Origin of the sequence: Kitasatospora sp. CB01950, from assembly GCF_001905465.1 — a bacterium.
Classification (GTDB): Bacteria; Actinomycetota; Actinomycetes; order Streptomycetales; family Streptomycetaceae; genus Kitasatospora.
In genome coordinates this window covers 473,245-529,461 of sequence record NZ_LISX01000002.1, presented here as the reverse complement: position 1 = coordinate 529,461, position 56,217 = coordinate 473,245, and the positions used below count along the sequence as shown (strand labels likewise).

The window sequence follows — 56,217 nt, the reverse complement described above, 5'->3', positions numbered from 1 at the left end:
GCTCGGCCGCGACCCGCACTGGACGGCGGACTGACCCTTCGGCGGTCGCTCGGCGGTACGAGCCGTTCGGATTCCGGTACTTGACGCCCTCGTGGCGGGCGCGCACAGCGCCCCTCGCGGGGGCGTTTCGTCTGCTTCGCGCCGTTCGGGCGCTCCGAGTGCCGCCATGGGGCGGGTGTGACGGGAGTGAGGCGTGTGCACAGGGCGTCACGCCCTCGTCGCGCTCGGAAACGGGGCAAGAGTTGACGGAGTGTCAGGTGGAAAATCGGGCGATCGGACGTTCGGGCGGTGATTGGCGGGATCTTCGCAGCCCAGGTCAGGAGTGGGTCTTCGCGCGTAGCGAAACCTGGATGTCCGTTGGATGAGAGTTCGTCAAATTCTTTGGCATGACCGCTTCCCCCGGAGGCTACTGGCTGGTATCTCTGTGTGGCCTGCGTCACTCAATGGAGGAAAGATGACTCGCGTCCGTGCCATTTCCGTCGCTCTCACCGCGGCGGCCCTGTCCATCACCACCCTCGCCGCCGCCACCCAGGCGAGCGCGGCCGGCGTCAACTACGTAGCGCTCGGCGACTCGTACTCGGCCGGCGTCGGCTCGGGCAGCTACACCAGCGAGAGCGGCAGCTGCAGCCGCAGCACCAACGCCTACCCGTACCTGTGGAAGAACGCCCACGCGCCGACGTCGTTCAAGTTCGTCGCCTGCTCGGGCGCCACCACCAACGACGTGCTCGCCAACCAGATCTCGTCGCTGAGCTCCACGACCACCCTGGTCTCGCTCACCATCGGCGGCAACGACGCCGGCTTCGCCTCGACCATGCAGACCTGTGTGCTGAACAGCGAGAGCTCCTGCCTGAGCGCCGTGAACACGGCGAAGAGCTACGCCACCAACACCCTGCCGGGCAAGCTCTCCAACCTGTACGCGCAGATCCAGGCCAAGGCCCCCAACGCCCACGTGGTGGTGCTGGGTTACCCGCACCTGTACCAGGTGCCGGGCAACTGCCTCGTCGGCATCTCGGACACCAAGCGGACCGCGATCAACAGCGCCGCGGACACCCTGGACTCGGTGATCTCCAAGCAGGTCTCGGCGGCCGGCTTCACCTTCAAGGACGTCCGCTCGGCCTTCTCCACCCACGAGATCTGCGGTTCCTCGACCCAGTGGCTGAACAGCACCACGCTGCCGATCAGCGACAGCTACCACCCGAACTCCACCGGCCAGGCGAACGGCTACCTGCCGCAGTTCTCCGCGGGCGTGTGATCCCGGGAGCCGAGACGTCCGTGAAGGGCGAATGAGCCGGTGTCCGGGCCCATGGGAGGGGCCCGGACACCGGTGTTCATCAGCCCGTAAGGACCGACATCGGGTCAGCTTATTCCGGCGGCGGCGCTCAGTGCAGGTAGTCGCCGAGCGCCGCCGGCGTCAGGCCGGCCTCGCGGGCCGCGTCCAGCGCGCGCTGCAGGTCGCTCGCCAGGGTGTCGGTGAAGTGCATGATGATCACGTCGCCCGGCTGGAGCGGGCCGCCGTGGTAGACGTTCGCGGCGCCGGAGGTGAAGTCGGCGGTCGCGGTCAGCAGGTACTTGATGCCGCAGTTGGCGGCGGCCTGCTGGGTGGTCGCGTCGAAGGTGAAGTACGGCGGCCGCAGGATCGTCGGGGTGGTGCCGTAGCGCGCGGCGACCGCGTCCCGGGCGTCGCAGATCTCGGCCTGCTGCTCGGCCGGCGAGAGGGTCGTCAGGTCGCGGTGCGAGACGGTGTGGTCCTGGATCGAGGACCCGGGCGCCGCGGTGATCCGGCTGAAGTAGTCCGGCTCGAAGCCCTCCGGCATGGGCAGCGGGAACGCCGTGATCGGCAGCTTGCGGTCGGCGATCAGCTGCGCGGCCTCCGGGGTGCGGAACCAGCCGTCGTCGACGGTCAGGAAGACCACCTTGTCGGAGGTCGGCGCGTTCCAGGTGGCGTACGCGGGGGTGGGGGTGTCGCCGGTGACGTCGACGTCGTCCACGGTGATCGGGCCCTGGCCGTACCAGCCGTGCACGTACAGCTGGACGGAGGTGGTGTTCGCGCCGGTGGTGAAGGTGGTGGACAGCTGCTGCCAGCCGCCGCCGGTGGACGCCGTCCAGGCCGGCGGGACGTCGTGGCCGGTGCCGGTCGCGCCGATGAACGCGTAACTGCCGTGCACCCAGGCCCGGTACGTGTACGTGGTGCCGGGGCGCACCGCGAGGGTCTGCGTGCACTGGCCGGTGGAGTCGGCGGAGGCCGGGGTGACGGCCAGCGCGGAGCCGCCGGTGCGGGCCGCGGTGGTCACGGCGCCCTCGCCCGCGGCGCAGTGCCAGCCGGGGATCGAACCCCAGTCGGCCAGTGGCAGGGTGGGGATCTCGAAGCCGGGGTTGGTGGCCAGGTCGACCGCGGGGGTGCGGGGCGCCGCCGGGGCGTCGGCGTGGGCGGCCGGGACGGTGCCGAGGGCGGCCAGCACGGTGGCGGCGGCGACGGCCGCGAGACGGCGGCGTGCGGAACTGAGCACGGATCAACTCCATTGTGGGGAAGGAGAGAAGACGTGACTCCCGGAGGGGCGGGGGTCGGTTTCCGGCCTCACCGCACCAGGCCGGTGGCACACAATGGACTGGACCAATCCCGATGGTCAAGGGGAATGGTCGGAGATCGGTCAACCGGCGTACAACTCGTCGATGTCCCGTGCGTAGCGCTCCGCCACCGCCGCCCGCCGGATCTTCAGCGAGGGCGTCAACAGGCCGTCGTCCAGCGTGAATTCACGTGGCAGCAGCCGGAACGCCCGGATCGACTCGGCGCGCGAGACGCTGGTGTTGGCGGCCGCCACGGCCCGCTGGACCTCCTGGTGCAACTCGTGGTCGGTCAGGGCCAGTCGGACGTCCGCCTGCGGGCGGCCGCGGGCCTTGAGCCAGTGTGCGAGGGCCAGTGGGTCGAGGGTGATCAACGCGGCCAGGTACGGCCGATTGTCGCCCACCACCAGGCACTGGGCGATCAGCGGATGGGACCGGACGCGCTCCTCCAGGACCGCGGGCGCGAGGTTCTTGCCGCTGGAGGTGACGATCACCTCCTTCTTGCGGCCGGTCAGCGTCAAGTAGCCGTCCTCGTCCAGCGATCCGAGGTCGCCGGTGGCCAACCAGCCCCGGTACAGGGCCTCCTCGGAGCAGCGCGGATGGTTCAGGTAGCCGGAGAACACGCCCGCGCCGCGCACCCACACCTCGCCGTCCTCGGCGATCGCCACCGACGCGCCCGGCACCGGGCGGCCCACCGTGCCGAACTTGGGCCGGTCCGGGGGATTGGCGGTGATCGCCGCGGACGTCTCGGTCAGGCCGTATCCCTCGTACACCGTCATGCCCGCGCCGGCGAAGAACAGCGCCAACTCCCGCCCCAGCATGGACCCGCCGGACATCACCGCCCGCACCCGGCCGCCGAGCACGGCCCGCACCCGCTGGTAGACCAGGCGCTCGTACGCGGCGTGCCGCAGCCGCAGCGCGGGCGACGGGCCGGGGCCCCGGCGGTGCGCCCGGCGCTCCCAGGCGGTCGCCCACTCGATCGCGACCTGCTCGGCCTGGACGAAGGTCTCCAGCCGGCCCGCGGCCTCGGCGGCCTCCCGGGCCCGGCGGTGGATCTTCTCGAAGATGTACGGCACCGCGTGCAGGAAGGTCGGCCGGAACGAGGCCAGGGCGGGCAGCAGGCTGTCCGCGGCCAGCACGGCGTGGTGGCCGATGCGGATGCCGCCGCGCACCGCCGCGACCTGGGTGAGCCGCCCGTAGACGTGCGCCAGCGGCAGGAACAGCAGGGTGGCGGGCTGGTCGCCGCGGGTGTCGGCGAACACCTCCGACCAGCCGCTCAGCACCGCGTCCGCCACCGCCGCGAAGTTGCCGTGGGTCAGCAGACAGCCCTTCGGGCGGCCGGTGGTGCCGGAGGTGTAGATGACGCTGGCCAGTGAATCGGGCGTGACACCGACGCGTTGACGGTGCACCAGGGCGTCCGGCACGCCCCGGCCGTCCGCCATCAGCTGCTCCACGCAGCCCCGGTCCAGCTGCCAGATGCCGCTCAGCGCGGGCAGCGCGTCGCAGACCGCGCCGACCGTCATCGCCTGGTCCTCGTCCTCGACCACGCAGGCCACCGCCGCGGTCTCGGCGAGGATCCAGCGCACCTGCTCGGCCGCCGCCGTCGGGTAGACCGGCACCGGGATCGCCCCGATCGACCAGAGCGCGTAGTCGAACAGCGTCCACTCGTAACGGGTGTTGGACATCACCGCGACGCGGTCGCCGTAGCGCACCCCGCGGGTGAGCAGGCCCCGGGCCAGCGCCAGCACTTCGTCACGGAAGTGAGCGGCCGTCACCGGCTGCCAGGCGCCGTCCGCCCAGCGGGACAACTGCACCAGCCGCGGTTCGCGCTCGGCCCGGTCGAACACCGAGTCGGCCAGCCCGCCGGTCACCGCCGAGCCGTCGAGCGCGGGGCTGCTGATCTCTCGCACGGTACCCCCGTTCCGCCGATCCCGCCCCGGTTCGCACAGGCGCAGGGCGGCACCGGCGAAGCTACCCGATCAGGGCGGTGCTGCCCAGAGTCACCGTCCGGCGACACCCCGCACCGGGCACAGTGCCGCAGGTCGGGGCCCTGGAGGCTCCCGGCTCGAAAATTAAAGGACGATCCGGACAACACACGATCACAATGCAAATTCACCCTACGAACGGATGGTCAGGAGGTAGTAGGCTCGCGGCTCTCGTACCCCGTCGTGCCCCTCCGTACCCCGTCGTACCCTGCCCCCTGCCCCCGGCCGCTCGTGCCCGGCGACCACACCGACCGAGGACCACCAGAGGACCCACATGCGCCTGCGCCGCAGCTCGATCCGCGCGAGGATCATCGCGCTGCTCCTGGTGCCCATCGCGGCGCTCAGCGGCCTGTGGGGCTACTCCACCCTGATCACCACCGGCGACGTGTGGAGCCAGCTCGACATCAGCGCCACCTACAAGGCCTTCGGCGGCCCCGCCGACCAGTACGCCGACGACCTGCGCATCGAACGCGGCGCCGCCGTGCTGCGCCTCGCCGACCCCGGCAACAAGGACTTCGCCGACGCCTACCTGAAGTCCCAGACCGTCACCGACCGCGACCTGCAACTGCTGCGCTACCAGAGCACCAGCCGCGACGCCGGCAAACTCAACGGCGACCAGCGCGCCCGCATCCAGGACATCCTCTCCGCCGCCGACCAACTCGCCGCCATCCGCAGCCAGATCGGCCAGCACCGGACGGCCTGGGAGAGCGCCCTCGACGACTACAGCGCCCTGATCAGCCCGGTCTTCGCCTTCCGGTCCTCCTTCGTCGCCAAGGAGAGCGGCACGCTGCCCCGCCAGGGCATCATCCTGGTCGAACTCACCCGCGCCGCCGACTACCTGGCCCAGGAGACCGCCGCGATGCGCGCCCTGCGCGTCGGCAGCCCCAACGTCGCCGCCGACGCCCGCAAGCAGCAGATCGCGCTGGACGCCATGCACGCCCAGCAGACCCTGTTCCGGGTCTACGTCGCCGAACTCGACGCGCAGGACCGCAACGACTACACCGAAGTCCGCAGCACCCCCGCCTGGAACGCCCTCACCAACGCCGAGAAGGGCTTCGACGACGCCTCCGACCGGGCCGTCTACGTCCGCTCCGGGCAGACCGACTCCTGGGGCGAGAACTCCGACCGGGTGATCGCCGACATCGGCGTCATCAACACCCACCTGGTCGACAAGATCGGCGAACAGGCCCACGCCTACGCCGTCAACGCCCTGCTGCGCGGCGCCGTCGCCGGCCTCATCGGCCTGCTCGCCGTGGTGCTGTCCGTCGTCGTCTCCTACCGGATCGGCCGCCGCCTGGTCCGCGAACTCGTCGGCCTGCGCAACGCCGCCGCCGACCTGTCCGCCACCCGACTGCCCTCCGTCATGCTCCGGCTGCGCCACGGCGAAGCCGTCGACGTGGTCGCCGAAGTCCCCCAACTGGAGTTCGGCGCGGGCGAGATCGGCCAGGTCGGCCGGGCCTTCAACGAGGTGCAGCGGGTCGCCGTCGAAGCCGCCGTCGAACAGGCCGAACTGCGCCGCGGCGTCTCCGCCGTCTTCGTCAACCTGGCCCGCCGCTCCCAGGTGCTGCTGCACCGCCAGCTCACCCTGCTCGACACCATGGAGCGCCGCACCGAGAACCCGCGCGAACTCGAGGACCTGTTCCGCCTCGACCACCTCACCACCCGCATGCGCCGCCACGCCGAAGGCCTGATCATCCTCTCCGGCGGCTCGCCCGGCCGCGCCTGGCGCAAGCCGGTCCGGATGGTCGACGTGGTGCGCGCCGCCGTCGGCGAGGTCGAGGACTACGCCCGGGTCATCGTCCGGCCCTTCCCCGGCACCGGACTGCTCGGCTCCGCGGTCGCCGACGTCACCCACCTGATCGCCGAACTCGTCGAGAACGCCACGGTGTTCTCCCCGCCGCAGACCCAGGTCACCGTCCAGGGCGAGGTCGTCGCGCACGGCTTCTGCCTGGAGATCGACGACCGCGGCCTCGGCCTGAACGAGCAGCACCTCGGCGAGGTCAACCAACGCCTCGCCGTGGAGCAGGAGTTCGACCTCACCGACACCGACCGGCTGGGCCTGTTCGTGGTCTCCCGACTCGCCCGCCGGCACGGCATCCGGGTCCACCTGCGGCCCTCGCCGTACGGCGGAACCTCCGCCGTGGTGCTGATCCCGCGCGAACTGCTCGCCGACGCCGCCGAGATGGCCCCCGAGGCCGCCCGCCCCACCGCCGAGGACCCCGCCCACCGCCGCGCCCCCGGCACCGCCGAACCCGGCCGGGCGCACGCCGCCACCGGGCGCGCGCACGCCGCGCCCGGCAAGGCGCTCGGCGGACCGCGGCCGTCCACCGCAGACCCGTCCGCGAAGCCCGGCGGGCTGCCGCGGCGGCGAACTCCGCTGCAGGAGGACGCCGTTGAGGGCGCGGAGGGGAAGGGGCGGCACCGGCGCACCGAGAGTGCCGCTGCTGCGGTCGGACCCGCTGCGGTCGGTCCTGCCGCTGTCGGTCCCGCCGTCGAGGTGCCCGCGTTGCCCGCCGCGCCCGCCGCGCCCGCCGCCGGGCCGTCCCCGGTGGCCGGGGGCCTGCTGCCGCGCCGGGTCCGGCAGGCCAGCCTCGCTCCCCAACTGCGGGCCGGGGCAGCCCCGGAGGCCCCCGAGCCGGCCCGCGAGCGCAGCCCCGAGGAGGCCCGCGCCGCGTTCGCCTCCTTCCAGCGCGGCTTCGCCCGCGGCCGCGGCGACCGGCTGCAGCCCGCCTCGCTGACCGTCGTCCGCTCCGAGCCCGACCCCGCGGGGCCCTCCCGGGTGCCCGGCCCGCCCGCTGCGCCGGTCGTGCCGCAGCTCGGCCGGCCGCCCCGGCTGCGGATCGCCCTGCCGTCCGCGCCGGTGCCGCCCGCGCTGCCGGCCGCCCCTGTCCGCTCCACCCCTGTCCGCTCCGTCCCCCCGGCGCACCAGCCGCCGGACGCACCGCCCGCACCAGCAGAAGGAACCGAATCATGACCGCAGCAACTCCGCCGTCCGGGAGCCTCGACTGGCTCCTCAACGACCTGGTCGGCCGCGTCGCGACCCTTCGGCACGCGGTGATCCTCTCCAGCGACGGCCTCGCCACCGGTGTCTCCAGCGGCCTCGGCCGTGAGGACGCCGAGCACCTGGCCGCCGTCGCCGCCGGCTTCCACAGCCTCGCCAAGGGCGCCGGCCGGCACTTCCAGGTCGGCGGCGTCCGCCAGACCATGGTCGAACTGGACGAGGCCTTCCTGTTCATCACCGCCGCCGGCGACGGCAGCTGCCTCGCGGTACTCAGCGACGCCGAATCCGATGTGGGCCAAATCGCCTACGAGATGGCACTGTTGGTGAAGCGCGTCGGCGAGCACCTGGCCGCCGAGCCGAGGACCGAGACCACTCCGCCCGGGAGATGACCGATCTATGAGCGAGCCCGAGCCGACCGAGCCGACCGAGGCCACCGCCCCGGCCGGCCTCAGCGGTGAGAGCGCGGACGAGACGTCGACCGACGAACCGTCGGTCGACCTGTTCGCGCCCCGCACGCCGGTGGACGACCGCTGGTTCGACGACGAGGCCGGACCGATGGTCCGGCTGTTCTCGATGACCGGAGGACGGGCCCGGCCGGTCGACGAGGACCTGTTCGACCTGATCTCGCTCGTCACCGCCGCCGGGCCGGCCCTCGCCCCCGGCGGCGTCCCCGCCGACCTGGCGCTCGGCCCCGAGCACCACAACATCCTCCAGCTCTGCCGCGAAGAACCCCTCAGCGTCGCCGAGTTGGGCTCCTACACCGACCTGCCGGTCAGTGTCGTCCGGGTACTGCTCGGCGACCTCCACGACGCCGAACTGATCGACGTCACCCGGCCCTTCCAGCTCGCCCGGCAACCGGACGAGCGCCTGTTGCGAGACGTGATCAATGGCCTCCGTGCACTCTGACGCCCCCGGCACCCCCGGCACCCCGTCGACGCCCGTCGCCCGCAAGGCCCCCTGGGGCCCGCACGCGGTCAAGATCCTGGTCGCCGGCGGGTTCGGCGCGGGCAAGACCACCCTGGTCGGCGCCGTCAGCGAGATCCGGCCGCTGCGCACCGAGGAGACGCTCAGCGAACGCGGCCGCCCCGTCGACGACACCGCCGGCGTCGAGGCCAAGCGCACCACCACCGTCGCGATGGACTTCGGCCGCATCGACCTCAAGCCCGGCCTCGCCCTCTACCTGTTCGGCACGCCCGGCCAGGACCGCTTCTGGTTCGTCTGGGACGAACTCGCCCGCGGCACCCTCGGCGCGGTCGTCCTCGCCGACACCCGCCGGCTCGCCGACTCCTTCCCCTCCGTCGACTACTTCGAGCAGCGCGGCATCCCGTTCGTGGTCGCCGTCAACTGCTTCGAGGGCACCGAGGTGTACGCGCCCGAGGACGTGCGCGCCGCGCTCGACCTGTCCGCGACGGTGCCGGTGCTGCTGTGCGACGCGCGCCGCCGCGAGGACGGCAAGGAACTGCTCATCCGGCTGGTCGAGCACGCTGCCGAGCAGGTCGGAATCCGACTGTAGTTCGAGGCCATGTCTGTGCAGGTCAGGGCGGTGCTGTCCGGATGGTGAGCCGAAATTGTCTCGCAGGGCGGGCCGATGGGTGCAGTGGGTTGCCTTCCGGGCACTTCGCGTGGAAGTCTCGTAGCTGCGCCCGCCGTTCTGCCGTTCGTCGCGGGCACCAGCCACACACGCACGCCGGGGGAGGAGCAGCGCCATGACCACAGCCGTCCGCAGTGCTGCCGCCACCGCCGCCCTGTCGGCGCTCCGGGTGCTTCCCACGCTCCCCCTGTTGACCGTGCGTCGCTACATCGACCACGGGCTGATCTACAGCGCCTGCTGTCGCTGACGCGCCGTCACCACCCGCTTCTCCCGGGCATGGTGGCGGTTTCCGCGTCCCGCAACGACCTTCTTCGCGCTTCGGAGAGCCCTCCGTGCATCCCCGCACCCTTCTCGACCCGTTCTGGCCCTCGCGTCAGGCCCACCACTTCGACCAGACCTGTCGGCGCGCACCGCGCGCCTCCCGCCCGCCGCGCTGACCTTCCGTCAGCCCGGCGCGCCGGAAGCGCAGACGACGACCACCCACCGACCGTCACGCGCGAAAGAGCCCTCGAATGTCCTATGCCGCCACCGCGACCCCGCATCTGCGAGCGGTCCGCACCCTGCCGAACCACTCCCTCGACACCGAGCACCGCCGGATCGCCGCCCCGACCACCCGGCCCGCGCCCGCCATCGCCCCCGAGAGCCTGCTCGCCGGCCTCCAGGACGGCGCGGCCGTCGTCGCCGCGCTGCCCCAATCCGTGCTGCCGCAAGGCCTGTTGACGCAGCTCGGGGCGCACGCGAACGCCCCGCTGGTCGGGTACCTGGTGCTGGTGCCGGCCGAGAAGGTGGCCGCCCCTGCTCCTGCTCCTGCGCCTGCTCCGGTCGCTGCGGTCCGGCCGTTCACCCGGCCCGCCGACAGCGGCATCTCCGTCGACCTCGACCGCCGCAATGCGTACGTCGACGGCGTCCTGCTCGACCTCACCTACCTCGAGTTCGAGCTCCTCGCCCACCTCACCGAGCACCCGCACCGCGTCCACACCCGCGACCAACTCGTCCACACCGTCTGGGGCTACGGCCACGTCGGCGACGGCCGCACCGTCGACGTCCACGTCGCCCGCCTCCGCCGCAAGCTCGGCGCGGCCTACCGCGACACGATCGTCACCGTCCGCCGCGTCGGCTACAAGTACGCGCCGGTGGCGTGACGCCGGCCCGTCGGCCGCACCCTCCCCGGGGCGCGGCCGACGGATCACCGGCGGGCGCGGCGCTCGGCCTCGGCGTGCCACCACCTGGGCGGCGACGCCCCGGTGACGCGGGCGGTGGGCTGGTCGGGGTGCAGGCCGAGACGGCGCAGCGCGTCGGGCGGGAGTCGGACGTCGAACCAGCCGTGCCAGTGGCCGTCGCGGCCGATGCCGCAGGCGAGATCGCTGCGGATCTCGGCCGGGTCGAAGGGCATCCAGTCGATGCCCCGGTCGCGCAGTCAAGCGCGAACGGCCGCAAGGGGGTTGGGGCAGCCCGGCAGGTTCTCGTAGGCGGCGACGGTGATCCACTCGGCGTTCGGGTCGGTCATGCCGTCGATCCTGCCGGATGCGTTCTCGTCGTGGGCCCGTTCTGGGAGACTGGCCGGGGGCACTTCGCGCCGGGCGGGGCGGGAGCGCGGCGCCCTGCCCGGGCGGGGCGTCGCGGGAGGCGTCAGGGCGTCGAGTCGGTCAGGCCGGTGGGTACCTGCCACTCCCGGCGCCGGCCCTTGTTGGTGAGCAGCAGGCCCTCCTTGAAGATCAACAGGCCGAGCCGGCTTGCCAGTTCGGCAACCGGCGGCAGGGTGTCGCCGGTCTTCCCGTACCCGAAGCTCGGCAGGGCGGCGGCGGACAGCCCCAGTTGGGTGAGGCTGTCCGCCGGGGGCACGTCCACGACGTCGGCGGACTTGTCGCCGATCAGGCGCCGGATCAGCGTGGGGCCCGCCCCCGGCGGCACCGGCAGGACCTCGCGGATGAAGTCCAGGACGCCCTTGGTCAGCACCCGCCCGGCCTCCGAAGGGCGCTGCTGGTGACCGATGATGGCGTCCTTCAGGGCGGAACCGTCGTTGAACTCGGCCGGGTTGAGCTGCTCGTCGACGCCCAGGACGTGGCCGGCCACCCGCCAGATGTGGAAGTAGGCGTCGCGGTCCTCGGGCAGCAGGTCGACGCCGAGCGAGGCGAGGCCGAGCGGGATCAGCACCGAGAAGCTCATCAGGGTGCCGGCCAGGTCCTCCTGGTTGACCGGCACCCCCAGCGCGTCCGCGTCCCAGTCGCCCAGTTGGGACACGTGGTAGCGCATGGTGGCGTGCAGCAGGCGGACCTTCTGCGCCGAACGCAGCCCGCGACCGGTCGGCCCCAGGCCGTCGTTGTCGAGGACGTCGACGACGAACTGCGAGGTCTCCGCCAGGCGCCGGTAGACCCCGGAGGTGAGGCGCTGCGAACGGACCAGCACCTCGGCCCCGTTGCCGCAGGTGTAGCAGAGCGGGAGCGAACCGCAGAGCAGGATCGAGGCGATCAACGGCTGGTACCGGCCGAGGAGTTGGTGGCCGCGCGCCATCTTCGCCCGATCCGCCCAGGGCGGCAGGACGGCCGTCTCCTCGAAGTACTGCTGGAGCTTGGGCGGCAGCCCGGCGGGGACGGCTTCGCTGTTGCGGCCGAAGCCGAGCAGTGTCTGCCGCACCTGGTCCTGCTGCCCGAGCTGGTAGGTCTCCGCGATGGCGGCGTCCCCGAGCGGGTCTCCGGCGCGGCGCATCCGGTCGAGCAGGTCGGCTGTCCAGTGGGTGGCGGCCATGTGGGTCCTCCGTAGAACCGGCAAGTGATGCGTATGCCTACCACCGTGGCGCGGGACGGCTCGGGCAACCTCACCCGAACGTGGGCGCGCCGACGCGGGGCGGGGTGCGGCGTCAGGAGTGGGTGGGGCGCGGTGTCTGCGGCGGGTGGGGCGCAGCGTCGGCGGCGGGCGCGGGGCCTTTCGCGAAGCCGACCCGGCTGCCGAAGGTAACGGGTAGTGTGCGCAGCGTAGTTGTTGATGCTCTGTCGAAAAGGGGCGGTGTTTCGTCATGCCAACTTCCGTTGCGCGATTCGGGGATCTGGAGATCGCCTACACCACGAGGTTCCAGCTGGGCCTGGACAGCAGCAGCAAGCGCACCAGGCTGAGCGGCTCGTTCTACCACCCGGTGCCGCCGGAGGGGTTCCACGTCCTGGGCAGCATCGGCTTCCCCAGCCTCACCGACCCCAACGGGAAGGTCGCGGCGCTCTGCGTGCGCGAGGCGGCGGGGACGACGGGCGGCGCGCTGGCCCGCCCGAAGGGCTACGAGTGGGTCTGGAACGACACCGGCACCGGGGGCACGGACGGCTCCTGCTGGCGGCCGGTTCCGCCGCCCGGCTACCGGCCGTTGGGGAACGTCTTCGTCTATGGCCACGCCGAGCCGTCGACCGACCTGGTGATGTGCGTCAGGGAGGACCTGACGGTGCCCGCGCCCGCGGGCGACCTGATCTGGAACGACGGGGGCGGCGGCGGTAAGTACGACTTCAGCGCCTGGAAGATCAGTGCCCCCGACCAGTACGTCGACGAGACGCCGGGGGCCACGAAGGCGGTGATCACCCCCGAGTCGTTCGTCGCGCTCGCCGGGTACGAAAAGCCCTCCTCCGCACCCGAGTTGTACGCGCTGTGCCTGCCGCTGCCCAGTGAGCGCACCGAGCTGTCCCCGGCGGCCCCGGCGCTGACCGGGCGGACCCGGCCGGCGCAGTCCACGCCCGCGGTGACCGACCACAGTGTGCGGGTGCCGCTGACCGCGGTGCGCGACGACGCGAAGTCGCCGGCGTGGCGGATCGAGAACTCGCCGTACTACACGATCGAGCGGCGGGTGTGGTGGTCGCTGCTGCTGTTCAACGACAACCGCACCGACACCGACCAGACCGTCGAGGACGCGGTGACGGTCGGCGTCGAGAAGACCAGCAGCGAGACCTTCAGCAGGAACACCGGCGTCTCGGTGAGCGCCGAGGTCGGCGTCAAGATCTTCGGGACGGGCGCGACCGTCAGCGCGAGCGTGAGCGCCGAACTGGGCTACGAGTCCTCGACCTCGGTGTCCGAGTTCCGCTCACGGACCGTCACCCGCCGGCTGGTCACCCCCAAGAACACGGCCGGCGCCCTCTGGGTCGCGTCCTACGGCCTGCGGACCCTGCGGGCGGACGGCACCGTGGTGGGCTCGCAGCTCAAGTTCGAGGGCGACGCGTTCCACCACGCGCAGTACCCGTCCAGCGAGCCGGCGCCGACGCCCGTGCCGACGCCGAACTCCGGGATTCCGGCCTTCGCCCGGCTGGTGTCGAAGTACAGCGGCAAGGTGCTGGACGTGGGCGGCCCGTCGATGGAGAACGGTGCGGGTGTCCTTCAGTGGGAGTGGAAGGGCGGCGACAACCAGAGGTTCCGCCTGGACGGCCTCGCCGAGTAGCACCCTCCGCCGGCCCTCGCGGTGAGCGAGGGCCGGCGTCCGGAGACCGGAAGGCCCGCCCCGGGCGACGAACGCCCGGGGCGGGCCTCGGTGTTGATGCTCGCTCCGATCCGGCCGCCCGCGCTGTCGGCGGTGTCGGCGGTGCCGGACGGCGGGGTGGGGCGGTCGGGCGGGGTGTCAGTGCGGCGCGCGGATGGCGTCGATGATGCGGGTCCAGTTGTCGGCGCCGTGGCCGTTGGCGATGGCCTGGCGGTAGTGGGACTGGACGGCGAGGGGGAGGGCGGGGTCGAGGCCGAGGGTGGCGGTGGTTTCGACGATGTGGTCGGCGGTGGCGCCCATCATGGTGACGGTGCTGAGGTGGCCGGGGTGTTCGCCGGCGTCGAGGGCGGCACCGGGGTGCTGTTCGTTGGCCCGGAGGATCGCGCCGATGGCGTCGGCGGAGGCGAGCAGTTCGGGCATCGCCTCGGCGGCCTTCAGCCCGGCGGTGCCGAGCATGGCGGTGGCCTGCATCAGGGCGGTCAAGGTGCTGAGGAACACGGTCAGTTGGGCCTGGTACATCATCTGGGCGAGGCCCGGGTCGGAGCCCAGGTACTTCGGCGTGCCGAGGAGTTCGAGCACCGGGGTGTGGTGCCGGAGCAGCTGGTGGTCGCCGCTGTAGTAGACGTGGGCGGCGGGCGTGCCGACCATCGGCGCGGGGACCATGACGCCGCCGGTGAGGAACTCCGCGCCGTGGCCGGCCGCCCAGGCGGCCGCCTCGCGGGAGCGGTCGGGGGTGTCGGAGCTGAGGTTGGCGAGGGTGCGGCCGGCGAGTGAGGCGGTGGCGGGGTCGAGGATGTCGTGCATCGCCCGGTAGTCGGTGAGGCTGAGGAGGACGAGGCCGCTCGCCTCCACGGCCTCGGCGGGCGTCGCGGCGAGGGTCGCCCCGGCCTCGACGAGTCCGTCGGCCCGGGCGGGGGTGCGGTTCCAGACGGTGACGGGGTGTCCGGCGGCGAGCAGGACCCGGGCCATGGCCCGGCCCATCGGGCCGAGGCCGATCACGGTGACGGCGCCGAGCTTCTGGTGTGGCTTCTGCTGTGCGTTCACCCCTCCATGCTCGGAGAAGGTCACTACGCTCGGAAGTACCCACTGATTACTGCGGTACTTACCTTTTCGTAAGGGGGATCGGCGATGGCCAGGGCACCGAGGCAGGGTCCGTACATCTGCGGCATCGACGCCGCGCTCGACGTGGTGAGCGGCAAGTGGAAGGGCCTGATCCTCTGGGAGCTCGCCACTCACGGCGTGCGCCGCTTCGCCGAACTCCGGCGCGCTCTACCGGGCGTGAGCGAGAAGATGCTGACCCAGCACCTGCGCGAGCTGGAGGAGGACGGCCTGGTCAACCGGAAGGTGTATGCGGAGGTGCCGCCCCGGGTCGAGTACTCGCCGACGGAGCAGGGGCGCACGCTCAACGAGGCGCTGCGGCCGCTCGGCGCATGGGGGACGGAGCGGGTCCGGCGTGAGGCCGTCGCGGTGGTGGAGTTCCCGGAGGCGCCGGGGAGGACGTCCGGGGGGTGAGCGGTGGTCAGCGCTCGTCGGCCGGGAGGAGGAGGACGGCGAGGGCCTGGGCGCAGGTGCGGGCGAGGGCGAGGGTGTGCGGGAGGGAGCCGGGGGTGAGGTGGGCGGGGGTGGAGCGGAGGGCGAGGGCGAAGCGGGCGGTGGAGGCGGAGTCGAGGACGGGGACGGCGAGGGTGCGGATGCCGGGGGCGGACTCGCCGTCGTTGAGGGCGTAGCCGCGTTCGCGGGTGAGGGCGAGTTCGGCGTCGAGTGCGGCGGGGTCGGTGAGGGTTCGGTCGGTGTAGGCGGGCAGCGGGTCCGGCAGCGGGCCCTCGGCGGTGGAGGGCCAGGCGAGCAGGACCTTGCCGAGCGCGGTGGAGTGCAGGGGGCGGCGCAGGCCGAGGCCGGTGGAGGGCAGGACGGAGCCGCCGACCAGGATCAGGGCGTGCGGGCCGGAGCGGATGGCGAGGTCGGCGGTGGCGCCGGTGCGGCGGGCGAGCTGGTCGAGTTCGGGTCCGGCGAGGTGCAGTCCGCGTTGGTGGAAGGCGAGTTGGCCGAGTTCGGCGACGGCCGGGCCGAGGCTGTAACGGGCGGTGCGGTCGTCCTGGTCGAGGAAGCCGGTGGCGACCAGGGTGCGGGCGAGGCGGTGCGCGGTGGAGACGGACAGGCCCATCCGGCGCGCGAGTTCGGAGGCGCTGAGCGAGGGGCCGTTGTCGTGGAAGCAGTGCAACAGGCCGAGCGCCCGGTGGACCGCCTGGGCGCCGGTCGGCGGTGACTGGAGAATTCCGGGGCTGGCGGGCATCGCACCTCTTCGGGATTGGCTCTGGTCGGTCAACTGCTTTGGCGTTTACAGGATATGGGTCCGATCGCGAACGGAGCATGTCGGCGGTGTTGCGGCGGCACGCCTCAGCGTGAACAGCTGATCCCATCATCTGGCAACGCTTGATCCGGGCCCTGACCTCGTGGAACGCTCGGTCCATCGGCGGACACCGGGTCGCCGACGGCCCGTTCGGCCGATCCGACAGGAGGAGGTGCGCCGTGACCACAGCCCGGCCCCTTCCTCGCTGTTGTCGCTGAGAGCTCTCCCGAACTCCCTTTTCCCGCCGTACTGTTCCCACTGTGTGGGATGTCTGTGCGTCTTCCCAGATTTCCGGAGCCCCGCCATGAGCCCCGTCCCCGCCGTGCCCGGCACGCCCCCGTCTCCCGACACCCTGTGGTTCACCCGCTGCCCGGTGCCCACCGCCACCGGCATCGCCGCCGACCGCGGCTGGCTGGCCGAGGAGTTCGCGGCCGACGGGATCACGGTGCGCTCCCTGCAGGACGCCCCGCCCGAGGTCGCGGCCGACCACCACTACACGCACGCCCTGACCGCGCTGTTCCGCGAAGGCGGCAACGTGCCTGCGCTGTGGGCGCGTTCGCGCGGTGAGCGGACCCGACTGATCGGCCTGACCTGGATCGAGGAGCGTCAGACGATCCTGGTCCGGGAGGACAGCGGCATCCGCTCCGCCGAGCAGCTGCGCGGCGCGCGGCTCGCGGTGCCCCGGCACCCGATCGGCATCGACTTCTGGCGGGCGATGGCCCTGGCCGGCCACCACGGCGTGCTGGAATCCGCCCAACTCGCGCCGGGCGACGTCGAGTTCACGGAGGTGACGGCGGAGCCGGACGGCGCGCAGTGGGCGGCCGAACTGGCCGCGCTGCGGGACGGCCGGGTGGACGCGGTGTACGTGAAGGGCGCGCTGGCGGTGGAGGCCGCCCGCCGGTACGGCGCCGTGCCTGCCGTGGAGCTCGACGCACTCGCCGACCGCCGCCACCGGGTCAACAACGGCACCCCCCGCCCGATCACCGTCCACCAGCAACTTCTGGACGAACACCCCGAGTTGGTGGCCAGGTTCGTCGCCGTGCTGCTGCGGGCCGCCGACTGGGCGGCCGGACAGCCGGCCGAGGTGGCGCGGATCCTCGGCGCGGAGACCGGCGCCGGGCCGGAGGGCGTCGCCGGGGCGTACGCCGCCGGCGGGCACCGCGCCCTGCACCCGGACCTGTCCGCCGAGCGCCTCGACCTGCTCGCGCAGCAGGAGCGCTTCCTGCGCGCCCACGGCTTCCTCGCCGACCGGGTCGACGTCCACGCCTGGGCCGACCCCGCCCCGCTGGCCGCCGCCCGCGAACTGCTCGCCGCCCGCTCCTGACGCCCTGACGCCTTGACGCCCTGACGCCTTGACGCCCTGACGCCCTGACGCCCTGAAATCCTGACGCCTTGACGCCCTGAAACCCGCCCCGGCGTCCGTCCCCGCTGTTCTGTGATCCAAGAGGAGAGACCCATGCGCAGCACCACGAAGCGCACCCGAACCACCGTCGCCGTCACCGCAGTTGCCGCTGCCGCCCTGGCCCTGACCGCCTGCGGCCCGTCCGGCTCGGGCACCGGCGGGAGCGCCGACGGCAAGGGCGGGGAGGTCGTGCTCCGGGTGCCCGACCCCGGGAACTCCGGCTTCCTGGCGAAGGGGAAGAAGGACGGCTCGCTGGACCGCGCGCTGGCCGCCGTGCACGCCAAGGTGGCGTGGACGGGCAGCGCCGGGCCGTTCGCCCCCGCCGCGCAGGCGCTGAACGCCGACCAACTGGACGTCGCCCAGGGCTCGATCACCTCGGCGGTCACCGCGCTCGCGCAGAAGCCCGGCTTCAAGCTGTTCGCGCAGATCGCGCCCGACGAGGCAGGCGAAGGCATCCTGGTGAAGAACGGCTCGCCGATCAAGGAGGTCAAGGACCTGGTCGGCAAGAAGGTCGCGGTCGCCCAGGGCGGCACCTCCGAGTACCTGCTGCTGAAGGCGCTGGAGAAGAACGGCATCCCGGCGGACCAGGTGCAGCGGGTCTACCTGCGGGCCGACCAGACCTCCGGGGTGTTCAACTCCGGCCAGGTGGACGCCTGGGCGACCTGGGGGACGTTCTCCATCCCGGCGATCGCCAACACGGGCGCGCACTTCCTGGTCGACGGCAAGGCCGTCGGCAGCGACAACTACGCGGTGTGGGCGACCCGTTCGGCCTTCGCCGAGCAGCACCCCGAGGTGCTGAAGGCGTTCTACGGCTACCTGCACGAGAACGCCGCCAAGGAGAAGGCCGACCCCGCCGCCTACCTGAACGTCTTCACCGACGCCGGCCCGACCGCCGTCAGCCCCGCCGAGCAGCAGGTCGCCGTCGAGTTCGGCAGGCAGCGCGCCGTGGAATCGCCGATCACCGACGCCGACACCGCCCGCTTCGGCGTGGTCGCCGCGTTCTACGCCGACCAGGGCGTCACCAAGGCGAAGGTCGACGTCAAGCCCTACCTGATCGACATCAACTCCCTTGCAGGGGCGGCGAAGTGACCGTCACCACCGAGGAGGCCCGGGCGGCCGGGCTGGTCGCCCCGCGCGCCCGGACCACCGCCGACCGCCCGCGCGGCCTCTCGCTCGCCCTGCGCACCCTCGGGCCGCTCGCGCTGCTCGCCGCCTGGCAGATCAGCTCCGCGACCGGCGTGCTGACCCCCGACGTGCTCGCCTCGCCCGGCCAGGTCGTCCAGGCCGTCGGCGAGTTGTGGGGCAACGGCCAGCTGGGCGACGCGCTGTCCACCTCGCTGACCAGGGCCGGGCTCGGCCTGCTGTTCGGGGCCGGCGTCGGCCTGGTGCTCGGCGTGGTCACCGGATTCTTCCGGCTCGGCGAGGAACTGCTCGACTCCGCCGTGCAAGTGCTGCGCACCGTACCGTTCCTGGCGCTGGTGCCGCTGTTCATGGTGTGGTTCGGCATCACCGAGACCGCGAAGGTCGCGCTGATCGGCGTCGCCACCTCCTTCCCGATGTACGTCTCCACCTCCGGCGGCGTCCGCAACACCGACCGCAAGCTCGTCGAGGCGATGCGCAGCTTCGGCCTGTCGCGCTGGGCGGTGGTCCGCGAGGTCGTGCTGCCCGGGGCGCTGCCCGCGCTGCTGTCCGGACTGCGACTGTCGATGACGCTCAGCGTGATCGCGCTGATCGCCGCCGAGGAGATCAACTCCACCGAGGGGATCGGCTACTTGATGGCCCAGGCGCAGAACTTCTCGCGCACCGACGTGCTCGCCGTGTGCATCCTGATCTACGGCCTGCTGGGCCTGGCCGCCGACGGCGCGGTCCGCGTCCTGGAGCGGCTGCTGATGCCCTGGCGTCCCGTGAACGGCCGGGCGGTGGCCGGACGATGAGCGCTCCCGCTGTTCATGTCCGTGGCCTGCGAAGGGTGTTCGGCACCCGGGCGGTCCTCGACGGCATCGACCTGGACATCGCCCGCGGCGAATTCCTCGCCCTGCTCGGCGCGTCCGGCACCGGCAAGACCACGCTGCTGCGCATCCTCGGCGCACTCGACCGCGCCGACGAGGGCACCGTGCTGGTGCCGCCCGCCCGGACGGTGGTCTTCCAGGAACCCCGGCTGATCCCGTCCAAGCGCGTCCTCGGCAACGTCACCGTGGGCCTGCCGCGCGGCGCCGCCACCCGGGAGACCGGCCGGCAGGCCCTCGCCGAGGTCGGCCTCGCCGGCCACGCCGAGGCCTGGCCCAGCACCCTGTCCGGCGGCGAGGCGCAGCGCGCCGCACTCGCCCGGGCCCTCGTCCGCGAACCCCAACTCCTGCTGCTGGACGAGCCGTTCGCCGCCCTGGACGCGCTCACCCGGCTGCGCATGCAGGACCTGGTCGGCGACCTGTGCCGCCGCCACCGCCCCGCCGTGCTGCTGGTCACCCACGACGTGGACGAGGCGATCCGCCTCGCCGACCGGGTCGCAGTGCTCCGCGAGGGCGCCCTCGTCCGGGACGAGACGGTCGCCGTCGAACGCCCCCGCGACCCCGCCGACCCCGCCTTCGCGGCCCTGCGCCGCGACCTGCTCGCCGACCTCGGCGTGCACCAGGAAACCAAGACCGAAACCGCGAACAGCAACTGACGTTGCGTCACCACAGAGAAGAGACCGCGCCATGACCGTCACCGTCGGTGTGCACCGCTCCAACCCGTCCCTCTACCACCTGGCCCGACTCGACTACCTCCAGCAGGAGCTGGCCCCGCTCGGCGAGAGCGCCGAGTTCCACCACTACGCAGACGGCACCAGGACCGGCGCCTACCTCGCCGACGGCACCATCGACTTCGGCGGGACGGGCTCCACCCCGCCGATCACCGCACAGGCCGCCGGGCACGACATCGTGTACACCGCCGTCTCCGCGCCCCGCCACGACCACGGCGCGCTGCTGGTCGCCGCCGACGGGCCGATCGCCTCCGTCGCCGACCTGAAGGGCGCCACCGTGGTGCTCGCCATCGGCTCCTGGCAGACCCACCTGCTCGCCAAGTCCCTCCACCAGAACGGGCTTTCGTACCGCGACGACATCACGGCCGAACGCCCCGCCGGGGACGAGGCCGAGCGGCTGCGCAGCGGCGCCATCGCCGGCTGGATCGCGCAGGGCGCGGAACTCGCCGCCGCCCGCCGCACCGGCGAGTTCCGCGAACTGATCCGCACCACGGACGTGATCACCGACCGCTCGGTGTTCTTCGCCCGCCGTGAACTCGCCGTCCAGCGGCCCGAGGTGGTCGCCGCGATCGTCACCGCCCTGCAGCGCGCCGACCACTGGGCCGCCGCCCACCCCGAGGAGGCGGCAGCCGTCGCCGCCGCCGACCAGGGCGGCGAGCAGGCCGACTGGCACACCGCGCTGACCGCGCTGCCCTGGCAACTGGAGCCCGCCACCGCCGAGTTCGTCGCCGAACAGCAGGAAGCCGCGGACATCTTCCACCGGGTCGGCTTCATCGACCGGCCCGTCACCGTCGCCGACATCCACCTGCCCGCCCTGGAGCAGCCGGTCGCCGACGCCATCTCCCGTGCCGCGAAGGGGAACTGAGCGCCATGGCCACCGAAGTCCTGTGGTACCTGATCCCCCGCGAGGGCCACTACCCGTGGGAGCCCGAGGGCCGCCGCCCGGTCGACCTCGGCTACCTCCAGCACCTCGCCGCCACCGTCGAACGCCTCGGCTACACCGGCGCGTTGCTCGCCACCGACCAGTACGACGTGTGGGCGCTCGGCTCCGCGCTCGCCGCCGCCACCGGCCCCGGCTTCCAGCCCCTGCTCGCCGTGCACCCCGGGCTGATCTCGCCCACCCTGCTGGCCAAGATGGCGCTGTCCTTCGAGCACCTGCACGGCCCGGGCCGGCTCCGCTTCAACGTGGTCAACGGCTCCACCCATCAGCTGCGCGAGTACGGGCTGCACGTCGACCACGACGACCGCTACCGGCTGTCCGCCGAGTACTGGAGCCTGGTCAAGCGCCTCACCAGCGGCGAAGTCTTCGACCATGAAGGCGAGTTCTACCAGCTGAAGAACGCCGGCGCGTCGCTGCGCGACCTGCCGCCGCTGCGCGAGGGCCACATCCCGCTCTGGTTCGGCGGCTCCTCCCCGGCCGGCATCGAGGTCGCCGCCGAACACGTCGACGTCTACCTCACCTGGGGCGAACCCCCGCACCTGCTGCGGGAGAAGCTGGAGAAGGTCCGCGAACGCGCCGCCGCGCACGGCCGCACCCTGCGGCTCGGCCTGCGCCTGCACCTGATCGTCCGCGACACCGAGGAGCAGGCCTGGGCCGCCGCCGACCGCCTCCTCGACGTCACCAGCGAAGCCACCTACGCCCGCCAACTCGGCGGCCGGCAGGGCGAGGACGGCGTCGGCTGGCAGCGCCAGTTCCGCCAGCACGGCGGCCGCGTCCCCGCCCGCGCCCGCGAACTGGAGACCCACCCCAACCTGTGGCCCGGGATGAGCCTGTTCCGCCCCGGCCCCGGCACCGCCGTCGTCGGCTCCACCGAACAGGTCGTCGAACGGCTCCGGGAATACCAGGAGTTGGGCGTCGACACGTTCATCCTGTCCGGCAACCCGCTGCTGGAGGAGGCCTACCGGGTCGCCGAGACGGTGCTCCCGCAACTGGCCTGACGCGCACGGGCGGCCGAACCCGCTTCGGCCGCCCGCACGTCGGGGATCAGCTGCGCACGGTGGGGATCAGTTTCGTACGGCGGAGATCAGCTGCTCAGCCGGTCGATCTCGGCGATCTCCTGCGCGGTGAGCGGGCCGGCCGCCAGCGCGTCCAGGTTCTGGTCCAGCTGGCGCACGCTCGACGCACCGACGATCACCGACACCACCCGCTCGTCCCGCAGCACCCAGGACAGCGCCAGCTGCGCCAGGCTCTGACCGCGCCCCTCGGCGACCTTCGCGAGCGCCCGCAGCTGCGCCAACTTGGCCTCGGTGAGCGCCTCTTCCTTCAGGAAGTGCCCGACCGACATCCGCGAACCAGCCGGCACCTCGCCGCTCAGGTAGCGGTCCGTCAACAGGCCCTGCGCCAGCGGCGAGTACGCGATCAGCGAGGTCTGCGTCTCGCCCACCGCGTCCAGCAGGCCCTGCTCCGGCTCCCGGTTCAGGATCGAGTAGCTGGCCTGGTTCAGCAGACACGGCGTGCCCAGCTCGCGCAGGATCGCCACCGCCTGCCGGTGCTGCTCCGCCGGGTAGTTGGAGATCGCCGCGTACAGCGCCCGGCCCGAACGCACCGCCGTGTCCAGCGCCCCCATCGTCTCCTCCAGCGGAGTCGTCGGGTCCCACCGGTGCGAGTAGAAGACGTCCACGTAGTCCAGGCCCATCCGGCCCAGCGACTGGTCGAGGCTCGCCAGCAGGTACTTGCGGCTGCCGCCGTCCCCGTACGGGCCCGGCCACATGTCCCAGCCCGCCTTCGACGCGATGAACAGCTCGTCCCGGTACGGACGGAAGTCCTGCGCGAACAGGTAGCCGAAGTTGCGCTCCGCACTGCCGTACGGCGGACCGTAGTTGTTCGCCAGGTCGAAGTGCGTCACCCCCCGGTCGAACGCCCGGCGCAGCACCGCGCGCTGCACCTCCAGCGGCTGGGTGTCACCGAAGTTGTGCCACAGTCCGAGCGAGACGGCGGGCAGCTGCACACCGCTGCGCCCGGCGCGGCGGAAGGTCATCGAGGCGTAGCGGTCGTCCGCGGCGAGGTAGGTCATACCGGCATCCTGCCAGGTGAGCGCGGCGAACGGGACCAACGGCCCTCCCCGCGGCGCCCCGCCGCGGCGTACCCTGACCGGGCGCGCGACGTACCAGGAGGAGACCGTGGCACTGCCGGACATCACCACCAGGGCCGACCTGGAGTCCGCCCTCCGGCGCTTCTACCGCGCCGCCTTCGCCGACCCGCTGATCGGCCCGATCTTCACCGAGATCGCCCGCCTCGACCTGGAGGCACACCTCCCGCGGATCACCGACTTCTGGGAGAGCGCCCTGCTGCGCACCGCCTCCTACCGGGGCAACGCGCTGGCCCCGCACGCCGCGCTGCACGCGATCAGCCCGCTCACCGCCGAACACTTCGGCCGCTGGGTCCAGCTCTGGCGCGCCACCCTCGACGGCCGCCACGCCGGCCCCGTCACCGAACGCGCCAAGGCCCAGGCGCAGCGGATCGCCGTCACCATGCTGCGCCGCCTCGGCGAGCCCGACACCGGCGGCGGCGCCGGCGGCTTCGTGCCGCTGGCCGCCGTCCGCCTGGCCTCCGGAAACTGAACGACACCGGCAGTTGTGACGGTTCGCCTTCATAGGGTGTTCGGTCGGTCGACTTCTTCCGGTCCCCGAATGTCGGTGCGGCCCGGGTGGCCGCCGGAATTCCGCGGCGGGCGGATTGTCACCGACCCCACGTCACGTCCTCGATGGGGCCCTTGATGGACGTCACCGGGCCTTTGACGGTGGCGCCCGCGGCGTGGACAGCCCCGCCGACGTGCGAGGACGGCGCGGAGGAGAGTCCGATCAGCACGGCGATTCCGGCGGACAGCAGGCCGACGAAGACGGTGCGGGCCGTGCGAGTGGCGTTCACGGATTTCTCTTCTCTGTGCGAATTGCAGTGCGTGTTCAGAGAGTTACCCGACGAATCCGCCGGGGATCTCCGACCCGTCGGCCCTGCCGACGGGCACCACTCTGGCGTCTCGTTCGAACACAGGGAATAGCTGGAGGGTGGACGGATCATGCAGTGGCACAAGTCGTCCACATGATCTTCTCGTGCGGCCGGCCGTGGCGGAGGCAATGACGCAGGTGGGAGGCGGTGCGCGACGGCAGGGAAGGGCGGGGCGTGGGACGGCGGAGGTGCGGAGGGCGGCTGGTGGACGGTTCCGGACCGCCATCGCATAGGCTCGGCGCACGATGGTGCGGATCACTGTGCTCGGGGCACTCACGGCGCAAGTGGCGGGGGACGCAATCCGGTTGGGCGGCCCGCGTCAGCGTGCCGTGCTCGCGCGCCTGCTGGTCGCGCGCGGCGCGACGGTCTCCGCCGACCGCCTGATCGACGACCTGTGGGACGGCGCGCCGCCCGCCAAGGCCGCCGTCTCGCTCCAGGCCTACGTGTCCAACCTGCGCCGCCTCCTGGAACCCGGGCGCGGACCCCGACAGGAACCGCGACTGCTGGTCAGCGCCGGGCGGGGCTACGCGCTGCGCGAAGTGGCCCTCGACGCGGCCGAGTTCGAGAGCCTGACGGCGGCGGGCGACGCCCGGCGGGCGCTCGCGCTGTGGCAGGGCGCCGCGTACGGGGAGTTCGCCGAACGGCCCTGGGCCGCCGTCGAGACCGCCCGGCTGGAGGAACTCCGCACCGCCGCCCGGGAGTCGGCGACCGCACAGTCCCTCGCCGAGGGCCGCTTCGGGCCGGCTGTGCAGGACGCCGCCGCCCTCGTCGAGGACCACCCGCTGCGCGAGGAGGGCTGGCGACTGCTCGCCCTCGCCCTCTGGCACGCCGGCCGCCAGGCCGACGCCCTCACCGCCGTCCGCCGCGCCCGCCACCACCTCGCCACCGAACTCGGCCTCGACCCCGGCCCGGCCCTCACCGACCTCGAAACCGCGATCCTCCGCCGGCAACTGGACCGCCTGACGCTGCCGACGGGGCCCGGCGGGGGCGCGGAAGCCGGCCGGTCGGGCGGTGCTGCGGTCGGCGGAGGGCCGTTCGGGACCCCCGTCGGGGGCGGGGGCAACGCGGCCCGCGACGGCGGGCGGGGGCCATCGGCCGCGCCCGGGCCCACCGGCGGAGACGCCGAGGGGCCGGCGGCGGACTCGGCTCCGACGGCCGGGGGCAGGGCGGCGGCGGGGTCCGGGCGACTGTTCGTGGGGCGGGCGGAGGAGCTGGGCGCGCTGCGGCGGGCCGCCGAGGCCGCGCGGGGCGGGGTGGGGTTCGCGCTGGTCAGCGGAGAGGCCGGAGCGGGGAAGTCCACCGTGCTGGGACGGCTGGGGGAACAGCTCGCCGAACAGGGGTGGCGGGTGGCGACCGGGCGGTGCCCGGAGAGCGCCGGGGCGCCCGCCGCGTGGGCGTGGACCGAGGTGCTGCGCGAGCTCGCCGGCCGGCACCCGGACGTCGTCGCCGACCGCGAACTCGCCCCGCTGCTCGCCGACCCGGGGCCGGCGGCGGGCCGGGACGCGCTGTCCGGACGGTTCCGCCTGCACCGTGCCGTCGTCGCCCGCCTGCACGCCGCCGCCCGCACCGCGCCGCTCGCCGTCCTGCTCGACGACCTGCACGCCGCAGACCCGGAGACCCGCGAACTGCTCGGCGAGCTCGCCGCCCAGCACGCCGACGGCACCCCCGCCGGCGGCCTGCTGGTGGTCGCCGCGCTGCGCCCCGGCGAAGGCGAACTCGCCGACGTACTGGGCCGGTTGGCCCGGCGCTCGCCCACCCGGGTGCCGCTCGGCGGGCTCGACGAGGCCGACGCGGGACGCCTGATCGAGGCGGTCTGCGCCGCGCCCGTCCGCCCGGAGACCGTCCACGCCCTCGCGGAGCGCACCGGAGGCAACCCGTTCTACCTCGCCGAGAGCGCCCAACTGCTCGCCCTGGGCGACGAGTCGACCGCGCTGAAGGAAGTCCCGCAGGGCGTCCGGGACGTGCTGCGGCGGCGCTTCGAGCGGCTGCCCGCACCGGCCGTCGACCTGCTGCGGCTGGCCGCCGTCGCCGGCCGGGAGAGCGACGTCGACCTGCTGGTGCGGGCCGGCGAGCAGGACGAGGACACCGCCACCGAGGCCGTCGAGGCGGCCGTCGCCGGCGGGCTGCTGCTGGAACCCCGGCCCGGCGCCGTCCGATTCGCCCACCTGCTGGTCCGCGACACCCTGTACGCCGACCTCGGCGGCCTGCGCCGGGCCCGCCTGCACGGCCGGATCGGTCACGCGCTGCGCGACCTGCGACCCGGCGAACTCACCGCCCTCGCCCACCACTTCACCCAGGCCGCGTCCACCGCCACCGCCGAACTCGCGGTCGAGCACTGCGTCCGCGCCGCCGAGGCCGCCGAACGCCGCTACGCCCACCGCAGCGCCGTCGCGCTGCTCCGGCAGGCCGTCGACAACCTGGAACGCGCCGCCGAACGGCCCGGCGAGGACCGGGCCGCCCGCCGCATCGACCTGCTCGGGGCGCTGCTGCGGGCCCAGGTCCGGGCCGGGCAGGTCGGCGACGCGGGGGAGACCAAGGCGCACGCCCTGCGGCTCGCCCGCGAGTCCGGCCGCGAGGACCTGCTGATCGCCGCCTGGACCGCCTGGACCGAACCCACCCCGTGGGTCACCCACCCCTACGGCACCGTCGACCAGGACGCCGTCGACACCCTCGGCCGACTGCTGCGCCGCACCGACCTGCCGCCCGCCACCCGGTGCCGGCTGTTCGACGCACTCACCCACGAACTCGACTGCACCGGCGCGCAGATGGCCCTCGACGCGGCCGCCCGCGCGGTCGCCCTGGCCCGCGCCGAGGACGACCCGCACCTGCTGTGCCTCGCCCTCGCCGCACAGGCCCGCGCCTGCGACCACGAACTCGCCGCGGTGGACCGGCGCCGCCTCGCCGAGGAGATCTCCGCGCTCGCCGTCGCCCACGACCTGCCCGCCTACCGCTGGCACGCCGAACACCTGGGCGCCACCGCCGCCGCCGTCCGCGGTGACCTCCCCGCGCTGCGCCGCCACCTGGCGGCGGGCGAGGAGATCGCGCAGCGCTACCGGCTGGTCGAACTCTCCGACGTGGTGCTCTGCCAGCGCGCCATGCTGGAACTCGCCGCCGACCGGGTCGAGGAGGCGACCGCGCTGTACGAGCAGGCGATGACGAGCCTGCGGGCCCGCAGTTCACTGCACGCCGACGCCCTCCACGCGCTGGTGCGGATCGTGATCGCGCACCGGGAGGGCCGACTCGGCGAGATGCTCCCGCTGATCGACCACCACCGCGCCCAGTACGGGCCGCTGGTCGCCGACGTCGCCGCGCTCGCCCTACTGGCCGCCGGACGCCCCCGCGAGGAGGCCCGTGCGGCCCGCGCCGAGCGCCGCACCGTGCAGGCCGACTACTTCCGGTCGCTGTTCCTGGTGCTGCGCGCGGACGCCGCGATGGCCCTCGACGAGCGTGCCGAGGTCGCCGAACTCCTGGACGAGCTGAGGCCGTTCGCCGACCTGGTGGCGGGCGCCAGCTCCACCTCGATCGCCGCCCGCCCGGTCGCCCTGTCGCTCGGCGAACTCGCCCGCCACCTCGGCCGGACCGCCGAGGCCGCCGAGCACTTCCGGCACGCCGTCGAGGTCGCCCGCCGCTGGGAGTCGCCGAGTTGGGAGGCCCGGGCCCGCGAAGCCCTCGCCGCGCCGGAGCGCTGACGGCCCGCCGCCCGGAAGGCCGGCTCGGTCGCCTTGATCGCCTCGGTCGCCCCGATCGGCTTGATCGGCTTGGAGGGCCGTCGCCGTCCGCGCCAAGTGGACTCCAAGCGGCCCCTCCCACACTGGTGTTCGTCACCGACTCGAACGCCCCACGGGAGGCACCCGCACCATGTCCACACTCCTCGGCCGCCTCGGCGGAGCCGCTGCCGCTCGGCCCTGGCGCACTGTCGCAGCCTGGCTGCTGCTGATCGCCGCGATCTTCGGCCTGGCCCGGGCGTTCGGCGGCGAACCCCACGACAGCTACCGGGTGCCGGGCACCCGCTCCACCGCCGGGCTCGACCTGCTGCACGAACGCTTCCCCGAGACCGCCGGCGCGGACGCCCGCGTGGTCGTCCACGACCGCAACGGGAAACCGCTTTCCGCAGACGTTCTGTCAACCCTCCGCACCCGCCTGACCACCCTCCCGCACGTGCTCGCCGTCGCCCCGCCGATACCCTCGCAGGCCGGCGACACGGCGCTGCTGACGCTGAGCTACGACGTCGAGGTGACGGCGTTCAAGGGCGCCACCGGACTCGACGCGCTGCGCGACGCCGCCCGGCCCACCGCCGACGCCGGCTACCAGGTCGAGTTCGGCGGCCAGGTCCCGGAACACTTCAGCGCCCCCGACGGCACCGCCGAGGCGATCGGCATGGCCGCCGCGCTGATCATCCTGGTGATCGCCCTCGGCACCGTGGTCTCCGCCGGACTGCCGCTGGTGGTCGCGCTCGCCGGCCTCGCCGCCGGGACGGGACTGATCACCCTGATGGCCGCCGTCACCGACATCAGCGACATCGCGCCCACCGTGGCGTCCATGGTCGGCCTCGGCGTCGGCATCGACTACGCGCTGCTGCTGGTCTCCCGGCACGTCGAAGGAGTGCGCCGCGGCCTGGACGCCCGGGCCGCCGCCGGCGCCGCCAACGCCACCGCGGGCGCGTCCGTGGTGGTCGCCGGCTCCACCGTGCTGGTCTCGCTGTTCGGCCTGAAGCTCGCCGGCCTGTCGATCTACGCGTCCTTCGGCTACGCGACCTTCGCCACCGTCGGCGGCGTCATGCTCGCCTCGCTCACCCTCGTCCCCGCCCTCGCCGCCCTGGCCGGGCCCCGCCTGCTGCGCCGCGCCGAACGCCGGGCCGTGGGCCGCAGCGACGTCGTGGCCACCGCGGACGCCCCGACCCGCACCGAGCGCTGGGCCCGCCTGATCGGCCGCCGCCCGATCGCCGCCGCCGTGCTGTCCCTGGCGGTGCTGCTCGGCCTGGCCGCGCCGATGCTCGGCATGCGCACCTGGCCGCAGGACGCCGGCAGCCAGGCCCCCGGCAACACCACCCGCAAGGCCTACGACCTGATCGCCGACGCGTACGGCCCCGGCGCCAACGGCCCGCTGCTGCTCGCGGTCGACCTCGACCGGCTCCCGAAGAGCGAACTGCCCGCGCTGGAACAGAAATTGGCGCAGGATCCGGCCGTGGTGCAGGTCGGCCCGGCCCGGCTCGGCGAGGCCGGGAACGCCGCCGTGATCACCGTGACCCCGCGGACCGGCCCGCAGGACGCCGCCACCGCGAAGCTGGTCAAGCGGCTGCGCGACCACGAACTGCCCGCCGGCGTCGAGGTGACGGGCGTGGTCGCCACCTTCTCCGACATCTCCGACCGCCTCTCCGCCCGCCTGTGGGTGGTCGTCCCGTTCGTCGTCGCCCTGTCGCTGGTGCTGCTCACCGCGCTGTTCCGGGCCCCGGTGATCGCGGTGAAGGCCGCCGCGATGAACCTGCTGTCGGTGGCCGCCGCGTACGGCGTGATGACGGCGGCGTTCCAGCACGACGCGAGCGCGAAGCTGCTCGGGCTGCCGCACGCGGTGCCGGTGTCCAGCTGGGTGCCGATCCTGATGTTCACCGTGCTGTTCGGCCTGTCCATGGACTACGAGGTGTTCCTGCTGTCCCGGGTCCGCGAGGACTGGCTCGCCACCGGCGACGCCAAGGGCAGCGTGGTGCGCGGCCTGTCCGCCACCGGACGGGTGATCAGCAGCGCCGCCGCCATCATGGTCGCCGTGTTCACCGGCTTCGCGATCGACCCCGACATCACCGTCAAGATGATCGGCGTCGGCATGGCCGTGGCCGTCCTGATCGACGCCACCGTCGTCCGCCTGGTGCTGGTGCCCGCCACCATGACCCTGCTCGGCCGCCACAACTGGTGGCTGCCCGGCTGGCTGGACCGCCTGCTGCCGAAGCTCCGCATCGAACACGGCGACGAGCCCGCCGCCCCCGCCGCCCGCCCCGAACCGGCCGCCGTCTGACACCCGCCCGGCAGGGCCCGCCCCCGGGCGGGCCCTTGCTGCGTGCGGGTGCCCGCGCCGCGTGGTCCGCGCCGCCCGCCCCGCGCCCCTGCGTACCGTGACCGCATGAGCGTGCGGATGGAGCGGGTGTACGAGGCGCCGGACGGCGGGGTGCGGGTGCTGGTGGACCGGCTGTGGCCGCGCGGCCTGAAGAAGGAGGACGCCCACCTCGACCGCTGGGCCAAGGACGTCGCGCCCTCCACCGAGCTGCGCCGCTGGTTCCACGGCACGCAGGGCGACTTCGAGGAGTTCGCCCGCCGCTACCGGGCCGAGCTGGACGCTCCGCAGGTGCAGCAGGAGCTCGACGAGCTGCGCCGACTGGCCGCGGGCGACGCCGACCTGGTGCTGCTGACGGCCGTCAAGGAGCCGTCGCACAGTCACGTGTCGGTGCTGCTGGAGCGCTTGGAGCAGTCCGGCTAGCACGTTCGGCGGACCGGCCGCGTACGGCGTGTTCTTTCGGGCAGATGTACGCAAATCGGCTGTAATGCGGGCATGAGCCTGCTGCGAGAGAACGCCGTTCTCGCCCTCTTCTTCTGCCTCGGCCTGGGCTACCTGGTCGGCAAGCTACGGGTCGGACCGATCCAACTCGGCGGCATCTGCGGCGTCCTGATCGTGTCGATGCTGGTCGGCGCCCAGCACGTCACGGTCAACGCGGACGTCAAGAACGTCGCCTTCGCCCTGTTCATCTTCTCGCTCGGCTACATCGCCGGCCCCCAGTTCTTCGCCAACCTCAACGCCAAAGGGCTGCGCTTCGGCGTGCTCTCCCTGATGGAGGCCGTGGTCGTCGTCCTGATGGCACTCGGCTTCGCCAAGATCTTCGACCTGGACGTCGGCACCGCCGCCGGCATCCTGGCCGGCGCCGCCACCGAATCCGCAGCCGTCGGCACCGCGCAGGACGCCATCGCCAAACTGCCCGGCATCACCGCCGACCAGACCGTCCAGCTGCAGGCGCACGTCGCCACCGCCTACTCGGTCTGCTACCTGTTCGGCCTGATCAGCATCGTCCTGCTGACCAGCCAGCTCTTCCCGATGCTGATGCGGATCAACCTCGCCGACGCCTCCCGCCGACTCTGGGAGAAGATGCGCGGCGGCGAGAACGGACACCAGGAGGGCGAAGAGCCCTCGCTGCCCGCACTGGTCGGCCGGACCTACCTGGTCTCCCAGGGCGAAGGCACCCGGATCAGCCAACTCCAGGAATCCTCCGGACAGTTGGTCACCGTCGAGGCGATCAGCCGGGGCGGCCGCAAACTCGACCCCGACGACGACCCGGTGCTGCGACGCGGCGACCAGGTCCTGGTCGTCGGCCGCCGCGCCGCCGTCATCGACGCCGGCCACGACCTCGGCCCCGAGACCGGCGACACACCCGGCCTCGACCGGGCCCTGGCCGTCCGCCAGGTCGTGGTCACCAACAAACAGGTCGCCGGCCACCCGCTGAACGACGTCCGCGACCGCGACAGCCAGGCCACCGGCGGCGTCTTCCTCACCGACATCCAACGCGTCGACCATCACCTGCCCGCCGTCGGCGAGACCGAGGTCCACCTCGGCGACACCCTGACCGTCGTCGGCGCCCCCTCCAAACTCGACCGGTTCGCGGCCCGGGTCGGCGCCATCGTCCGCCAGGACACCGCCGACTGGATCTACCTCTCGCTCGGCATCTGCCTCGGCGTCCTGCTCGGCAAGGTCAACGTCCGCTTCGGGGACGTCAGCCTCACCCTCGGCACCGGCGGCGGCTGCCTGATCGCCGGCCTGGTCTTCGGCTGGGCCCGCTCGCTGCGCCCCACCTTCGGCGCCTACCCGCCGGTCGCCGCCCAGACCCTCAAGGACCTCGGCCTGGCGATGTTCATCGCCGTCACGGGCATGGCCGCCGGCCCCGACGCAGGCCCGCTGCTCAAGCAGTACCCGGTACTGCTGCCCGCCGCCGGCATCCTGATGGTCGTCGTCCCCGCATTCCTCGGCCTGTTCCTCGGCCGCCGACTGCTGAAGATCGAACCGCCGATCCTGATCGGCGCGATCGCCGGCCAGCAGTGCTCCACCCCCGCCATCACCGCCATCGGCAACGTCGCACAGAGCAGCGTCCCGATGCTCGGCTACACCATCACCTACACGCTCTCCAACTTCCTGCTGCCGCTGACCGGACCGGTCCTGGTCGGCCTGGTCGGGCTCTGACAGGGGAAAACCATTGGGCTGGATCACCGATCACGTCTTCAAGCCGTACCCGGAACTGCTGATCTTCCTGACCATCGCGATCGGCTTCCTGGTCGGACGGCTGCACTGGAAGGCCATCGGGCTGGGCGCGGTGACGGGCTGCCTGATCGCCGGGCTGTTCACCGGCTGGCTGACCGACGTCGAAATCAACGGCACCGTCAAATCGGTGTTCTTCATCATGTTCCTGTTCGCCCTCGGCTACAAGGTCGGCCCGCAGTTCTTCCGCGGCCTGAAGAAGGACGGGCTGCCGCAGGTCGCCGTCACCCTCGCGGTCTGCCTCACCGGCCTGCTGATCTGCTGGGCGTTCGCCGACATGCTCGGCTACGGCCCCGGGCTCGGCGCCGGACTGCTCGGCGGCGCACTCACCCAGTCCGCCGTCATCGGCGTCGCCCAGGACGCCATCGGCACGCTGCCCGGGCTCAGCGCCGACCAGGTCACCGCGCAGCAGAACCTGGTGCCGATCGGATACGCCGTCACCTACCCGCTCGGCACCATCCTGTGCGCGATCCTGCTGGCCAACATCGCCCCCCGCTTCCTGCGGAGCGACCTCGCCGAGGACTCCCGCGCCCTCGCCGCCGAACTCGACGCCCCCGCCGGCGACCCCGACCTGAGCGACGGCTACTACGAGGTCGTGCTGCGCGCCTACACCGTCGAACACGGCCTGGCCGGCTCCACCGTCGAACAGATCGAGCAGCGCGAGAAGGACGCCGACCGGCGGATCTACCTCACCCGGGTCCGCCGGGCCGGGACGATCCTCCCGCACGACCAGCAGACCGTCATCGAGCACGGCGACGTGGTCGCGGTCAGCGCACTGCGGCACGACCTGGTCGACTTCGACCCGATCCGCAGCATCGGCCCCGAGACCGACGACGTCGAACTGCTCGACTACCAGACCGAACACCTGCACGTGGTCGCCTCCGAGAAGGCCCAACTCGGCAAGACCATCGCCGAGTTGCGGCGCGAACCGTTCATGGTCGGGGTGTTCGTCGACAAGCTCTACCGCTCGGGCGCGGAGTTCCCGTACGTGCTCACCACCCAGGTCGAACGCGGCGACACCCTGGTGCTGTCCGGCCCGCAGCGGCTCGTCGAACCGGCCGGGAAGCAGCTCGGCAAACCGGTGCCGACCAGCTTCGCCACCGACATGACCTGGGTCGGCCTCGGCATCTTCCTCGGCGGCTGCATCGGCATCCCCGCCCTCACCGTCGGCGGCGTGCCGATCAGCCTGTCCACCTCCGGCGGCGCGCTCATCATGGGCCTGATCTTCGGCTGGATCCGCGGCCGGTACCCCACCTACGGCAACGTGCCGCCCGGCGCCCAGTGGTTCATGGACACCCTCGGCCTGTGCGCGTTCGTCGCCATCGTCGGCATCAACGCCGGACCCAGCTTCACCAGCGGCCTCTCCCAAGCCGGTTGGGGACTGCTGGTGTGGGGCGCCGTCGCCACCGTCGTCCCGCTGCTCGTCGGCATCCTGATCGGCCACTTCGTCTTCCGGATGCGCCCGCCGATCCTGATGGGCGTGGTCGCCGGCGCGCAGACCACCACCGCCGCGATCGGCGCCATCAACGAAGCCGCCCGGAGCCAGATCCCCACCCTGGGCTACACCATCCCGTACGCGGCAGGAAACGTCCTGCTGACCATCTGGGGCGCCGTCATCGTCGCCCTGCTCGGCTAGGAGAGACCCCACCCATGACCAAGCCGTCGATCAGCCGCGAAGAGATCCACCGCCTCGCCCGGCTCAGCCCGTTCGAACTCAAGGGCGAGTTCGTCCGGCTCGCCGAGCACTACCAGGCCGACCGGCCCGGGCAGAAGGAGAAGTCCACCGCCCACATGCTCAACGCCGGCCGCGGCAACCCCAACTGGATCTGCACCGGCCCGCGCGAAGCGATGCTCGCCCTCGGCCACTTCGCGCTCGCCGAATCCCGCCGCGTCTGGACCGCCGACAACCTCGGCGGCATGCCCGAACAGATCGGCATCGCCCACCGCTACGACCAGTTCGCCCGCAGCCACCCCGAACTGCCCGGCATCGACCTGCTCTCCGCCTGCCTCAGCCTCGCCGTCGACCGCTACGACCTCGACCGCGACGCCCTCGTCCACGAACTCGCCGACGCCGCCATCGGCGACAACTACCCCGTCCCCGACCGGATGCTCACCGCCGCCGAACAGATCGTCGTCGGCTACCTGCACGAGGAACTGATGGACCGCCGGCCGCCCGAAGGCCGCCTCGACCTGTTCGCCACCGAAGGCGGAACAGCCGCCATGTGCTACATCTTCGACTCCCTGATGAAGAACGGCCTGCTGCACAAGGGCGACCGGATCGCCCTGATGGTGCCCGTCTTCACCCCCTACATCGAGATCCCCGAACTCGACACCTACCAGTTCGACGTCGTCCGGATCGAAGCCAACTCCTACGCCGAGACCGGCGTCCGCGAATGGCGCTACCCCACCGAGGAGGTCGCCAAGCTCGCCGACCCCGGCATCAAACTGGTCTGCCTGGTCAACCCCAGCAACCCGCCCTCGCTCGCGCTCTCCCAGCGCGTCACCGACCAGATCAAGTCCATCGTCGAAAGCTCCAACCCCGGGCTGATCATCGTCACCGACGACGTCTACGGCACCTTCGTCGACCACTTCCGCAGCATCGCCGCCGACCTGCCCCGCAACACCCTGCTCGTCTACTCCTACTCCAAGCACTACGGCTGCACCGGCCACCGCCTCGGCGTCATCGGCCTCCAACGCGACAACGTCATCGACGACGCCCTCGCCGCCCTCCCGCAGGCCGACAAGGACCGCCTCGCCGGCCGCTACGGCAGCCTCAGCCTCGACCCCGGCAGCATCCGCTTCATCGACCGCCTGGTCGCCGACTCCCGGCAGGTCGCCCTCAACCACACCGCCGGACTCTCCCTGCCGCAGCAGGCCCAACTCACCCTGTTCTCGCTGTTCGCGCTGCTCCCCGAGGGCAAGGCCTACAAGGAGAAGGTGCAGGCCATCGTCCACCAGCGGCTCCAACTGCTGCTGGAGGGCTCCGGGATGAAGATCTCCGAGGACCCCGCACGAGCCGGCTACTACGTCGAACTCGACCTGCTCGCCGAGGCCGAACGCACCTCCGGACCCGAGTTCGCGGCCTTCCTGAAGGCCACCTACGAACCCACCGAACCCCTGTTCCGGCTCGCCGAACAGACCGGCGTCGTGCTGCTCAACGGCGGCGGCTTCGACGGCCCCGAATGGTCCGTGCGGGTCTCGCTGGCCAACCTCGACGACCTCGACTACCTGAAGATCGGCCACCACCTGAAGGAGATCTTCGACGAGTACCGGGCGGAGTGGCAGGCCTCCCACTGATCGGCGCCGACGGGGAGTCGGGGCCGGCAGGTCACTGCTCGGCGGACGGTCGGACGACGCCGTGGTCGAAGGCGAACACCACCGCGTGCACCCGGTCCCGCACCCCCAACTTGTCCAGCACCCGGCGGACATGGGTCTTCACCGTCGCCTCGCCCAGGTGCAACGCCGCCGCGATCTCCGCGTTCGAGCGACCCCGGCCCAGCAGCTCCAGCACCTGCCGCTCACGCGGCGTCAACCGGGCCAGCACCCGCCCGCCCGCCGCCGAACCGCCCGGCGGGGCCGAACGCGCGAACTCCGCCAGCAGCCGGCGCGTCACCGACGGGCCGAGCAGCGCCTCCCCGGCCGCCACCGTCCGAACTCCCGCCAGCAGGGCCTCCGGTGGCGTCCGCTTCAACAGGAACCCGGCCGCGCCCGCCCGCACCGCCGCGAACACGTACTCGTCCAACTCGAAGGTGGTCAGCACCAGGACCCGCGCCTGCGGACAGCGCAGCGCCAACTCCACCGTCGCCGCCACCCCGTCCAGCACCGGCATCCGCACATCCATCAGCACCACGTCCGGCCGGCACTCCTCGGCGACGCGCACCGCCTGCGCGCCGTCGGCGGCCTCGCCGACCACCAGCAGGTCCGGCTGGGTGCCGAGCATCATTCGCAGGCCGGCCCGCATCAGGTCCTCGTCGTCGGCCACAAGCACCCTTATCGGCACGGAAGTTGCACCTCCACGCGCCAGCCATCGGCATCCGGGTCCGGGCCGGCGGTGAGGGTGCCGCCGAGGGCGGTCACGCGGTGGCGCATCGAGGCGAGACCCCGGGGTGGGGTGCGGGGTGCGGGTCGCGGGGCGAGCTGCGGGACGGGTGAGCCGTTGTCGGTGACGGTGAGGCGGGTGGCGTGCGGGGCGGTGGTGAGGCGGACGGTGGTGGCGGTGGCGGTGGAGTGCTTGAGGGTGTTGGTCAGGGACTCCTGGACGATGCGGCGGATCGTCTCGGACTGTTCGGTGGTCAAGTGGTGTACCTCGGAAGGGAGTTGGAGGGCGGGGGAGAGGTGCGGGGGCAGGTCGGCGAGCAGGGCTCGGAGGGCTTGGGCGAGCGGCGGGGCGGGTTGGAGCAGGCCGAGGACGCGGTCGAGGTCGGCCATCGCGTCGCGGCCCACGCGTTCGATCCGCTCCAGGGCGGCGCGGACGTCCGGCGGGCCGTCGGGCAGACAGAGGCGGGCCGCGCCCGCGTGGGTCACCATCACCGTCACCGCATGGCCGACCGCATCATGCAACTCCCTTGCCATCCGGGCCCGTTCGTCAGCCAGGAGCTTTTCTGCGCGCAACTCGGCGGCGGCCCGGCGACGTTGCTCGGCCCGTTGCAGGCGCAGGCGGGTCGCCAGGCCGACTCCCGCCGAGGCCGCGTGCACGGTGCAGGCGAGGGCGAACCCCGGGCGCCCGGCGAGTGCGAGCAGGACGGCGGCCACCGGGACGGCCGCCAGCGCGGCCGCAGCGGCCGGTGGCCGGGTGCGGGCGAGCACCACCAGGGGCAGGGCCGAGGCCAGCGACAGGTTGGTCACCGGTTCGCCCGCCGCCACGACCGCGACGGTCGCGGCCGCGCCCGCCCACAGCGCGCCCACGGGTGCGATCCGTCGGCCCGCCAGGGACGCGAACCAGACCACCGCCGCGATCCGCTCCGGTACCGGGCCGTGGCCGAGGGACGCCGGGGAGCCCGCACCGCCGATCGCGATGCCCGCCGACGCCCACGCCACCACCACGTCCAGCACAACCCACCAGCCCCGCGCGACAGTTCGGTCCGCGCGCCACCACACCGGGATGCTCCGCACCGCCGGACCTCCCCTTCAGTCGGCGGCGGACTGCTGCTGCCGCTGTTGCTGCCGAGCCTGTGCGGCACGCAGCCGGCGGACCTCGGCGAGCAGACGCGGGACGTCCTGGCGGGCGCCGGCGATGAAGTCGATGTCCGCGTCCGTGCGCGGATCGACTCCGAGGACTTCGTGGCCGCCGACGAAGCGGCGCAGGTAGAGCTCGTCGTCCCGGGCCGGATCCGAGTCGAGCTGGACGAAACTGCCGCCGCCGATCGACTGCCGGCTCTCCAGCCGGGCGATCCACGGCCCCGGCGAGGCCGCCGCGGCGCGCCGTTCGACGGCGGCCAACTCCTCGTCGGACAACGGCTGATCGGCACTCATGAGTTCTCCGTCGGCGCTCGCCGCCTGCCGTGTGCAGGCGTCCCACCCATGCTAGGCAGCCCGGTGATCTCCGGTCGTCCGCCCCGGAGTCGACCCCCGGTCGTCCTCCGGGAGGACAGGCCGCCCACTACGATCGCGCCCATGACTGCGGACGGACGGATCGAAGAAGCGGAACTCGTGTACCAGCGCGCCGTGTTCGGCGGCGACGCCGGCGAACTGGGCGCCGCAGAAACCGGGTTGGACGGCCTCGAAGCGGACCTCGCGCTGGCCAGGGGGAAGCTCGTCCACGCGCGCTTCCTGGACGAACAGGTCGAGAACGCCCACGAGTTGGAGCTGTTCGAGCGGGCCGCCGAACTGTACCGCCGACTCGGCGACGAACGCGGCGAAGGCGAAGCGCTGTTCTGGATCGGAACGTTCCACCAGGTGGTGCGGGACGACAACGAGGCGGCGCTGCCGGTGCTCCGCCGCGCCCGTGAACTCGCCGCCCGGGCCGGGGACCGGCTGACCCTCTCCTACGTGCTGCGCCACCTCGGGTTCGCCGACCACATGGCCGGTCGACTCGACTCCGCCCGCGCCCACTTCGAGGAGTCCACCCGACTGCGCCGCGACCTCGGCTTCCTGCCGGGCGTCGCCGCCAACCTGATCGGCCTCGCCTTTCTGGCCTCCCAGCAGGAACGGCGCGAGGACGCCGCCGCACTGCTCACCGAGGCGGCCGAACTCGCCGAGAAGAGCGAGGCGCACGGCGTGCTGCGCCGGGTGGCCGGGGCCCGGGAGGAACTCGGCCTGGGCTGATCGGTGGGCTGATCGGCGGTCGTTCTTGTTGCTCGGCGTTCGGCGTTCGGCGTTCGGCGCAGGCCGGTCGGGGATCAGTGGGCGGCGGGCTGCTCGGCGAGTTCCTGCTGCTGACGTCGTCTCCTGCGGTGACCCGGCACCCGGTCGGCATCCCCGGCGGCCGACACCCTGACAAGTGGGATTCGCCGCCCGGGTCGTCGCTGCCCGCCGCGCTGGAGACCGCGGAGGCGGCGCTCGTACGAGTCGAGGGCCGGCCAGTCGCCGAGCGCTCAGGCCCGACGATCGTGCCGTCCGGCCACCGAGCCGACCTCGGTCGCCAACTCCGCTCCGGGGGTGACTGGTTGTCCACCCGGAAGGGGATCGGTTCGAGCCCCGGCGGGGACGCCCGCGGGCCGGGGGACGGGCGACGGTGGACGGCATGAAGAAGCTGCTTGCGGGTGTGTTGCTGGTGGTCGGGGTGCTCGGTGGGGTGGTGGGCGCCGGGGTCGGGACGGTGGCCGCCGGGGCGGTGCGGCCCGTGCTGGGGGTGATGGTGGCCGGCGCGGTCGGCGGGCTGGCCGTCGGCTGCGGGGTGCCGGTGTGGGGTGCGCGGCGGTTGGCGGGGTGGCCGCGCTGGCTGCCCGTGGCGATGAGCGGGGTGCTGGCGGCCGGGCTGGGCACGGCCGTGCTGTGGCCGGGGGAGCGAGCCGTCCCCGGAAAGGCCGACGCCATCTGGGAGTTGCCGACCGGCTCGCGGCTCGCCTACCACCTGACGCCCGCCCGGGGCCCGGCCCGCCCCGAACCGGTCGTCCGGCTGCACGGCGGCCCCGGCACCCCCGGCGAGGCGGCGGACGGACTGGACGAGGAACTGAGCCGGGCCAGCTACCAGGTCTACACGTACGACCAGTTGGGGTCGGGGGACTCCCCGCGACCGGCCGACCTGTCCGGGTACACCGTGCAGCGGCAGATCGACGACCTGGAGGCTGTCCGGCAACGGCTCGGCGCGGAACGGATGGTGCTGATCGGCGCGTCCTGGGGCGGCACCCTCGCCGCCGAATACCTGGCCGCGCACCCCACCCACGTCGCACGGGTGGTGTTCACCTCGCCCGGCACACTCTGGACCCCCGAGTACACCGACGAACAGGCCGGCCAGCTCTGGGACCGGCTCACCCCCGACCAGCGCCGCCGGATCGACGGCCTCGGCGGCAGCGGGCTGCGCGTCCCGGCCTGGTCGGCGCTGCTCGCCCTCGACCCCGCCCAGGCCCACGCCCTGCTGCCCGACGACCAGGCCGACGCGCTGTTCCGGCAACTGCTGACCGTCTCCGGCTCCGCCGCCACCTGCCACCCCGGCGCGGTCGGCGCACTGCCCGTCAAGACGCCCGGCTTCTACGCCAACCAACTGATCGCCGCCGACCTGCGCCACCGCCCCGACCCGCGCCCCGCGCTGCGCACCGTGCACGTCCCGGCGCTGGTGCTGCGCGGCGAGTGCGACTACAAGCACTGGGAGATCACCCGCGAGTACCGCGACACCCTGCCCGGCGCGCAACTGCTGTACGTCCCCGGGGCGGGTCACGCGATCGCCGTGGACCGACCCGCCGAGTACCGCGCCGCCGTGCTCGCCTTCCTCACCGGCGCCCCGCTGCCCGGCAGCCCGTACACGGGCGCGGAGGACCCGGCGCGGCGGTGAGGGAAAGCGGTTTCCAGTTGGGTGCGGCCGTGGTCCGGCAGTCAGCGGGAAAACGCTTTCCGGATGCGGCCGGGAGGGTGGGCGGAGGTGTCCGGAAGGCAGCCGGAAAGCGCTTTCCGTTTCCCGTGCCGTCCCTGTTTGTCCCCGTGGTGAGGGGCGGCGCATGCTGGAAGGGACCAACCCGGCTCCGAGGAGTGTGCCATGGAGATCAGGGGACCCAGCGGCGTGATCGCCGGGGTCGACGGCTCGAAACCCGGTGCCGAGGCCGCCGAGTGGGCGGCCCGCGAGGCCGAGCGGCGCGGCGACAGCCTGCACCTGGTGCACGCCGTCAACACCGGCACCGTCACGCTCTCGCCCCGCACCGGGACGACCGTCACCGATCTGATCCTGCGCGAGGCGGCGGAACTGCTGGAGACCATCAGGTCCGGGCTGGAGGCCGCGCACCCGGGGCTGCGGATCACCGGTGACGTCGTCCCGCGCGATGCGGCGGAGGCCGTGCTCACCGCCTGCGAGCACGCCGGACTCGCGGTGCTCGGCACCCGAGGGCACGGCGGGTTCGCGTCGCTGCTGCTCGGCTCGGTCAGCCTGCGGGTCGCCGCGCACGCCGTCTGCCCGGTGGTGGTGGTCCGCGGCACCGAGCACCCCGAAGGGCCGGTGCTGGTGGCCGTCCACGACGAACGGGACTCCGCCGCGCTGCGGTTCGGCTGCGAGACGGCCGCCCGGCGGGGCCTGTCGGTGCGGGCGCTGCACACCTGGTCGCCGGTGGTCGCCGACGTCGGGCGGATGGCGCCGATGGTCGACGAACTCGGCGAGGAGAACCGGCTGCACGAGCAGCTGCTGCTGCGCACCTGCGATCCGGTCCGCGAGGACTTCCCCGCCGTCGAACTTGAGACCCAGCAGCTGACCGGCGGCACCGCCGCGACCGTGGTCGAGGAGTCCCGCACCGCCGCGCTGGTGGTGGTCTCCCGGCACGATCCGGCCCCGCGGTTCGGCCTGCGGCTGGCCACGCCCGTGCACGCCGTCCTGCACCACGCGCAGTGCCCGGTGGCCGTCGTCCCGGTGTGAACAGGCCGGGGGAGCAAGGGAGTTGCCCCTGTCCGGGCAGGCCCGGGGCGGTTCGGGTCAGCTCGGTCCGGGTCGGTTCGGCTCGGCGAGCGGCCCGGTCAGGCGGCGGAAGGCGGTCTCCGCGAGGTCGGCGGCGCCGGTGGGGTCGGAGTCGCCCGCCGCCCAGGCCTCGACGGCCACCCGCATCGCGGCGTTGGCGGTGGCCGCGAGCAGTAGGACGTCCAGGCTGTCGGCGGGCAGGCCGACGAGCTCGGCGAGGACGGGACGCAGCGCGGCCTCGGCGTCGTGCTGGGTGCGGTGCCAGACGTCGCGCAGGGCCGGGTCGTCGGGCATGGCGCGGAGCAGGCCGCGGGTCCAGCCCAGGGAGGCGGCCGGCCGGCCGGGGGCGGGGGCGAGTGCGGCGCGGGCGGCGTCGACCAGGGCGGGCAGCAGCGGAGTGCCGGGCGCGGTGGCGGCGAGCAGGTCGACCCACTGGCGGGAGCCGTCGGCGAGCAGCGGGGCGACGGCGTCCTCCTTGGTGCGGAAGTAGCGGTAGAAGGTGCGCAGCGAGACGCCGGCGGTGCGGGCGATGTCCTCGGCGGTGGTGCCCTCGGCGCCGCGTTCGGAGAACAGGCGGGCGGCGGTGAGCGCGATCTCCTGCTGGGTGGCGGCCTTGCGGCGCTCGGTGAGGGAGAGGGCGGGGCGTTCGGGTGCGGCCATGGTGTGTCCCCCGGGACGGGCGGCGGGTGCGGGTGCGGGTGCGGGTGGCGGGTGCGGAAGGCGGGTGCGGGTGGCGGGTGCGGGTGCGGAAGGCGGTCGGTGGGTCGCCGGTGCGGTACCCAGCGTAGCCGCTCGGGCGTCACAGGATGCGGGTGTGGCACAACGTGCCATGTTGACGTAACGTGCATTACGAGAGGTCGGGGCCCATCAGGCCCGATCCGCCGCACGACAGGGAGACCCCCATGAACCGCTTCGAAGGCCGCCGCGTCCTGATCACCGGCGCCGGCTCCGGCATCGGCCGGGCCACCGTCCACCGGATCCTGGCCGAGGGCGGCATCGTGGTCGCCGCCGACGTGGTCGAGGCCGGGCTCGCCACCACCCGTGAGCAGGCCGAGGCCGACGGCACCGCCGACCGCCTGACCGTCAAGGTCGTCGACATCTCCGACGAGGCGTCCGTCAAGGCCGGCGTCGGCGACGCGATCGCCGAACTCGGCGGCCTCGACGTGGTGGTGAACGCCGCGGGCATCCTGCGCTCCACGCACACCGAGCAGACCACGCTGGAGTTCTGGAACCGCATGCTGGCGGTCAACCTCACCGGCACCTTCCTGGTCACCCGCGAGGCGCTGCCCGCGCTGCTCGCCACCGGCCGCGGCGTGGTGGTCAACTTCTCCTCCACCTCCGCCACGTTCGCCCACCCGTACATGGCGGCCTACGCGGCGACCAAGGGCGGCATCCAGTCGTTCACCCACGCCATCGCCGCCGAGTACGCCAGGCAGGGCCTGCGCGCGGTCTGCGTCGCCCCGGGCTCGATCGCGTCCGGCATGACGGCCGCCCCCGGCCTGCCCGAGGACGCCGACATGTCCTGGTTCGCCAAGCTCCAGCCCGCGATCGGCCAGGGCTTCGCCGGACCCGAGACGGTGGCCGGCGTCATCGCGATGCTGGCCTCCGACGACGGCGCGTTCGTCACCGGCACCGAGATCCGCATCGACGGCGGCACCCACGCCTGACGCCCCGTCGAGCGGGCACACCCCCCGCCCGCCGGCCCGCCCCTCCGTGATCGGGGCGGCGGGCCGGAACCGCCCGGGTGTCCGCCGGCGTCGTCCCCGCAGCGTGCATACTTAGCCGGCACGTTCGTCACGGCCGCGCCGAGCCCGCCTGTCACCGGCTCGGGGACGCGCGGCGAGGGGAAGACACGGGGAACACGGCCATGGGGCTGACCAGCACGACGCTGCTGCTGTTCACGATCGAGATCGCACTCGCGGTGCTGGGCGCCACCGTCTGGTGGTGGCCCGCCATGGCGAAGCACCACTGGCGGGCCGTCCTCGGCCGGATCGGCCTGCTGCTCGGCAGCCAGCTCGCGCTGCTCGCGGTGATCGGCCTGGTCGTGAACAACTACTTCTCGTTCTACAGCAGTTGGAACGACCTGCTGGGCACCGGCAAGGACGGCCCGGTCTCCGTCAAGGCCGCCGCCGCGCCCCCCGTACCCGTCGGCGCGACCGTCGCCCCGAGCGACCGCCCCAGCGCCGAACCCGAGCCCGCCAACCTGCCGCTGCTCCCCGCCCAGGAACTCGGCAGGGAACCCGTCAACACCACCGTCGGACGCGACCCGCAGAAGGTCGGCGAGATCCGCTCCGTGCGCATCCCCGGCGCGCGCACCGGCCTGAGCACCGACGGATACGTCTACCTGCCCCCGCAGTACTTCCAGCCCGGCAACGACCAGCGGAAGTTCCCCGCCGTCATCGCCATGACCGGCTTCCCCGGCGACGCCAAGGCACTGATCACCCGCTTCAACTACCCCGGCGTCGCACTCGACGAGATCCGGGCCGGCCGGATGCAGCCCACCGTCCTCATCCTGATGCGCCCCTCACCGGCGATGCCCGCCGACCCCGAGTGCGAGAACGTCCCCGGCGGGCCGCAGGCCGAGACCTACTTCGCCAAGGACGTCCCGCGCGCCGTCGCCGCCACCTACCGCGTCGCCACCGGCCCCGGCGCCTGGGGCGTGATGGGCAACTCCACCGGCGGCTACTGCGCCGCGAAGCTCGCCATGCGGCACCCCGAGGTCTTCGCCGGCGGCGTCTCCATCTCCGGCTACCTGAAGGCCGCCGAGGACGTCACCACCGGCGACCTCTTCAAGGGCAGCCAGCAGCGCCGCGACGAGGCCGACCTGCTCTGGCGCCTCCAGCACCTGCCGATGCCCGCCACCGCGATCATGCTCAGCGGCGCGGAGAAGGGCGACGGCGACTTCCGCAAGGACGCCGACGCCTTCACCGGCGCCGCCAAGCCCCCGCTCGCCACCGGCGTCGCCTCCGTCCCCGAAGGCGGCCACAACTTCACCACCTGGATCAAGCTCCTCCCCGCCGGCTTCGAGTTCCTCTCCACCCACCTGAAGGCCTGACCCCGCGCAGTGGGAGGCGCAAGAGCCGCCCGTCGCCGAGGGCGGTCGGGTGACGGCCGCGGCGGCGGTGATCAGGGCGGTGTGCGGGCGGAAGGACGGAGTGCCGGGGTGGCGGGAGGTGGTGACTTCGGCGTAGCGGCAGCCGGCGGTGAGGTGACGGTGCTCCTCCTGCCACGCCGGCGCGGAGGGGCGGCCCGGGGCGAGGTGCAGGGCCTGGGCCGGCAGCCGCAGCCGCTGGTCGTGCCAGGGGCCGCAGAGGGCGAGGGCGCGGCCGTCCGGCGCCCGGAGGAGCCGGCCGAGCCGGTGGACGAGGGTCAGGCCGGGGTGAGGGTGCCGGTGTGGAGCTGGCCGACCCGGCCGGATTCGCCCTCCCAGGTCCAGAAGGCCTTGACGGTCAGGGAGTTGAGGTCCATGACGTGGCTGACGGTGAGGCCGCTGCGCTCCGTCCAGGAGACGAACCAGATGCCCGGGGCGACCGCCGCAGTGTGCAGGGCGACGTCCTCGAACTGGCCGGCGGACTCGCCGAGACCCTCCCAGCGGAGCCGGGTGCCGTCCGCAGAGTAGGCGTTGCGGAACGCCGCGCCGTTGTCGACCTCGAAAAGGTAGGTGCGGCCGGCGAAGCCCGGCAGGGCGGCGGTCATGTGTGGGCGGTCCTTCGGCGGTCGGTGCGATCGGTGCAGTGGCGAACGAGGCGGGGCGGGCTGGGACGTACAGGACGGGCAGGACGAACGGGACGGGTGCGGCCGGTGGGGCCGCACCCGTCCCAACCTATCGGACCGGGGTCGGAAGCGGGGGCCCGATCAGCAGGCGAAGTCGACGCGCCGGAACGTCACGTAGTGGTCGGCCGTGTAGTAGTCCTCGTGGTGGACCGTGCCGGTGATGATCCGCCGGGTGCCGCGGGTCGGGCTGCCCGGGGTGATGACGGTGTACTCGTGGTAGTAGCCGGTCGACTGGGAGGGCAGCACGCCCTCGCGGTTCTGGAAGACGACGCCGTCCTGGGAGTACGGGAAGGGCCCGCCGGCGTCGATCAGTCGGATGGTGTCGCGGCCCTGGCTGGGCAGTGCCGAGTAGCAGATGTTCCCGCTGACGGCCGCGTGCGCCTCGGTGGCGGCGACGGCGACGGGGGCGAGGGTCAGCAGGCCGAGGGCGGCGACCGAGACAGCACGGATCTTCAGCGCACGTGGAGTCATTCGCATGCCGCCAGTGTGATGCGCCGTCAGCCGCCGCCGGAACCCTTGTCGGGAACACTTCACCTACGGGTCGCGGCCGGAAAACCTGGACGACGCACGGCGTACCCGCGGCCGGATTGTGGTGCGCCGACACCATCGGGCCGCCCGACCTGTGGTCCTGACACATGGGTGGCCGCCCCCGCCGCCCCTAACGTGACCTGACCCACATTCGGACCGCCGACCGGGCCACCCCCACGTGGCCGAGCGGCGGTCACCCGTCCGTCGAAGGAGGACCAGGTGCGCCACCCGCTCAGGTCCGTGTTCACCGCCGTGCTGGCCGGAGCGCTGCTCGCGCTCGGCCTCGCCCCCACCCAGGCCGCCGCGGCCGCCGCCGTCCCCTCGTACCTCACCCAGGAAGCGGTCTTCGGCTCGCCCGGCAACGGCTGGGCGCAGGTCGAGCGCTACCTGGACGGCACGTCCGGGTTCACGCAGGAGCAGTACCCGTCCGACGGGCGCGGCGACCAGGACGGCGCCCGGGTCACGTACTTCGGCGGGGTGAAGCGCCCGTTCTCCGGCCGCTTCCTGCTGTACAGCGCGCAGGGCTGGAACACCGCCGCCGGGACGCCCGTCCTGCTGGTGCACGGCGCCAACGACAACGCCGACCGGGCCTGGGCGAACCCCGGCGCGACCGGCAGCTGCGGCGCGTCCAGCTGCCCGAGCACCGGCATGGCGCAGGCCCTCGCGGCGTCCGGGCACCGGGTGTTCGCGATCGGGTTCGCGCACAAGCAGGGCGACAACCTGATGCAGGCCCAGACCGTCGGCGACGCCATCGCCGTGATCAAGGCCCGCACCGGCGCGGCCAAGGTGGACGTGGTGGCCTGGAGCAAGGGCGAGGTCGCCGCGCGGTCCTACGTGTCGTCCGTGAAGCCGAGTTGGGGACGCGCCTACGCGGGCGACGTGCGCAGACTGGTCACCCTCGGCGGCCCGAACGGCGGCCTCGACTACACCTACGCGCACGGCTGGGCGTTCTCACTGGCCACCTGGCCCGCCTGCGGCGGCACCGCCAACGCGCCGTCCCCCCACCTGTACATGACCTGCTACGGCACCTACACCGCCCAGCCCTGCCTGGGCGTCCTGCCCACCGGCGGCTACGACTGCTTCCCCGGGCAGCGCCAACTGCTCGCCCGCTGGGACGGCCCCTACGGCGTGGACGGCACCATGCAGGACTGGTGGACCACCTACTACGGCGGCCAGGGCTTCTACACCTCCGGCCAGGGCATCCAGGCCGCGATCGACGCCGGCTCGCTGATCAAGCCGCTCCAGCAGGCGGGCGTACCGGGCTCTGTCCCCACCTACCTGCTGGCCGGCGGCTCCGCGGACCTCCCCGGCATCCTGAACGAGGGCCGCGGCCCGAGCGACGGACTGGTCTTCACCGCCAGCGCGCTGGACACCACGGGGATCGGGACGGTCGGCGGCACCGCGCTGCTCGGCGGCCTCAACCACATGGAACTGGCCTGGGGCGCCGCGGCGGTGAGCCAGGTGACGACCTGGCTGGCGTAGCGGCGCTGTCGGTGGAGGCGGACGAGGGCCGGCGCCGGAGTCGCCGCAGGCCGCGACTACCGGGTGCGGGCAGGTGACGGCGTCGTCGGCGCAGCGCTGTCACCGCGGTGTGTCCGTTCGTTGTCCGGTTCGGCAGATCGCTGTCGGCCGGGCGCACTACAGTGCCGGACATGTCGACGTCCTTGCTCGCCCTGCTCCGTGACCACGCGGCCGTCGCCGAGTTCTTCCGCTGGCCGGGTGAACTCGACCTCTCCCGCACCGAGCACGTGGAACCCGTCCACCTGGCGAACGGCCTTTCACTGGAGCCGTTCGCCGGGGACGGCGGCGGCGGGACGTACTTCTTCTGCGGCGAGGGCGGCGAGGGGCGTCCGATCCTGTTCGCCGACTCCGAAGGCGGCGCAGCGCTTCTCGCCGTCGGACTGCCCGAGTTGCTGCGCCTGCTGCTGGCCGCGCCCTGGTGGCGTGACTGCCCCGGTTGCACGGCGGAGGAGAGCGCGGCCGGCGAGGCCGAGTACCTGGAGGACGAGCCCGCGCTGCTCGACGGCCGCGCCGCCGCCGCGGCGGCCCTCGGACTCGCCTGCCCGACGGCCGCCGAGGCGCTCGCCCTCCTGCGCCGGACGGCCACTGGCATCGGACGCGAGTTCGTCCTGATCTACACGCCCGAGGACACGCCGTACCGGATGCTGATCAGCTGAGCTGCTCGCCGAGCCGTTCGAGCAGCCGGGCGGCGGCGCGGCGGGCTTCCTGCTCAAGGACATCTCGCCGGCTGATCGCCGAGTTCGCCCGCCTGCCGGGCCCGGGAGCGGCCGTGGGCGCCGGTCCGGAGCAGCTGACGCCCCGGGAGCGGGAGGCGCTGGTCCTGGCGGCGCGCGGGCTGTCCAACGCCGAGATCGGGGCGTACCTGCACCTGGGCGCGGGCACGGTGAGGACCCGCATCGGGCGGCTGCCGGCCGAGCTCGCGGCCCGCGACCGGGCTCAACTGGTCGTCGCCGCCCACGAGTCGGGGCCGGTGTGGCCGCGGGTCCGTCAGAGCGCCGCGCCGAGGCGGGCCGCGATCGCCTGCATCAGGGGGACGAGCGCGGCGGGCCCGGACTGGGCTTCGAGGGCGTGGATGCGGGCTTCGGGGCCGGAGACGGAGAGGGCGGTGGGGGTGGGGGCGCCGGGGACGGCGACGGCGAGGCAGCGGACGCCGATCTCCTGTTCCTGGTCGTCGACGACGTAGCCGCACTCGCGGGCGGCGGCGAGCTGGGCGAGCAGCGCGGCGGGGGCGGTCACGGTGTGCGCGGTGTGGGCCTGGAGCGGGCCGGGGCCGAGCAGGGCGCGGGCCTCGTCCTCGGGGAGCTGGGCGAGCAGGGCCTTGCCGACGCCGGTGCAGTGCGGCTGGGCGCGGCGGCCGACCTCGGTGAACATCCGCATGGAGCGCCGGCTCTGGACCTGGCCGACGTACACGACCTCGGGGCCCTCCAGGACGGCCAGGTTGGCGGTCTCGCCGGTGGCCTCCATGAGTTCGGCGAGGAACGGGCGGGCCCAGGAGCCGAGCAGCCGGTTGGCGCTCTCGCCGAGGCGGATCAGGCGCGGGCCGAGGGTGTAGCGGCGGGCCGAGTCCTGGCGGACGTAGCCCTGGGTGACCAGGGTGCGGACCAGGCGGTGGATGGTCGGCATCGGCAGGCCGGAGGCGGCGGAGAGTTCGCTGAGAGTGGCGATGCCGCCGGCGTCGGCGAGGGCCTCCAGCAGGAGGAAGGCGCGTTCGACGGACTGCACCGAGCCGGTGGTGCGTTCGGTGGGGGTGCTGGCCACGGGACGGGTTCCTTCGTGATCGGGCGTTCGCGCGACCTCTCAACGGGGCGTTGAAATTCTGCATCGCGGAAATTACTCTCCACCCTACAGAACCGAACAGCGGACCGGCCCGAGGAGAGTGCCGCCCATGGCTGCAGATCAGGGTTCGAAGGTTCCGGGCGTGGCCGTCACCGGCCCGCCGGTGGAGCGCGCCGAGGAGGTGCTCACCCCGCAGGCGCTGGCGTTCGTCGCGGGCCTGCACCGCGCATTCGACGTCCGGCGGCGGGAGTTGCTGGCCGCGCGCACGGCACGCCGGGCGGAGATCGCCCGCACCGGCGCCCTCGGCTTCCGGCCGGAGACGGCCGACGTCCGCGCGGCGCAGTGGCAGGTCGCGCCCGCCCCCCGCGCACTGACGGACCGCCGGGTGGAGATCACCGGCCCCACCGACCGCAGGATGACGATCAACGCGCTGAACTCCGGCGCCCAGGTGTGGCTCGCCGACTTCGAGGACGCCTCCGCCCCCACCTGGGCCAACGTGGTCTCCGGACAGCTCCACCTGATCGACGCGTTCGAGCGCCGGATCGACTTCACCGACGCCCGAGGCAAGGCCTACGTACTGCGGCCCGCCGCCGAGCTGGCCACCGTCGTGGTGCGCCCGCGCGGCTGGCACCTGGACGAGCGGCACCTGACGGTGGACGGCGAACCGGTGGCCGGCGCGTTCGTCGACTTCGGCCTGTACCTCTTCCACAACGCGGCCCGGCTGCTCGCCCGCGGCCCGCAGGACCCCAACTCCGGCCCGTACTTCTACCTGCCGAAGACCGAGAGCCACCTGGAGGCCCGGCTCTGGAACGAGGTCTTCACCCACGCGCAGGCCGAACTCGGCATCCCGCACGGCACGATCCGCGCCACCGTGCTGATCGAGACCGTCACCGCCGCGTTCGAGATGGACGAGATCCTGTACGAACTGCGCGAGCACGCCGCCGGGTTGAACGCCGGACGGTGGGACTACCTGTTCTCGATCGTGAAGAACTTCCGGGACGCGGGCGCACGGTTCGTGCTGCCCGACCGCAACGGCCTCACCATGACGTCCCCGTTCATGGCCGCCTACACCCGGCTGCTGGTGCGGACCTGCCACCGGCGCGGCGCGCACGCGATCGGCGGGATGGCCGCGTTCATCCCGTCCCGCACCGACCCGGAGGTCAACGCGGCGGCGCTGGCGAAGGTCCGGGCCGACAAGGAGCGGGAGGCGGACGGCGGCTTCGACGGCTCCTGGGTCGCCCACCCCGACCTGGTGCCGGTGGCGAGGGAGTGCTTCGACGCGGTGCTCGGCGGGCGTCCGCACCAGAAGGAGCACCCCGGCGCGGAGGAGCACGTGACGGCCGAGGAACTGCTCGACGTGGCCGGGGCGGGCGGCAGGTGCACGTCCGCCGGGCTGCGCAACGCCGTCCAGGTCGGCGTCCGGTACGTCGAGTCGTGGCTGCGCGGGATCGGCGCGGTCGCCATCTTCCACCTGATGGAGGACGCCGCCACCGCCGAGATCTCCCGCTCGCAGATCTGGCAGTGGATCCACAACGGCGTGGTGCTCGCCGACACCGGCGAGCAGGTGACGGCCGGGCAGGTCCGCCGGCTGCTGGCCGAGGAACTCGTCGCGCTGCGGGAGGAGGCGGGGCCCGGCCGGCGGTGGGACGAAGCCGCCGCGCTGTTCGAACAGGTGGCGCTGGGCGAGGATTTCCCGGAATTCCTCACGCTCCCGGCGCTCGCCCTGCTGGAGTGAGACGGCGGCGGAAAACCCGGATGCGAACGGAAAACGGAAACGGATAAGGTCGTTCCCGTCCAGGTGCGCAGGCAGGGGCTACTTCACTGGATGGGCAGGTCGGGGCTGGTTCCCGGGCTGCCCAGTTGAAGGGGAAAACCGTCGCCTCTGCCGCTCTTGTCCTCTGGACACCACACTTCAGAAAGACTGCCACCTCCCGGTGCGCAGGCGCCGGTTACTTCCTCTCGCGAAACCACCGGCACCGCTTTTGATCTCGGGAGGGCAACCGTGCCGGGGCGTCCGGTGCGCAGGCGGGGGTTACTTCCTTGGTATGGGCAGTGCCGGGTTCGAACCCCGGACGGCCGCGCGCGAGCGCAGTCGGGGCCCAGAGCTACCTCCGCCGAGGCCGGTCCACGCGACCGGCATTCTCGGACGCCCCGGTTCGGCCTGCCCGCCCGCAGGAGGAATCCCCATGTCCCGCTTCAACCTTCGCCGTTCGAAGACCGCCCCCGCCGGCCCGAGCTCGCCCGTCAGCACGACCGGCCAGCTCACCGCCAACCACGAGGGCGGGCCGGGACACCTGCGCGACGAGAAGTCCGAACTCTTCCTGCTGGCGGTCGCCAACCTGGTCGGCCAGGACACCTTCTACGAGCGCGGCGGCGACCGCGACGACCGCTACACGTCGCTGGTGCGCACGCTCGCCGTCAGCGACCCCGAATGGACGCTCGGCCTGCTGCGCTGGCTCCGCTACGGCGCCGCGATGCGCACCGCCTCGCTGGTCGGCGCCGCCGAGTTCACCCGCGCCCGACTGGACGCGAAACTCCCCGGCCACTCCCGGGCGGTGATCGACGCCGTCCTGCAGCGCCCCGACGAGCCCGGCGAACTGCTCGCCTACTGGACGTCCCGGTACGGGCGGGCGCTGCCCAAGCCCGTCAAGCGCGGCGTCGCGGACGCCGTCGGCCGGCTGTACAACGGCCGGGCGCTGCTCAAGTACGACACCGGCACCAAGGGCTTCCGGTTCGGCGACGTGCTGGAACTCACCCACCCCGCGCCGCACCCGCAGAAGCCCTGGCAGAGCGAGCTGTTCCGGTACGCGCTGGACCGGCGGCACCGCCCCGGGAGCGCCGTCCCGCCGGCGGGAGACGCCCTGCTGAGCGCCCACCACGCGCTGATGGCCGTCCCGGTGGAGGAACGCCGCGCGCTGGTCACCGGCCCCGACGGCGCGCGGCGCCTCGCCGAGGCGGGCATGACCTGGGAGGCGCTGGCCGGCTGGCTGCAGGGCCCGCTGGACGCCGCCGTGTGGGAAGCCGTCATCCCGTCCATGGGCGCGATGGCGCTGGTGCGCAACCTGCGCAACTTCGACCGGGCCGGCGTGTCGGACGAGGTCGCCGAGCAGGCCGCCCGGCGGATCGCCGACCGGGGCGAGGTCACCCGCTCGCGGCAGTTCCCGTTCCGGTACCTGGCCGCGCACCGGCACGCGCCGTCGCTGCGCTGGGGCCACGCGCTGGAGCAGGCGCTCAAGCACTCGCTGGCCAACGTCCCCGCGCTGCCCGGCCGTTCGCTGATCCTGGTGGACCGCTCCGGCTCGATGTTCGACCGGCCCGGCGCGCAGAGCCTGCTGAACCGGGCCGACACCGCCGCCGTCTTCGGCACCGCGCTCGCGCTGCGGGCCGCCGAGGCGGACCTCGTCGAGTTCGGCACCGACAGCCGGGCCGTGCCGCTGCGGCAGGGCGACGCGGTGCTCAAGGTGCTGGACCGGTTCGGCCACCTCGGCGGCACCGAGACCTCCGAGGCCGTCCGCCGGCACTACCGGGGCCACGACCGGGTGGTGATCGTCACCGACGAGCAGGCGTACGGCAGTCACCGCCCGTGCGACCCGCTGGCCGCCGTCCCCGCCGACGTCCCCGTGTACACCTGGAACCTGGCCGGCTACCGGCCCGGGCACGCCGCGTCCGGCACCGCCCACCGCCACACCTTCGGCGGCCTGACCGACGCCGCGTTCCGCCTCATCCCCCTGCTGGAGGCCGGGCAGAACGCGGCGTGGCCCTGGGAGCAGCAGGGCTAGGGCCTCGCTCGACCGGGCGGGAGGTTCCCGCCTGCGGTGACCAGGCCGGTCTCGTAGGCGATGACGACCATCTGGGCCCGGTCATGGGCGTGGAGCTTGGCCAGCAGCCGCCGGACATGTGTCTTGACGGTGGCGATGCTCAGCCCGAGATGCTCGGCGATCGCGGGGTTGGGCAGGCCCCGGGCCACCAGGCGGAGAACTTCCCGTTCCCGTGGGGTCAGGCCCGCCAGGTCCGGGGCGAGTTGCGGGCGCGGCTCGTGGCGTCCGGCGAACTCGCGGATCAGACGGCGGGTGACCGCGGGCGCGAGCAGGGCGTCTCCGGCGGCGACCACCCGCAGGGCTGTCAGCAGGTCGGCGGGGAGGATGTCCTTCAGGAGGAATCCGCTGGCCCCGCCGCGGAGTGCCGCGTACACGTAGTCGTCCAGGTCGAACGTGGTGAGGACCAGCACCCGGGTGCCGACGGCGTCCGGGTCCGCGCAGATGCGCCGGGTGGCCTCCAGACCGTCCGTGCCCGGCATCCGGATGTCCATCAGCACGACGTCGGGCCGCAGCCGCAGGGCGAGTTCGACGGCCTGCTCGCCGCTGACGGCCTCGCCCGCGACGGTGAGGTCCGGCGCGCTCTCGATGAGCAGGCGGAAGCCCGCCCGCAACAGGGCCTGGTCGTCGGCGATGAGAACCCGGACCGGCCGGTTCACCGGGCCGGCTCCGATCCGCACGGCAGCCACGCATGTACCCGGTACCCGCCCATCGCCAGGGGGCCGGCGGAGAGGGTCCCGCCGCACATGGCCGCCCGCTCCCGCATCCCGACGAGTCCGTGCCCGCCGCCGGAACGCCGGAACGGGAGACGGGACGGGAGCAGGGACGGGAGCCGGGACGGCGCGTCGTTGACGACCTCGATCTCGACCGCCCCGGGACCCGTCCGGGACAGGTTCACCCGGCAGTCCGCCGATCCCGCGTGCCTGACGACATTGGTGAGGGCTTCCTGAACGATCCGGTAGACGGCCAGTTCCACGCCCGGTGGGAGCGGTGGATCCGGGTCGACGGACAGCTCCACGTGCGGGCCCGCGCCGTCCGCGAGCGCGGCCAGGTCCGCCAGACCGGGGGCGGACCCCAACTCGGCTCCGTCACCGGGTGATCGCAGAACGCCGAGCATGCGGCGCATCTCGGTGAGCGCCGTCCGGCCCGCTGTCCCGACCAGTGCGAGGGTCCGCGCGGCCTCCTGCGGGTCGGTGGAGGCCACCGCACGGGCCACTTCGGCCCGTACCGCGATGACAGTCAGGTGATGGGCCACCACGTCGTGGAGCTCGCGGGCGATCCGCAGGCGCTCGTCCGTCAGGGCCTGCCGGGCGGCGAGTTCCGCGTACGACCGCTGCTCCCTCAGCGCGGTGCCCACCAGCCAGGGCAGGGTCATCATCAAGGACGCGAAGACGACGCCCCCCGCCACCCCGGAGGCCGGGACCGGTCGCGGTACCAGGGCGATGGCCGCCGCGACGGTGCCCAGCGAACAGCCGAGCGCCGTCGCGGACCGGCGCCGCGGTTCCCGCGCCGCCACCGTGTACAGGGCGGCCCCGACGGGAACCCAGGACTCCTCCCATCCGGTGAACACCATGGCGAGGACCGCTCCGGCCAGGACCGTGTACAGAACCCGGACGGGCCGTCTGCGCCGTACCGCGACCGGCAGCCAGACCACCGCCGCCACGGCTCCCGCACCCCAGCCGTCGTTCCGCGTCTCGCTCGCGCCGAACGCCAGGGCGAGGAGCACGGCCGCGACCGTGTCCACCCCGTGCCACTGTCCGTCCCGCAGACGTCCGGCCACCAGCGGCCGTGCCTCCCCGTCGCCCATGCCGGCCACGCTATCCAAGCGGTGGCCCGGGGCCTGTCAGCCCGGAGGACGTCATCCCGAGGGCCGAGTCATCCGCGCGGCCGATGCCCGTCGTACCCTCCTGGGCTGACCCCGGGTTCCACCCCGGGGGCGAAGCCGCCGGGCTCGTCCGGCGGAACAGTGGAAGGCATGAATCGGAGAACACTGCTGTCCACGGGCGCCGGACTGGCCGCCGCCATGATCGCGGGTCCGCTCGCGCCGGCGGCCGCCGCGCGACCGGGGCAGGAGGAACCCGTGCGGTTCCACCTGCCCGCCCCGGACGGACCGTACCCGCCGGGCACGGTCGCGCTGCACCTGGCCGACACGGCGCGGCCGGACCCCTGGGTGCCCTCCCGCCCCTGCCGTGAGCTGATGATCAGCATCTGGTACCCCGCCCGCGGCGGCGCGGGCCGCCGCACGGTTCCCTGGATGCCCCCGGCGGCTGCCGACCGGTACCTGAGTCTCCTGGGCCTGGCTCCCGGCCGGGTCCGACTCGGAGGCACCCACGGCCACGAGGGCGCTCCCGTCGGCGGCCCACCGGGCCCCCTGCCCGTCGTGCTCTACTCTCCCGGCGCCTACGCGTCGCGGTCGTTCGGCACCGGCGTCGTGGAGGACCTCGCCAGTCACGGCTTCCTGGTGGTCACCGTCGACCACACCTACGACGCGGCGGCGGTCGCCTTCCCCGGTGGACGCGTCGAGACGAATCCGCTGGGCGGGGTCAGCGACTACGCCAAGGCCCTCGAGGTCCGTACCGCCGACATCCGCTTCGTCCTGGACCGGCTCGCCGTCCTCCGCTCGGGCGGCCACCCCGGCGTCTGTCGCACCCCGCTGCCCACCGGCCTGCGCGAGGCGCTCGACCTGCGGCGCGTCGGGATGCTCGGCCACTCCCTGGGCGGCGCCACCACCGCCGCGACGATGCTCGCCGACGGGCGGATCACGGCGGGAGCGAGCCTGGACGGGGGCGCGGCGGGCCCGGTGGTGGACGCCGGGCTCGACCGTCCGTTCCTGGTCGTGGACACCCTGGGCAAGGGCGGCATGGAGAGCAACCCCGCCCTGCGCGCGTTCTGGTCGCACCTGCGCGGCTGGCGCCTGCACCTGACCGTACGGGGAGCCGCGCACCAGTCGTTCGGCGACGACGTGCTGATCCTGCCGCTGATCGCCCCGCTCCTGGGCATGTCACCGGCCGACCTGGAGTACGAGGTCGGGACGATTCCCGGGCACCGGGCACAGGCGTTCCAACGCGCCTACCCGCGAGCCTTCTTCGACCTCCACCTCCGCGACCGGGGGCGGCTGCTCGACGGTCCCTCCCCCGACTTCCCCGAGGTCGACTACGCCCGGTGAACGCCTTCGGCTCATGGCGACGTCTCACGCCACCATGAGCCACCAGCAGTGATCATCCGGAGACGCGGTCCAGGACACCCGTCTCCGCCCGAGTGGGCGGGGCCGGGACCTGGGCCGGGGTCTCGGCGGGGGCGGCCGGGCGGAGCAGGACGACGCAGGCGAGGGCGGCGAGCAGGGCGAGCGAGGCCGAGACGAGCAGGCAGAGGTGCAGGCCGTCGAGGAAGGAGCCGCTGAGCGCCGTCAGGGCCGGTGCGGTGGCGGCGCCCAGGTCGAGTCCCGCGACGGCGCCGAGGCCCTGC

At 73.3% G+C, this 56,217-nt stretch carries 51 protein-coding genes and 1 pseudogene (2 of these 52 cut by a window edge); 34 read left to right on the top strand and 18 right to left on the bottom strand.

Features of this window, described 5'->3' with window-relative positions:
• Both AMK19_RS07160 and AMK19_RS07155 read left to right on the top strand, forming a co-directional pair.
• Positions 1-34: the end of a TIGR03086 family metal-binding protein gene (locus AMK19_RS07160; RefSeq protein ID WP_073809013.1), read on the top strand. It extends 563 nt beyond the left edge of the window; 34 of the gene's 597 nt are visible here — the last part of the coding sequence; its start codon lies off the left edge, out of view; it ends in the stop codon at positions 32-34.
• A 420-nt stretch (positions 35-454) separates the two neighbouring features.
• A complete protein-coding gene (locus tag AMK19_RS07155) occupies positions 455-1,252 on the top strand; it encodes an SGNH/GDSL hydrolase family protein (protein ID WP_073809012.1) in 798 nt (265 codons plus the stop codon).
• A gap of 127 nt (positions 1,253-1,379) precedes the next feature.
• Here AMK19_RS07155 and AMK19_RS07150 read toward each other — a convergent pair whose 3' ends face one another.
• On the bottom strand, positions 1,380-2,507 hold the full coding sequence (locus AMK19_RS07150; RefSeq protein WP_073809010.1) for a polysaccharide deacetylase family protein: 1,128 nt from the start codon (positions 2,505-2,507) through the stop codon (positions 1,380-1,382).
• A gap of 141 nt (positions 2,508-2,648) precedes the next feature.
• Positions 2,649-4,472, bottom strand: coding sequence for an AMP-dependent synthetase/ligase (locus AMK19_RS07145; protein WP_073809009.1), 1,824 nt, complete (start codon positions 4,470-4,472; stop codon positions 2,649-2,651).
• A 349-nt stretch (positions 4,473-4,821) separates the two neighbouring features.
• Between AMK19_RS07145 and AMK19_RS07135 the strand changes: the two genes are divergently transcribed.
• The 6 genes from AMK19_RS07135 (at position 4,822) to AMK19_RS07115 (ending at position 10,281) form a co-directional block, all read left to right on the top strand.
• Positions 4,822-7,521, top strand: coding sequence for a sensor histidine kinase (locus AMK19_RS07135; RefSeq protein WP_073809006.1), 2,700 nt, complete (start codon positions 4,822-4,824; stop codon positions 7,519-7,521).
• Entirely contained in the window at positions 7,518-7,937 is a 420-nt protein-coding gene (locus tag AMK19_RS07130) for a roadblock/LC7 domain-containing protein (RefSeq protein ID WP_073809004.1), read from the top strand. The genes AMK19_RS07135 and AMK19_RS07130 overlap by 4 nt, the downstream gene beginning before the upstream one ends.
• Positions 7,938-7,944: 7 nt before the next feature.
• Positions 7,945-8,454 carry a DUF742 domain-containing protein gene (locus AMK19_RS07125; protein WP_083646550.1) on the top strand — a complete coding sequence of 170 codons (510 nt, stop codon included), beginning with the start codon at positions 7,945-7,947 and terminating at the stop codon, positions 8,452-8,454.
• Positions 8,435-9,061 carry a GTP-binding protein gene (locus AMK19_RS07120; RefSeq protein ID WP_241844285.1) on the top strand — a complete coding sequence of 209 codons (627 nt, stop codon included), beginning with the start codon at positions 8,435-8,437 and terminating at the stop codon, positions 9,059-9,061. Before AMK19_RS07125 ends, AMK19_RS07120 begins: the two co-directional genes overlap by 20 nt.
• A gap of 193 nt (positions 9,062-9,254) precedes the next feature.
• Positions 9,255-9,386 (top strand): hypothetical protein, encoded by a 132-nt coding sequence (locus AMK19_RS37945; protein ID WP_274536957.1) that lies wholly within the window; start codon positions 9,255-9,257, stop codon positions 9,384-9,386.
• Positions 9,387-9,651: 265 nt separating this feature from the next.
• Positions 9,652-10,281, top strand: a complete 630-nt coding sequence (locus AMK19_RS07115; protein WP_073809003.1) for a winged helix-turn-helix domain-containing protein — start codon at positions 9,652-9,654, stop codon at positions 10,279-10,281.
• A 44-nt stretch (positions 10,282-10,325) separates the two neighbouring features.
• Here AMK19_RS07115 and AMK19_RS07110 read toward each other — a convergent pair whose 3' ends face one another.
• On the bottom strand, positions 10,326-10,532 hold the full coding sequence (locus tag AMK19_RS07110; protein ID WP_073809001.1) for a hypothetical protein: 207 nt from the start codon (positions 10,530-10,532) through the stop codon (positions 10,326-10,328).
• A gap of 236 nt (positions 10,533-10,768) precedes the next feature.
• A complete protein-coding gene (locus AMK19_RS07105; protein WP_073809000.1) occupies positions 10,769-11,884 on the bottom strand; it encodes an oxygenase MpaB family protein in 1,116 nt (371 codons plus the stop codon).
• A 268-nt stretch (positions 11,885-12,152) separates the two neighbouring features.
• Between AMK19_RS07105 and AMK19_RS07100 the strand changes: the two genes are divergently transcribed.
• A complete protein-coding gene (locus AMK19_RS07100) occupies positions 12,153-13,544 on the top strand; it encodes a Vps62-related protein (protein ID WP_073808998.1) in 1,392 nt (463 codons plus the stop codon).
• A gap of 177 nt (positions 13,545-13,721) precedes the next feature.
• Here the strand turns inward: AMK19_RS07100 and AMK19_RS07095 are convergent, their stop codons facing one another.
• Positions 13,722-14,627, bottom strand: coding sequence for an NAD(P)-dependent oxidoreductase (locus AMK19_RS07095; protein WP_073808996.1), 906 nt, complete (start codon positions 14,625-14,627; stop codon positions 13,722-13,724).
• An 84-nt stretch (positions 14,628-14,711) separates the two neighbouring features.
• On the opposite strand from AMK19_RS07095, the gene AMK19_RS07090 reads away from it, so the two are divergent.
• On the top strand, positions 14,712-15,095 hold the full coding sequence (locus AMK19_RS07090; protein ID WP_073808995.1) for a winged helix-turn-helix transcriptional regulator: 384 nt from the start codon (positions 14,712-14,714) through the stop codon (positions 15,093-15,095).
• Between the two features lie 7 nt (positions 15,096-15,102).
• Here the strand turns inward: AMK19_RS07090 and AMK19_RS07085 are convergent, their stop codons facing one another.
• Positions 15,103-15,876 (bottom strand): IclR family transcriptional regulator, encoded by a 774-nt coding sequence (locus AMK19_RS07085; protein WP_073808993.1) that lies wholly within the window; start codon positions 15,874-15,876, stop codon positions 15,103-15,105.
• 361 nt (positions 15,877-16,237) lie between these two features.
• Here AMK19_RS07085 and AMK19_RS07080 point away from each other — a divergent pair, with 361 nt between their 5' ends.
• The 6 genes from AMK19_RS07080 to AMK19_RS07055 all read left to right on the top strand — a co-directional run bounded on the left by AMK19_RS07080 (position 16,238) and on the right by AMK19_RS07055 (position 22,010).
• Entirely contained in the window at positions 16,238-17,257 is a 1,020-nt protein-coding gene (locus AMK19_RS07080) for an ABC transporter substrate-binding protein (RefSeq protein ID WP_073808991.1), read from the top strand.
• Positions 17,258-17,389: 132 nt separating this feature from the next.
• Entirely contained in the window at positions 17,390-18,424 is a 1,035-nt protein-coding gene (locus AMK19_RS07075; RefSeq protein WP_073808990.1) for an ABC transporter substrate-binding protein, read from the top strand.
• Positions 18,421-19,269: an ABC transporter permease gene (locus AMK19_RS07070; protein ID WP_073808988.1), complete on the top strand. Its 849-nt coding sequence runs from the start codon at positions 18,421-18,423 to the stop codon at positions 19,267-19,269. The genes AMK19_RS07075 and AMK19_RS07070 overlap by 4 nt, the downstream gene beginning before the upstream one ends.
• Positions 19,266-19,997 (top strand): ABC transporter ATP-binding protein, encoded by a 732-nt coding sequence (locus AMK19_RS07065; RefSeq protein ID WP_073808987.1) that lies wholly within the window; start codon positions 19,266-19,268, stop codon positions 19,995-19,997. The genes AMK19_RS07070 and AMK19_RS07065 overlap by 4 nt, the downstream gene beginning before the upstream one ends.
• Positions 19,998-20,028: 31 nt before the next feature.
• A complete protein-coding gene (locus tag AMK19_RS07060; protein ID WP_073808986.1) occupies positions 20,029-20,937 on the top strand; it encodes an ABC transporter substrate-binding protein in 909 nt (302 codons plus the stop codon).
• Between the two features lie 5 nt (positions 20,938-20,942).
• The gene (locus AMK19_RS07055; protein ID WP_073808984.1) at positions 20,943-22,010 is read left to right on the top strand and encodes an LLM class flavin-dependent oxidoreductase; all 1,068 of its coding nucleotides are present in this window, start codon (positions 20,943-20,945) and stop codon (positions 22,008-22,010) included.
• Between the two features lie 86 nt (positions 22,011-22,096).
• On the opposite strand, the gene AMK19_RS07050 is transcribed toward AMK19_RS07055, so the two are convergent.
• Positions 22,097-23,086, bottom strand: coding sequence for an aldo/keto reductase (locus AMK19_RS07050; protein ID WP_073808981.1), 990 nt, complete (start codon positions 23,084-23,086; stop codon positions 22,097-22,099).
• A gap of 106 nt (positions 23,087-23,192) precedes the next feature.
• Between AMK19_RS07050 and AMK19_RS07045 the strand changes: the two genes are divergently transcribed.
• Positions 23,193-23,633, top strand: coding sequence for a group III truncated hemoglobin (locus AMK19_RS07045; RefSeq protein ID WP_073809620.1), 441 nt, complete (start codon positions 23,193-23,195; stop codon positions 23,631-23,633).
• 118 nt (positions 23,634-23,751) lie between these two features.
• Here the strand turns inward: AMK19_RS07045 and AMK19_RS07040 are convergent, their stop codons facing one another.
• Positions 23,752-23,940, bottom strand: coding sequence for a hypothetical protein (locus AMK19_RS07040; RefSeq protein WP_073808980.1), 189 nt, complete (start codon positions 23,938-23,940; stop codon positions 23,752-23,754).
• Between the two features lie 323 nt (positions 23,941-24,263).
• Between AMK19_RS07040 and AMK19_RS07035 the strand changes: the two genes are divergently transcribed.
• From AMK19_RS07035 to AMK19_RS07010, 6 genes are all read left to right on the top strand, one after another.
• On the top strand, positions 24,264-27,707 hold the full coding sequence (locus AMK19_RS07035) for a BTAD domain-containing putative transcriptional regulator (RefSeq protein ID WP_143200082.1): 3,444 nt from the start codon (positions 24,264-24,266) through the stop codon (positions 27,705-27,707).
• A gap of 169 nt (positions 27,708-27,876) precedes the next feature.
• On the top strand, positions 27,877-30,024 hold the full coding sequence (locus AMK19_RS07030; protein WP_073808978.1) for an MMPL family transporter: 2,148 nt from the start codon (positions 27,877-27,879) through the stop codon (positions 30,022-30,024).
• 105 nt (positions 30,025-30,129) lie between these two features.
• Positions 30,130-30,483: a DUF488 domain-containing protein gene (locus tag AMK19_RS07025; RefSeq protein WP_073808976.1), complete on the top strand. Its 354-nt coding sequence runs from the start codon at positions 30,130-30,132 to the stop codon at positions 30,481-30,483.
• Positions 30,484-30,555: 72 nt separating this feature from the next.
• Positions 30,556-32,229: an aspartate-alanine antiporter gene (gene aspT, locus AMK19_RS07020; RefSeq protein WP_073808975.1), complete on the top strand. Its 1,674-nt coding sequence runs from the start codon at positions 30,556-30,558 to the stop codon at positions 32,227-32,229.
• Positions 32,230-32,242: 13 nt separating this feature from the next.
• On the top strand, positions 32,243-33,940 hold the full coding sequence (gene aspT, locus AMK19_RS07015) for an aspartate-alanine antiporter (protein WP_143200081.1): 1,698 nt from the start codon (positions 32,243-32,245) through the stop codon (positions 33,938-33,940).
• A 14-nt stretch (positions 33,941-33,954) separates the two neighbouring features.
• Positions 33,955-35,601, top strand: a complete 1,647-nt coding sequence (locus tag AMK19_RS07010; protein ID WP_073808973.1) for a bifunctional aspartate transaminase/aspartate 4-decarboxylase — start codon at positions 33,955-33,957, stop codon at positions 35,599-35,601.
• Positions 35,602-35,632: 31 nt separating this feature from the next.
• On the opposite strand, the gene AMK19_RS07005 is transcribed toward AMK19_RS07010, so the two are convergent.
• The 3 genes from AMK19_RS07005 to AMK19_RS06995 are packed head-to-tail and all read right to left on the bottom strand — an operon-like array spanning position 35,633 to position 37,776.
• On the bottom strand, positions 35,633-36,304 hold the full coding sequence (locus AMK19_RS07005) for a response regulator (RefSeq protein WP_073808971.1): 672 nt from the start codon (positions 36,302-36,304) through the stop codon (positions 35,633-35,635).
• Positions 36,295-37,416 carry a sensor histidine kinase gene (locus tag AMK19_RS07000; protein WP_143200080.1) on the bottom strand — a complete coding sequence of 374 codons (1,122 nt, stop codon included), beginning with the start codon at positions 37,414-37,416 and terminating at the stop codon, positions 36,295-36,297. Before AMK19_RS07000 ends, AMK19_RS07005 begins: the two co-directional genes overlap by 10 nt.
• A 15-nt stretch (positions 37,417-37,431) precedes the next feature.
• Positions 37,432-37,776 carry a hypothetical protein gene (locus AMK19_RS06995; protein WP_073808968.1) on the bottom strand — a complete coding sequence of 115 codons (345 nt, stop codon included), beginning with the start codon at positions 37,774-37,776 and terminating at the stop codon, positions 37,432-37,434.
• A gap of 141 nt (positions 37,777-37,917) precedes the next feature.
• On the opposite strand from AMK19_RS06995, the gene AMK19_RS06990 reads away from it, so the two are divergent.
• The 3 genes from AMK19_RS06990 to AMK19_RS06980 all read left to right on the top strand — a co-directional run bounded on the left by AMK19_RS06990 (position 37,918) and on the right by AMK19_RS06980 (position 41,299).
• Complete coding sequence (locus AMK19_RS06990; RefSeq protein WP_073808966.1) at positions 37,918-38,568, top strand: tetratricopeptide repeat protein; 651 nt, start codon at positions 37,918-37,920, stop codon at positions 38,566-38,568.
• A gap of 418 nt (positions 38,569-38,986) precedes the next feature.
• Positions 38,987-40,234, top strand: a complete 1,248-nt coding sequence (locus tag AMK19_RS06985; protein WP_073808965.1) for an alpha/beta fold hydrolase — start codon at positions 38,987-38,989, stop codon at positions 40,232-40,234.
• A 201-nt stretch (positions 40,235-40,435) separates the two neighbouring features.
• Positions 40,436-41,299 (top strand): universal stress protein, encoded by an 864-nt coding sequence (locus AMK19_RS06980; protein WP_073808964.1) that lies wholly within the window; start codon positions 40,436-40,438, stop codon positions 41,297-41,299.
• Positions 41,300-41,356: 57 nt separating this feature from the next.
• Here AMK19_RS06980 and AMK19_RS06975 read toward each other — a convergent pair whose 3' ends face one another.
• A complete protein-coding gene (locus tag AMK19_RS06975; protein ID WP_073808962.1) occupies positions 41,357-41,998 on the bottom strand; it encodes a TetR/AcrR family transcriptional regulator in 642 nt (213 codons plus the stop codon).
• A 242-nt stretch (positions 41,999-42,240) separates the two neighbouring features.
• Between AMK19_RS06975 and AMK19_RS06970 the strand changes: the two genes are divergently transcribed.
• Positions 42,241-43,005 (top strand): SDR family NAD(P)-dependent oxidoreductase, encoded by a 765-nt coding sequence (locus tag AMK19_RS06970; RefSeq protein ID WP_073808961.1) that lies wholly within the window; start codon positions 42,241-42,243, stop codon positions 43,003-43,005.
• A 200-nt stretch (positions 43,006-43,205) separates the two neighbouring features.
• Positions 43,206-44,393: an alpha/beta hydrolase gene (locus tag AMK19_RS06965; RefSeq protein ID WP_073808959.1), complete on the top strand. Its 1,188-nt coding sequence runs from the start codon at positions 43,206-43,208 to the stop codon at positions 44,391-44,393.
• A gap of 314 nt (positions 44,394-44,707) precedes the next feature.
• Here AMK19_RS06965 and AMK19_RS06960 read toward each other — a convergent pair whose 3' ends face one another.
• Together AMK19_RS06960 and AMK19_RS06955 are read right to left on the bottom strand one after the other, a co-directional pair.
• Positions 44,708-45,034, bottom strand: coding sequence for a MoaF-related domain-containing protein (locus AMK19_RS06960; protein WP_073808957.1), 327 nt, complete (start codon positions 45,032-45,034; stop codon positions 44,708-44,710).
• 159 nt (positions 45,035-45,193) lie between these two features.
• Positions 45,194-45,589 (bottom strand): ribonuclease domain-containing protein, encoded by a 396-nt coding sequence (locus AMK19_RS06955; protein ID WP_073808956.1) that lies wholly within the window; start codon positions 45,587-45,589, stop codon positions 45,194-45,196.
• Positions 45,590-45,859: 270 nt separating this feature from the next.
• Between AMK19_RS06955 and AMK19_RS06950 the strand changes: the two genes are divergently transcribed.
• The 3 genes and pseudogenes from AMK19_RS06950 to AMK19_RS36925 all read left to right on the top strand — a co-directional run.
• The gene (locus tag AMK19_RS06950; RefSeq protein WP_073808954.1) at positions 45,860-47,122 is read left to right on the top strand and encodes an esterase/lipase family protein; all 1,263 of its coding nucleotides are present in this window, start codon (positions 45,860-45,862) and stop codon (positions 47,120-47,122) included.
• A gap of 170 nt (positions 47,123-47,292) precedes the next feature.
• Positions 47,293-47,817: a hypothetical protein gene (locus AMK19_RS35035; RefSeq protein WP_073808953.1), complete on the top strand. Its 525-nt coding sequence runs from the start codon at positions 47,293-47,295 to the stop codon at positions 47,815-47,817.
• 113 nt (positions 47,818-47,930) lie between these two features.
• Positions 47,931-48,104, top strand: a pseudogene (locus tag AMK19_RS36925) (helix-turn-helix domain-containing protein); the annotation flags it as partial.
• A gap of 44 nt (positions 48,105-48,148) precedes the next feature.
• Here AMK19_RS36925 and AMK19_RS06935 read toward each other — a convergent pair.
• On the bottom strand, positions 48,149-48,919 hold the full coding sequence (locus AMK19_RS06935; RefSeq protein WP_073808950.1) for an IclR family transcriptional regulator: 771 nt from the start codon (positions 48,917-48,919) through the stop codon (positions 48,149-48,151).
• A gap of 127 nt (positions 48,920-49,046) precedes the next feature.
• Between AMK19_RS06935 and aceB the strand changes: the two genes are divergently transcribed.
• The gene (gene aceB, locus AMK19_RS06930; RefSeq protein WP_073808948.1) at positions 49,047-50,672 is read left to right on the top strand and encodes a malate synthase A; all 1,626 of its coding nucleotides are present in this window, start codon (positions 49,047-49,049) and stop codon (positions 50,670-50,672) included.
• 451 nt (positions 50,673-51,123) lie between these two features.
• Entirely contained in the window at positions 51,124-52,716 is a 1,593-nt protein-coding gene (locus tag AMK19_RS06925; RefSeq protein WP_073808947.1) for a TROVE domain-containing protein, read from the top strand.
• Here the strand turns inward: AMK19_RS06925 and AMK19_RS06920 are convergent.
• A complete protein-coding gene (locus tag AMK19_RS06920) occupies positions 52,713-53,411 on the bottom strand; it encodes a response regulator (RefSeq protein WP_073809613.1) in 699 nt (232 codons plus the stop codon). The genes AMK19_RS06925 and AMK19_RS06920 overlap by 4 nt on opposite strands.
• Positions 53,408-54,559 (bottom strand): sensor histidine kinase, encoded by a 1,152-nt coding sequence (locus AMK19_RS06915; RefSeq protein ID WP_073808945.1) that lies wholly within the window; start codon positions 54,557-54,559, stop codon positions 53,408-53,410. Before AMK19_RS06915 ends, AMK19_RS06920 begins: the two co-directional genes overlap by 4 nt.
• Positions 54,560-54,727: 168 nt before the next feature.
• Here AMK19_RS06915 and AMK19_RS06910 point away from each other — a divergent pair, with 168 nt between their 5' ends.
• Entirely contained in the window at positions 54,728-55,918 is a 1,191-nt protein-coding gene (locus tag AMK19_RS06910; RefSeq protein WP_073808944.1) for an alpha/beta hydrolase family protein, read from the top strand.
• 52 nt (positions 55,919-55,970) lie between these two features.
• On the opposite strand, the gene AMK19_RS06905 is transcribed toward AMK19_RS06910, so the two are convergent.
• Positions 55,971-56,217 carry the 3' end of an MFS transporter gene (locus AMK19_RS06905; protein WP_083646549.1) on the bottom strand. 1,298 nt of this gene lie beyond the right edge of the window, so the window shows 247 of its 1,545 coding nt (coding positions 1,299-1,545); its start codon lies beyond the right edge, outside the window — the gene reads right to left on this strand; it ends in the stop codon at positions 55,971-55,973.

What these genes read in the sequence shown, in the direction of transcription:
- AMK19_RS07155 (WP_073809012.1), top strand. Translation starts at nt 455, where the DNA reads ATGACTCGCGTCCGTGCCATTTCCGTCGCTCTCACCGCGGCGGCCCTG.
- AMK19_RS07135 (WP_073809006.1), top strand. Translation starts at nt 4,822, where the DNA reads ATGCGCCTGCGCCGCAGCTCGATCCGCGCGAGGATCATCGCGCTGCTC.
- AMK19_RS07130 (WP_073809004.1), top strand. Translation starts at nt 7,518, where the DNA reads ATGACCGCAGCAACTCCGCCGTCCGGGAGCCTCGACTGGCTCCTCAAC.
- AMK19_RS07125 (WP_083646550.1), top strand. Translation starts at nt 7,945, where the DNA reads ATGAGCGAGCCCGAGCCGACCGAGCCGACCGAGGCCACCGCCCCGGCC.
- AMK19_RS07120 (WP_241844285.1), top strand. Translation starts at nt 8,435, where the DNA reads ATGGCCTCCGTGCACTCTGACGCCCCCGGCACCCCCGGCACCCCGTCG.
- AMK19_RS37945 (WP_274536957.1), top strand. Translation starts at nt 9,255, where the DNA reads ATGACCACAGCCGTCCGCAGTGCTGCCGCCACCGCCGCCCTGTCGGCG.
- AMK19_RS07115 (WP_073809003.1), top strand. Translation starts at nt 9,652, where the DNA reads ATGTCCTATGCCGCCACCGCGACCCCGCATCTGCGAGCGGTCCGCACC.
- AMK19_RS07110 (WP_073809001.1), bottom strand. Translation starts at nt 10,532, where the DNA reads ATGCCCTTCGACCCGGCCGAGATCCGCAGCGATCTCGCCTGCGGCATC.
- AMK19_RS07105 (WP_073809000.1), bottom strand. Translation starts at nt 11,884, where the DNA reads ATGGCCGCCACCCACTGGACAGCCGACCTGCTCGACCGGATGCGCCGC.
- AMK19_RS07100 (WP_073808998.1), top strand. Translation starts at nt 12,153, where the DNA reads ATGCCAACTTCCGTTGCGCGATTCGGGGATCTGGAGATCGCCTACACC.
- AMK19_RS07090 (WP_073808995.1), top strand. Translation starts at nt 14,712, where the DNA reads ATGGCCAGGGCACCGAGGCAGGGTCCGTACATCTGCGGCATCGACGCC.
- AMK19_RS07085 (WP_073808993.1), bottom strand. Translation starts at nt 15,876, where the DNA reads ATGCCCGCCAGCCCCGGAATTCTCCAGTCACCGCCGACCGGCGCCCAG.
- AMK19_RS07080 (WP_073808991.1), top strand. Translation starts at nt 16,238, where the DNA reads ATGAGCCCCGTCCCCGCCGTGCCCGGCACGCCCCCGTCTCCCGACACC.
- AMK19_RS07075 (WP_073808990.1), top strand. Translation starts at nt 17,390, where the DNA reads ATGCGCAGCACCACGAAGCGCACCCGAACCACCGTCGCCGTCACCGCA.
- AMK19_RS07065 (WP_073808987.1), top strand. Translation starts at nt 19,266, where the DNA reads ATGAGCGCTCCCGCTGTTCATGTCCGTGGCCTGCGAAGGGTGTTCGGC.
- AMK19_RS07060 (WP_073808986.1), top strand. Translation starts at nt 20,029, where the DNA reads ATGACCGTCACCGTCGGTGTGCACCGCTCCAACCCGTCCCTCTACCAC.
- AMK19_RS07055 (WP_073808984.1), top strand. Translation starts at nt 20,943, where the DNA reads ATGGCCACCGAAGTCCTGTGGTACCTGATCCCCCGCGAGGGCCACTAC.
- AMK19_RS07050 (WP_073808981.1), bottom strand. Translation starts at nt 23,086, where the DNA reads ATGACCTACCTCGCCGCGGACGACCGCTACGCCTCGATGACCTTCCGC.
- AMK19_RS07035 (WP_143200082.1), top strand. Translation starts at nt 24,264, where the DNA reads ATGGTGCGGATCACTGTGCTCGGGGCACTCACGGCGCAAGTGGCGGGG.
- AMK19_RS07030 (WP_073808978.1), top strand. Translation starts at nt 27,877, where the DNA reads ATGTCCACACTCCTCGGCCGCCTCGGCGGAGCCGCTGCCGCTCGGCCC.
- AMK19_RS07025 (WP_073808976.1), top strand. Translation starts at nt 30,130, where the DNA reads ATGAGCGTGCGGATGGAGCGGGTGTACGAGGCGCCGGACGGCGGGGTG.
- aspT (WP_073808975.1), top strand. Translation starts at nt 30,556, where the DNA reads ATGAGCCTGCTGCGAGAGAACGCCGTTCTCGCCCTCTTCTTCTGCCTC.
- AMK19_RS07010 (WP_073808973.1), top strand. Translation starts at nt 33,955, where the DNA reads ATGACCAAGCCGTCGATCAGCCGCGAAGAGATCCACCGCCTCGCCCGG.
- AMK19_RS06995 (WP_073808968.1), bottom strand. Translation starts at nt 37,776, where the DNA reads ATGAGTGCCGATCAGCCGTTGTCCGACGAGGAGTTGGCCGCCGTCGAA.
- AMK19_RS06990 (WP_073808966.1), top strand. Translation starts at nt 37,918, where the DNA reads ATGACTGCGGACGGACGGATCGAAGAAGCGGAACTCGTGTACCAGCGC.
- AMK19_RS06985 (WP_073808965.1), top strand. Translation starts at nt 38,987, where the DNA reads ATGAAGAAGCTGCTTGCGGGTGTGTTGCTGGTGGTCGGGGTGCTCGGT.
- AMK19_RS06980 (WP_073808964.1), top strand. Translation starts at nt 40,436, where the DNA reads ATGGAGATCAGGGGACCCAGCGGCGTGATCGCCGGGGTCGACGGCTCG.
- AMK19_RS06975 (WP_073808962.1), bottom strand. Translation starts at nt 41,998, where the DNA reads ATGGCCGCACCCGAACGCCCCGCCCTCTCCCTCACCGAGCGCCGCAAG.
- AMK19_RS06970 (WP_073808961.1), top strand. Translation starts at nt 42,241, where the DNA reads ATGAACCGCTTCGAAGGCCGCCGCGTCCTGATCACCGGCGCCGGCTCC.
- AMK19_RS06965 (WP_073808959.1), top strand. Translation starts at nt 43,206, where the DNA reads ATGGGGCTGACCAGCACGACGCTGCTGCTGTTCACGATCGAGATCGCA.
- AMK19_RS06960 (WP_073808957.1), bottom strand. Translation starts at nt 45,034, where the DNA reads ATGACCGCCGCCCTGCCGGGCTTCGCCGGCCGCACCTACCTTTTCGAG.
- AMK19_RS06955 (WP_073808956.1), bottom strand. Translation starts at nt 45,589, where the DNA reads ATGCGAATGACTCCACGTGCGCTGAAGATCCGTGCTGTCTCGGTCGCC.
- AMK19_RS35035 (WP_073808953.1), top strand. Translation starts at nt 47,293, where the DNA reads ATGTCGACGTCCTTGCTCGCCCTGCTCCGTGACCACGCGGCCGTCGCC.
- aceB (WP_073808948.1), top strand. Translation starts at nt 49,047, where the DNA reads ATGGCTGCAGATCAGGGTTCGAAGGTTCCGGGCGTGGCCGTCACCGGC.
- AMK19_RS06925 (WP_073808947.1), top strand. Translation starts at nt 51,124, where the DNA reads ATGTCCCGCTTCAACCTTCGCCGTTCGAAGACCGCCCCCGCCGGCCCG.
- AMK19_RS06915 (WP_073808945.1), bottom strand. Translation starts at nt 54,559, where the DNA reads ATGGGCGACGGGGAGGCACGGCCGCTGGTGGCCGGACGTCTGCGGGAC.
- AMK19_RS06910 (WP_073808944.1), top strand. Translation starts at nt 54,728, where the DNA reads ATGAATCGGAGAACACTGCTGTCCACGGGCGCCGGACTGGCCGCCGCC.